A 55728-nucleotide genomic window follows, 5' to 3' on the forward strand; every position below is an offset into this window, starting at 1 on the left:
GCCTGCCGCGCCCGGCGAGCAGGTACGCGGAGGTGTCATGAAATTTCTGGGCATCACATTGATCGTCCACAGCGACGGCCGGTCACCCACGGAACGATTCCGCGAGGTCGTCGAGACCGCCGTGCTCTTCGAGGAACTGGGCTTCGACGGCTACGGCGTGGGCGAGCGGCACGAGCGGCCCTTCATCTCCTCCTCGCCCCCGGTCGTGCTCAGCCACATCGCCGCCAGGACGTCCAGGATCAGGCTGTTCACCGCGGTCACCACGCTGAGCCTGCTCGACCCGGTCCGCGCCTACGAGGACTACGCCACGCTCGACCACCTGTCCGGCGGCCGGCTCGAACTGATCGTCGGCAAGGGCAACGGCGCGGCGCAGGCCAGGCTCTTCCACGTCACCGCCGCGGACCAGTGGGAGCGCAACCGCGAGTCGTACGAGCTGTTCCGCCGCCTGTGGCGGGAGGACCGGGTCACCTGGCAGGGCCGCTTCCGGCCCGCGCTGACCGACGCCGAGACCTGGCCGCGCCCGCTGCAACGGCCGATCAGGGTCTGGCACGGCAGCGCGACCAGCAAGGAGTCGGTCGAGCTGGCCGCCCGCCACGGCGACCCGCTGTTCTCGGCCAACGTCACCAACCCCATCGAGCCCTACGCCGAGCTGATCGACCACTACCGCGAACGCTGGGCCCATCACGGCCACGACCCCGCCGACGCCCTGGTGGGGGCGGGCAGCGCGGGCTACTACGCGGCCCGCACCTCGCAACGGGCCCTGGCCGAGTACCGGCCGATCTACCAGGCCCGCCTGGAGACGTTCCGGCGGGCCGGCGTGCGGCCGGTCTTCCCCACCCTGGAGGACGCCGTCGAACGCGGCTCGATCCTGGTTGGCAGCCCGCAGCAGATCATCGACAAGGTGCTGCGCTACCACAAGCGGTTCGGGCACGAGGTCATGCACCTGCCCGCCGACGCCGACGGCCTGACGCCGGGGCAGCACCGGGAGACGCTGGAGCTGTTCCAGACCGAGATCGCGCCGGCGCTGCGCGCGGAGATCCCCAGCCGCCCGTTCCCGGGGAGCGCGTCATGAGCCTGTCCGTCCTCGACCTGGCCCCCATCAGCTCGGGCGGCACCGCGGGCCAGGCGTTACGCGACACGATCGAGCTCGCCCGGCGCGCGGAGGAGTTCGGCTACGCCCGTTACTGGCTGGCCGAGCACCACTTCGCCCCGGGCGTGGCCGGCTCGGCCCCCGCCGTGCTGATCGGCCTGGTGGCGGCGGCCACCTCGACGATCAGGGTCGGCTCGGGAGCCGTGCAGCTCGGCCACCGGACGCCGGTGTCCGTGGTGGAGGAGTTCGGGATCATCGACGCGCTGCATCCGGGCCGGCTCGATCTGGGCATCGGGCGCTCGGGGCGGCGCGGGGCCGAGCCGGCTCCCGCACGTCCGGCGAGCACGGAGGCCAGGGTGGTGGACGGGCTGCTCGTCCCGCCGCCCTTCGACTGGTCGCGGCTGGCGAAGATCCCCCGCCTGGCCTTCCAGGCGAGCCTGCTCCAGCAGCCCGGAGCGGTGACGCCCGACTTCGCCGACCAGGTCGACGAGGTGCTGGCGCTGCTCGGCGGGACCCACGAGGCCCACGTGACGCCCGGCGAGGGGGCCGACGTCCAGGTGTGGATCCTGGGCAGCAGCGGCGGGCAGAGCGCCCGGGTCGCGGGGGAGCGCGGGTTGCCGTTCGCGGCCAACTACCACGTCAGCCCGTCGAGCGTGCTGGAGGCCGTGGAGGCGTACCGCGAGGCGTTCAAGCCGTCGGACGAGCTGGCCGAGCCGTACGTGATCGTGTCGGCCGACGCGGTGGTGGCCGAGGACGAGGCCAGGGCGCGTGAGCTGGCCTCGCCGTACGGGTTGTGGGTGCGCAGCATCAGGACGGGGGCGGGCGCGATGCCGTACCCGACGCCGTCGGAGGCGGCCCGGCACGTCTGGACCGAGGCCGACCGCGCGCTGGTCAAGGACCGGATCGACACCCAATTCGTCGGCACGCCGCGGGCCGTGGCCGAGGGGCTGCGCGTGCTGCGCCGGGTCACCGGGGCCGACGAGTTGCTGGTCACCACCATCACCCACGACCCCGCCGACCGCGTGCGCTCCTACGAACTGCTCGCCGAGGCCTGGGCGCGTCCGTGACCCGGAGACGCCTGTGACGCTGCGACCGAAGCCCCTGGTGGCTTCGGTCGCGCGTTTGCTGTAGCCTTTTCCTACTTTTTAGGTATGTTTTGTCTGAAAGGCAGTACCCCCATGTCCTCATCCAGCCTGCGCACCGCAGCCGTCATGCTCGCCGTCGTTGGGCTCCTCGGCGCCTGTGGCGGCCAAGGGGGTGCTGCCGGCGCGGCGCCGTCCAGCGGTCAGCCGGTCTACGGCGGCACGCTGACCTACCTGGAGCACCAGCCGCCCACCTGCCTCTACCTGCCGGCCGCCGGCTTCTATCCCAACGGCGGCATCCTCAACCAGATCACCGACAAGCTGACCTGGCAGAACCCGCAGACCCTGGAGATCGAGCCCTGGATCGCCACCAAGTGGGAGGTGAACGAGGACGCCACCGAGTACACCTTCCACCTGCGCCAGGGCGTGACCTTCAGCGACGGCAGCCCGCTCGACGCCGCCGCCGTCGCCGCGAACTTCGACGTGTACGGCCTCGGGAACACCGAGCTCAAGCTGCCGGTCGCCGAGTTCGTCAACAACTACGAGCGCAGCGAGGTCGTCGACCCGCTGACCGTGAAGTTCCACTTCAAGAAGCCCTCTCCCGGCTTCCTCCAGGGCACCTCGGTCATCGGGGCCGGGCTGGTGTCGAAGAAGACGATCTCGCTGCCGTACGAGCAGCAGTGCCAGCTGAAGAACATCGTCGGCTCGGGCCCCTTCACGCTGAAGAAGCAGATCGTCGACAAGGAGGTGGACCTGGCCGCCCGCAAGGACTACGACTGGGCGCCGCCGTCGTCGAAGCACCAGGGGCGGGCGTACCTGGACGAGATCAAGATCATCGTGACGCCCGAGGACAACGTCCGGGTCGGCGCGCTGACCTCCGGCCAGGCTGACTTCGTGCGCTACGTCCAGGCGTACGACGAGAAGACCGTCAAGGACGCCGGCTTCCAGATCTACGCCGAGCCGACCAGGGGCGTGAACAACGGCCTGTACCTGCGGCCGTCCAACAGCATCCTGAAGGACCTCGACGTGCGCAAGGCGCTGCAGGCGGGCACTGACGTCAAGGAGGTCGTGGACACCCTGTTCACCGCGAGCTACCCGCGGGCCACCTCCGTGCTCAGCCATCTCGCCCAGGGCTACCTCGACCTGTCCAAGGACCTGGCCTACGACCCGGCCAAGGCCAACGCGCTGCTCGACAAGGCCGGCTGGACCAGGGGCGCCGACGGCGTGCGCGAGAAGGACGGCGTCAAGCTGCGGCTGGGCGTCTTCGTCGCCGGCCCGCAGCCGCTGTCCAAGCAGACGCTCGAACTCGTCGGCCAGCAGTGGGCCAAGCTCGGCGTGCAGCTGGAGATCCGCCCCGCCGACGCCGGCACCCAGGCCGTGGACATCAAGGACGCCGAGAAGACCGCCGTCGCGCACAGCATGGTCGGCCGCGCCGACCAGGACGTCATCAAGAGCCACTTCCACAGCCAGAACCGCGACGTCATCCTGTCCAAGGACAAGAAGCTCGACACCCTGCTGGAGGAGGAGTCCGCCGAGCCCGACAACGCCAAGCGCAACGCCAAGGTCGGCGAGATCCAGCGGTACGTGATCGACCAGGGCTACGCCATCCCCCTGTTCGAGGAGCCCCAGGTGTACGGCGGCGCGCCGTACGTCAAGGGCGTGGCCTTCGAGGCGGTCGCCCGGCCGTGGTTCTACTCGGCGTGGAAGGCCCAGCAATGACCAGGTATCTCCTGACGCGGGCCGGGCAGGCGGTGCTCGTGTTGTGGGCCGCCTTCACCGCGAGCTACGTGCTGCTGCAACTGCTGCCCGGCGACTCGATCCTGATCAAGTTCCAGAACCCCGAGCTCGGCCTGTCGCCGCAGCAGATCGCCGACATCCGGGCCTACTACAGCGGCGGCTCGCCGGTCGGCGAGTACCTGCGCACCCTGACCGGCTTCCTGACCGGCGGCTTCGGCTACTCGATCGACACCGGCACCCCGGTGGTCGAGCGCCTGGGCGAGGCGTTGCCCGAGACGGCCCGGCTGGCCTCGGCGGCGTTCGTCCTGGCGGTGCTGCTCGCCGTGGTGATCGCGTTCGTGGCGAGCTACAGCAGGACGTCGTGGCTGCGCGGGGCGCTGCTGTCGGTGCCGTCGCTGTTCATCTCGGTCCCGGCGTTCTGGCTGGGGATCCTGCTGATCCAGGTCTTCTCCTTCCGGCTGCGGCTGGTGCCGGTCATCGGGGGCGGCGAGCTGCAGCAGCTCGTCCTGCCGGTGCTGACGCTGGCCGTGCCGATCTCGGCGCCCATCGCGCAGGTGCTGGCGCGCGGCATCGACCAGGTGTACGCGCAGCCGTTCGTGCCGGTGATCGCGGCCAAGGGCGCCACCCGCTGGTGGATCCTGTGGCGGCACGTGGCGCGCAACGCCGTCCTGCCGACGCTGACCGTGGCGGGCCTGACGTTCGGCGAGCTGATCGCGGGCTCGGTCGTGACGGAGACCGTCTTCGGCCGCAACGGCATCGGGCGGCTCACCGAGCAGGCCGTGACCGCCCAGGACACGCCGGTGATGCTGGCCGTGGTGGTGCTCGCCGCGGCGGTGTTCGTCCTGGTCAACTTGGTGGTGGACGTGTTGTTCCCGGTGCTCGACCCGCGGCTGAAGGCGGCGTCGTGAGGGCGGGCCTGATCCTGTCCTGGACGGTGATCGCCGTGGCGCTGTTGTGGGCGGTCGTCCCGGGGCTGTTCACCGGGTACGACCCGATCGCCGGCGTGCCGGTCGAGAAGCTCCAGGCGCCGAGCGGGCAGCACCTGTTCGGCACCGACGCCGTCGGGCGGGACGTGTTCGCGCGGGTGGTGCACGGGGCCGTGCACTCGTTGTCGGGGGCGTTCGTCGCCGTCGCGGTCGGCCTGCTGCTCGGCACGCTGCTCGGGCTGCTGGCCGGCTCGCTCGGCGGGGTGCCCGACGCCGCCGTCATGCGGGTCGTGGACGTGCTGCTGTCGGTCCCCGGCCTGCTCCTGGCCCTGGTCGTGATCATCCTGCTCGGCCCGGGGACGGTGAACGTGGCCGTCGCGGTCGGCGTCGGCTCGGTGGCCGCGTTCGCCCGGCTGTCGCGGTCGGAGGTCGTCCGGGTGCGCCGCACCGACTACGTCGAGGCCGCGTTCGGCAGCGGCGGCCGGTTCACCGCGGTGTTGTGGCGGCACGTGCTGCCCAACTCGCTCGGTCCCGTCGTCGCGCTGGCCGCCCTGCAGTTCGGCGTGGCCATCCTGGCCATCTCGACGCTCGGCTTCCTCGGCTACGGCGCCGAGCCGCCGACCCCCGAGTGGGGGCTGCTCATCGCCGAGGGCCGCAACTACCTGGCCACGTCCTGGTGGCTGACCACGCTGCCCGGGGCCGTGGTGGTCGCGGTCGTGCTCGCCGCCGGCCGGATCAGCCGGTCCATCGCCAAGGAGTCCTCGTGAGCCTGCTCGACGTCCGCGACCTCGCGGTCTCCTACGACGGCCGCCCGGCGGTCCACGGCGTCTCCTTCACCGTCGAGCCGGGCGAGGTGGTCGCGGTGGTCGGCGAGTCGGGGTCCGGCAAGACCACGACCGCGCACTCGATCATCGGCCTGCTGCCGCGCAACGCCTCGCTCGACCGCGGCAGCGTGCTGCTGGGGGAGAACGACCTGGCGACCTGGTCGCCGCGGCGGATGGAGTCCGTCCGGGGGGCCCAGATCGGGCTGGTCCCGCAGGACCCGTCCAACTCGCTCGACCCGGTCAAGACGGTCGGGGCGCAGATCGCCGAGGTGCTGCGCATCCACAAGCGCGGCGACCGGGCCGCCGTCCGGCGCCGGGTCGTCGAGCTGCTCACCCGCGTCGGCCTGCCCGACCCCGAGACGCGGGCCCGTCAGTACCCGCACGAGCTGTCCGGCGGCATGCGCCAGCGCGTGCTGATCGCCATCGCCGTCGCGCTCGAACCCCGGCTGATCATCGCCGACGAGCCCACCAGCGCCCTGGACGTCACCGTGCAGCGGCGCATCCTGGACCTCATCGACGACCTGCGCGCCGAGTTCGGCACCGCCGTGCTGCTGGTCACCCACGACCTCGGCGTGGCCGCCAGCCGCTCGGACCGGCTGGTCGTCATGAAGGACGGCCGCGTCGAGGAACAGGGCCCGACCAGGGAGATCCTGGCGGCGCCCGGCGCGGACTACACCCGCGGGCTGCTGCACGACGCCCCCGCGCTGTCGGCCCGCCCCTTCCGCGAGCCGGTGGCCGCCGAGCCCGCGATCGTGGTGCGCGACCTGGTCAAGGAGTTCCGGTCGGGGCGGCGGCCTTTCCGGGCCGTGGACGGCGTCTCGTTCGAGGTGCCGCGCGGCACCACGCACGCGCTCGTCGGGGAGTCGGGGTCCGGCAAGACCACCACCGCGCGCATGGTGGTGCGCTTCGCCGAGCCCACGTCGGGCACGGTCACCGTCGCCGGGGCGCCCGACGGCCGCGGCTTCCGCCGGCACGTCCAGCTCGTGCACCAGAACCCGTACGGGTCGCTGGACCCGCGGCAATCGGTCGCCGACATCGTGGAGGAGCCGTTGCGCAACTTCCGGCTCGGCGACCGGGCCGCCCGCCGGGCCCGCGTCGCGGAGCTCCTCGACCGGGTGGCGCTGCCCGCGGACGTGTCGTCGCGCCGGCCGCGCGAGCTGTCGGGCGGGCAGCGGCAGCGGGTGGCCATCGCCCGCGCGCTGGCCGCAGGCCCGGAGGTGCTGGTGCTCGACGAGGCCGTCTCGGCGCTCGACGTCACGGTCCAGGCGCAGATCCTCGACCTGCTCGGGCAGCTCCAGCGCGACCTCGGCCTGACCTACCTCTTCATCTCGCACGACCTGGCGGTGGTGCGGCAGATCTCGCACACCGTCTCCGTCATGAACAAAGGACGCATCGTGGAATCAGGATCCACCCGGCGGGTCTTCACCGACCCGGCCGACGACTACACCCGCGAGCTGCTCGCCGCCATCCCGGAGCCGGTGCGATGAGGCTCGGCTTCTTCACCCGCGTCCTGGACGAGGCGCCCCCGGCCGAGCGCTACCGGCTGGCCGCCGAGCAGATCGCGCACGCCGAGTCGCTCGGGTTCGACACCGCCTGGGTGGCGCAGCACCACTTCGACGGCGAGGAGGGCGGGCTGCCCGCGCCGCTGGTGTTCCTCGCCCACGTGGCGGCCCGTACCAGCCGCATCCGGCTCGGCACCGGCATCATCACGCTGCCGCTGGAGCACCCGGTGCGGGTGGCCGAGGACGCCGCCGTGCTCGACCTGCTCACCGGCGGGCGGCTGGAGATCGGGGTCGGCAGCGGCGGGACGCCGTCGTCGTTCGGGCCGTTCGGGCACGACAGCGGCGACCGCGCCGCCCTGTACGCCGAGCACCTCTCGATCCTGCTCAGGGCCTGGTCGGGGGAGGACCTGGGCGGCGGCAACCGGCTCTACCCGCCCGCGCCCCGGCTGCCCGGCGCGATCTGGGAGGCGACGTTCTCGCCCTCCGGCGGAGCGCGCGCCGGCCGGGCGGGCAACGGGCTCATGCTCTCGCGCACGCAGCCCCGCCCGGCCGACGATCCCCAGGCGACGCTGGCCGACCTGCAACGGCCGATCGTGGACGCCTACTACGAGAACCTGCCCGCGGGCGTCGTCCCGCGCATCGTGGCCTCGCGGACCGCGTTCGTGGCCGACAGCCGGGCAGAGGCGCTGCGCTGGGCCGAGCGGGGGCTCGGGCGCGGCCGGCTGCCGTGGGAGCTGCCCGGCGGCGACCTCGACAGCCGCATCGCCGCCTTCGACGTGCACGTGGGCACCCCGCAGGACGTCATCGACGGCCTGCGCGCCGATCCGACCCTCGAACGGGTCACCGACCTGGTCTTCCAGGTGCACTCGGTGGACCCGCCGCACCCGCTGGTCCTGCGTTCGACCGAGTTGCTGGCGACCGAGGTCGCACCCGCGCTCGGCTGGCTCCCCTCCACCGAAATGAGCTCCACATGATCAACGACGTCATCGACCACCTGGCCGGGATAAGACCGGGCTCCCGTCTCGACAAGCTGCGCGACCTGCGGCCCGCCGCCCGCGAGCACGCCCAGCGCGGCTTCGACGCGCTCTTCACCCCCGACGAGGAGGGGGAGGTCACCCTCGTCGAACGCGACGCCGTCGCGGCCTTCGTGGCCGGGCTGCACCGTGACGCCGTCGTCGCCGGCTTCTACGCCGACCGGCTCGCCGAGCTGGCCCCCGGCCTGCTGAAGGCCGTCGAGACCGAGGTCGAGGCGGGCGCCACCACCGGCCCGTACGGCGTCTACCCCGCGCCGCTGGCCGCCGAGAGCGACGAGGGCCTGCGCTACCGGGTCCGGAACCCGGACGAGCTGGGCGTCCGGCTCACCGCCGCGTTCGAGCACGCGCACCTGCTGGTGTTCCGGCCCCGCGAGGCTGATGAGCAGGCCCTGGAGGCGCTGGCCGCGGCCGGCTGGAGCCCGACGGGCGTGGTGACGTTGTCGCAGCTCGTCGCCTTCCTCGCCTTCCAGGTCCGGGTGGTCGGCGGCCTGCGGCTGCTCAACGCGGAGGTGGCGGCGTGAGCACCGGCTTCACCCAGGAACAGCTCGGCTGGCGGCCCTGGCTGCCGCCGCTCGCGCCGGAGGAGCTGACCGAGACCCACTACGAGGCGCTGGTGGACCGGGCGCGGGCGTCGTCGCCGTACTTCCTGCTGCTGGCCCGCGACCCCGAGATCCTGCACGCGCGCACGAAGACCGACAACGACATCTTCTACAACGCCGACGGCGGGCTGCCGCGCGCCGAGCGCGAGCTGGCCGCGACCGCGACCTCGCGGCGCAACGGCTGCGTGTTCTGCGCGTCGGTGCACGCCCGCTTCGCCGCCCACCACTCCAAGCGCCCGAAGGACGTGCAGCGCCTGCTCGACGAGGGGGTGGACGCGCCGCAGGACGGCACCTGGCGGGCGGTCGTCGACGCCTCGGTCGCGCTGGCCGCCACGCCCGTGGAGTTCGGGCCCGAGCACATCGCGGCGCTGCGCGCGGCCGGGCTGGACGACCTGGCGATCAGCGACACCATCCACGCCGCCGCCTTCTTCAACTGGGCGAACCGGCTCATGCTCTCACTCGGCGAACCGGAGGACCACCGATGACCGACCGTCACCTCGACCACCTCGTCTATGCCGTTCCCGACCTGCTCGCGGGGGTCGAGGACTTCGCCGCGCGGACCGGCGTGCGGCCCGTCCGGGGCGGCAGCCATCCCGGTGGCACCGCGAACTACCTGGTGCGCTTCGGGCCGACCGCGTACCTGGAGATCATCGGGCCGGATCCGAAGTCGGAAGTGCGGCCGCGGGCGTTCGGGCTGGCGACGCTGACCGAGCCGCGCCTGGCCGCCTGGGCCGTGCATCCGCAGGACCTGGACAAGACCGTGGAGCTGGCCCGCGAGCGCGGTTACGACCCCGGCGACGTGCAGCCGCTGTCCCGGCGCACCCCGTCCGGCGAGCTGCTGGAGTGGCGGCTCACCCGGCGCGAGGACCCCGCCGCGATCCGTCCGGTGCCCTTCCTCATCGACTGGGGGACGACCACCCACCCGGCCGCCACGGACCTGCCGCAGCTCGGCCTGGTCTCCTTCGCCGCCGTCCACCCCGACCCCGGCGCGCTCCGCCGCGACCTGGCCGCCCTCGACGTGACGCTCGACGTCACCGAGGGGCCGGAGCCCGGCCTGCGGGCCGTCGTCGACACCCCGCTCGGCCACGTGACCCTGAGCTGAACCCCGTTCGAGAGAGAAAGACCCATGAGCACCCTTCGCGAGTACCTGTCGCACAAGCGCGCCGCCCTGCTGGCCCGCCGGGAGGCCCCGGCGGGCGGCCCGGTGCCGCTGCACGCCCACGTCACGGCCGAGGGCCGCAGCGGGATCCGGCGCATCAGGATCAGGGACTTCCAGATCATCAGCGACAGCGGCCCCGACTTCGCCGGCTACGACCTCGGCCCCGGCTCGCCCGAGCTGCAGGCCGGCGTCCTGGGGAGCTGCGTGACGCACATCTTCCTGATCAAGGCGGCCGAGCTGGAGGTGCCGATCGACTCCCTGGAGGTGGACGTCCGCGCCGAATACGACCCGAGGGCCCAGCTCCCGGGCGACCAGGGCGTCCCGGTGTACCCGCACAACTTCCGCTACGAGGTGCAGATCGGCTCGCCCGCCTCGGACGAGCAGCTGGCCGGGCTGCACGCCGAGGTCGAGCGGGTCTGCCCGATCCTCAACCTGATCCGCAACCCGCAGCAGATCAGCGGCTCGATCGTCCGGGTGGCGGATCCCGCGCAGCTGCCCGTCGCGTAGCGGGACGGCCCCGCCCCCCGAGGACGGGGCCCTCAGCCGGCCGTGAAGCCGGAGAACAGGGCCAGGGCCAGGGCCAGGGCGACGACCACGTTCACCACCGTCGCGGCGGCGAACACGGCGACCGGCCGCCAGCCGGCCGCCCGCAGCGCGGCCACCCGGAACTCCAGCCCGATGCTGACGAACGCCAGAATCAGGAACCAGGTCCGCAGGTCGTTGGCGACCCCGACGACCGCCTTGCCCTGGCCGGCGGGGACCGTCGTGAGCCACCAGGTGGCGATCACGGACGCGGCGACGAACCCGAGCACGAACTTCGGGAAGCGCCGCCACAACTCCGCCGCCCCCGGCCGCTCGGCGTCCGCCCGCCGCTCGACCCGGAAGGCGAACCAGGCGGTCAGCGCGACCACGACGACGCCGATGAGCGCGTTCTGGGTGACCTTGACGATCGTGGCGATGGCCAGGGCGTCCTCGCCCGCGATCGTGCCGGCGGCGGTGACGGCGGCGGTGGTGTCGATGTTGCCGCCGATCCAGGCCCCCGCCACCTCGGGCGGCAGCCCGAACGCCGAGGCCAGGGCGGGCAGCACGAAGATCGACGGCAGCGCGAACGCGATCACCAGGCTCGCGCTGTAGGCGAGCTGCTCCTTCCTGGCCTGGACGGCCCCCGCCGCCGCGATGGCCGCGCTGACCCCGCAGATCGACACGGCCGACGACAGCAGCGCGCGCAGCCGGTCGTCGAGCCCGAGCCGCCCGCCGAGCCACCAGGTGAACAGGAACACCGTGCTGATCAGCACGATCGCCTGGAGCACGGCCGGCCCGGCGGCGGTGACGATCACCTTGAGGTTGATGGAGGCGCCGAGCAGCACCAGCCCGGTCTTGATGAAGAACTCGGTGCGGAACCCGCCGGCCAGCCGCTCCCGCAGCCCGGCCGCGGTCAGCAGCGCGTTGCCGAGCAGCCCGAGGGCGATCGCGTAGACCGGGAACTCGACGGCCTTGGCCAGCCCGGAGTCCGGGAGCCAGCCGGGCACGCCCTTCTCCAGGAACCGGGTCGCGGCGGCCAGCACGAGGACGACCAGGACGCCGAGCGCCGTCCCGCGCCAGGTCGCGCGGTCGGCGGCGACGGTCGCGGCGCTCATCAGGGCACCAGCCCGACGGGGATGACGCCGGTGAGGACGAGGACGAGCAGGACCAGGCCGACGGCCGTGGCGGCCCAGTCCTCGTTGATCGCGACGCGGCTCTCGCGTCCGGTGGGGGATTCGCCGGTGCTCATGGGCGTGCCTTTCAGGTGGGGGATGAGAGGTGCGGGCGGGGCCCAGCCAACCCCGCCCGCACTGGCTTCGGCCGCTCCGCGAGGCCCCGGCCACGGCGACGTTCGTGGCCGGGGCGGCCCCGGGGAGGGTCAGGCGGCGATCGGCGAGTAGGTCGCGGCGTCGCCGCTGAGGGCGGTGCTGGTGCGGCCGTCCACGCCGACCGGCACGTCCCCGGCGATCGTGACCCGGTGCAGGCGGCGGGGACGGTCGCCGAAGTCGTGCACCACGCGGTGCTGGGTGGCCCGGTTGTCCCAGATGGCCACGTCACCGGGCGACCAGCGCCAGCGGACGGTGTTCTCCACCTCGGTGACGTGCTCCTGGACCAGCCGGATGATCGACCCGGAGGTGTGCCCGGACAGGCCGCTCAGCCGCTTGGCGAAGTCGCCGAGCAGGATCGAGCGCTCGCCGGTCTCCGGATGCACGCGCACGACCGGGTGCTCGGTCTCGAACAGGGTGGAGGCGAACACCTCGGCGTGCTCGCGGGCCCGCTCGTCGATGGTGGCCGTGCGGACGTAGTCGTACTGGTTGGTGTGCACGGCGCGCAGCCGGTCGAGCAGGTCGCGCAGCTCGGCGGGCAGGTTCTGGTACGCGCTGACGGTGTTGGCCCACAACGTGTCGCCGCCCGCCTCCGGCACGACGACCGCGCGCAGCACCGAGGCCAGCGGCGGCCGGTCCACGAAGGTCACGTCGGTGTGCCAGCGGTCGACCTTGTGGCCGTTGCTGTAGTCGAGGTCCAGGATGTGGGCGTTGCCGTGCAGCGCGGGCACGGTCGGGTGGGCGGCGGTCGGCTCGCCGAGCAGCCGGGCGAAGCCCACCTGGCTCTGCTCGTCGAGGTGCTCCTGACCGCGCAGGAAGATCACTTTGTGGGTGAGCAGGGCCTGGCGGAGCTCGGCCACGACGTCGGGGTGCAGATCGGGCGTGAGCCGCACACCGGTGATCTCGGCTCCTATACGGCCGGCGACGGGGGTGATGGTCAGGGATGGCATGGTGTCCTTCCTTCCGTACGCCTCCACCGTAAATAAAAACCAACTAAATTGGTAGGGCTTGACGGAATAAGATCGCCGTGCTGGGGTGAAAGGCGTTCACGACGCCAGAAAGGCCGCGACATGCCTGTGGAGTTCCTCGGTATCGGTGGCACCAACGACGGCTCGGAGACCTCGCCCCGCTCGGGCCCCTCCTTCGACAAGCAGTACACGCTCCGGCTCGCGCGGGCCCACCAGGAGCACGGCTGGGACCGGGTGCTGTTCGCCTACGGCTCAGGCTCGCCCGACCCGGCCCAGGTGGCGGCGTACGTCGCCGGCCGGGTCGAGGGCCTGGGGATCCTGCTGGCCCACCGGCCGAACGTGTCGTACCCGACGTACGCGCTCAAGACGTTCGCCACGCTCGACCAGATCAGCGACGGCCGCCTGACCGTGCACTTCATCACCGGCGGCAACGACCATGAGCAGGGCAGGGAGGGCGACGTCCTGGCCAAGGACGAGCGGTACGCCAGGACCAGGGAGTACATCAGGATCGTCAAGAAGGGGTGGACCTCCAGGGAGCCGTTCGACCACGAGGGCGCCCACTACTCCTTCCGGGACTTCGTCTCCGACGTCTTCCCGGTCCAGCGGCCGCGGCCCCAGGTCTCCTTCGGCGGCTCGTCGCCCGCGGCGTACGCGGCCGGCGGGGCCGAGGCCGACGTCTACTGCCTGTGGGGCGAGCCGCTGGCCGAGACCGCGCAGCAGATCGCCTCGGTCAAGGAGGCGGCCCGCGCGGCCGGGCGGGCCGACGCGCCGCGCATCCAGGTGGCCTTCCGGCCGATCATCGCGCCCACCGAGGAGCTGGCCTGGGAGAAGGCGCACCGGATCCTGGGGGAGCTGCGACACTCCCGGGCGAACCCGCGGCGGCGTCCCGGGGGGCCGCCGCAGAACGCCGGGTCGCTGCGGCTGCTGGAGGTGGCCGCCAGGGGGGAGCGGCACGACCGCGCCCTGTGGACGCCCACCGCGGCGGCCACCGGCGCCGCCGGCAACTCCACCGCCCTCGTCGGCACCCCGGAGACGGTCGCGCAGGCCCTGCTCGACTACTACGACCTGGGCGTGGAGATCCTCTCGGCGCGCGGCTACGCGATCCTGGAGGACGCCGTCGACTTCGGCCGGCACGTCATCCCGCTCGTCCGCGCGGAAGTGGCCCGCCGCGACGCCGCCCGCGCCGACGCCGCCCGCGCCGACGCCGCCCGCGAGGGAGTCGCACGCGAGGGAGTCGCACGTTCGGGTCGTGGCGACGACGTGCGTGCGGGCCATGGCGCTGCGTGACACGGCCGAGGCGGTGCCCGCCGCCGGGCTGGAGGAGCCCGCGCCGAAGGTCGTGACCGCCCGCCACCCGTCACGGGCGGTGGCCGCGCTCGCCGTGCTGGTGCTGCTGGCGATGGCGGCCAACGCCCTGGTCACCAACCCCGCCTGGGAGTGGGACGTCGTCGGCATGTACCTGTTCGCGCCCTCCGTCCTGCGCTCGGTGCTGCTCACGCTGGAGCTGACCGCGCTGGGCATCGGGCTCGGGTTCGCGCTCGGCACCCTGCTCGCCCTCATGCGCCTGTCGGCCAACCGGCTGCTGGCCTCGGTGGCCTGGGGGTACGTGTGGCTGTTCCGCTCGGTGCCGCTGATCCTGCAACTGCTGTTCTGGTACAACCTGGCGCTGCTGTACCCGAGGTTGTCGTTCGGGGTGCCGTTCGGGCCGGCCTTCTTCGACGTCGGCACGATGGACCTGATCGGGCCGGTCACCGCCGCCGCGCTCGGGCTCGCGCTGCACCAGGCGGCCTACGCCGCCGAGATCGTCCGCGGCGGCCTGCTGTCGGTCGATCCGGGGCAGCGCCTGGCCGCGGCGGCGCTGGGCGTGCCGCGGGCCCGCCGGTTCTTCCGGATCATCCTGCCGCAGGCCATGCGGACGATCGTGCCGAACGCCGGCAACGAGATCGTCAGCCTGGTCAAGGGCACCTCGGTGGTCTACATCATGGCCCTGCCCGAGCTGTTCTACCAGGTACAGGTGATCTACAACCGCAACGGCAGGGTGATGGCGCTGCTGCTGGTCGCGACCGTCTGGTACCTCGTCCTGACGACCACGCTCTCGGTCGGCCAGCACTTCCTGGAGCGCCACTACGGCAGGGGCCGCTCATGATGGTGGAACTGGCCGGCGTGCACAAGAGCTTCGGCGCGCTGCACGTGCTCAAGGGCATCGACCTGCGCGTACGCCAGGGCGAGGTGGCGGTGGTGCTCGGGCCGTCCGGCTCGGGCAAGTCCACCCTGCTGCGCGTGATCAACCACCTGGAGAAGGTGGAACGCGGGACGGTCACGGTCGACGGCGAGCTGCTGGGCTACCGGCGCGCCGGCGACCACCTGTACGAGCTGCCCGAACGCGAGATCCTCCGCCAGCGCACCAGCATCGGCTTCGTCTTCCAGAACTTCAACCTCTTCCCGCACCTCACCGTCAGCCAGAACATCGCCGAGGCCCCGCTGTCGGCCCAGCGCCGGCCGCGCGCCGAGGTGGCCGAGCTGACCGCCCGCCTGCTCGACCGGGTCGGGCTGGCCGGCAAGGCGGCGGCCTATCCGCGCACGCTCTCCGGCGGCCAGCAGCAGCGCGTCGCCATCGCCAGGGCGCTGGCCCTGGAGCCCAAGGTGGTGCTGTTCGACGAGCCCACCTCCGCCCTCGACCCGGAGCTGGTCGGCGAGGTCCTGGAGGTCATGAAGGACCTGGCCCGCAGCGGCACGACCATGATCGTCGTCACGCACGAGATCGGCTTCGCCCGGGAGGTGGCCGACACCGTCGTGTTCATGGACGACGGCCGCATCGTCGAGCGCGGCCCGGCCGCGCAGGTCCTCGACGCCCCGCGCCACGAGCGCACCCGCGCCTTCCTCGGCAAGGTCCTCTGATCACAAGGAACCCCCATGCGTCTCACCGCCGTGCCCGCACTCCTGCTGATCGTCTCCACCACCGTCACCGCCTGCGCGGCCGAACCCGCGCTCGTCCATAGAGCCCGCGAAGGGGCCGGCGCCGACGGCGCGGTCGCCGGCCGCGCCGTCGACACCGGCCCCGACCAGAAGCGGGTGCGCACCGGCAAGGTCGCGAGCATCGCCGCCCGGGTGCCCGCCGAGATCGCCCGGGACGGCCGGCTCACCGTCGGCTTCAGCGTCCAGAGCTCGCCGCCGCTGGTCTTCCCGGCCAGTGACGACGTCACGCCGATCGGCGTGGAGACCGACCTCGCCCAGCTCGTGGCGGACGTGCTCGGCCTGGAGCTGGAGCCGGAGAGCTCCTCCTGGGAGAACCTGTTCCTGGGGGCCAGGTCCGGCAAGTACGAGGCCGTGTTCAACAATGTCACCGTCACCGAGGAGCGCAAGGACGTCTACGACTTCGCGACGTACCGGATCGACCAGCTCGCCTGGCAGGTTCCCGGCTCCAGCCCGATCAGGAGGATCTCCGGGCCCGCCGACGTGGCCGGGCTGCGCGTCTCGGTCGGCTCGGGCACCAACCAGGAGAAGATCCTGCTCGACTGGGACGCCCAGAACCGGAAGGCCGGCCGGAAACCGGTCGAGATCCTCTACTACCAGAAGTACGGCGACGTGCTGCTCGCCCTGAAGTCGGGGCGCGTGCAGGCGTACTTCGGCCCGAACCCGACCATCGCCTACAACGTCGCGGTCAGCGGCGGCTCCAGGATCGTGGGCACCGCCTCGGGCGCCGGGCCGGGCCTGCAGGGGCTCATCGCGGCGATGACGAAGAAGGGCGACGGCCTGGTCGGGCCGGTGCACGACGCGCTGGCCACGGTGATCGGGAACGGGACGTACCGGCAGGTGCTCGACCGGTGGGGGCTGGGCAACGAGGCGGTCGCCGAGTCCAGGGTCAACCCGCCGGGCCTGCCGAGGCAGAGCGGTTGAGCGCGCCCGCCTTCGAGGTCCGCCTGGTCGCGCCGGACGATCCCGCCGTCCGGCCGCTGCTGGCGGACCTCGCGCTGGAGTACACCAGCCGGTACGGCGCCAACGACGAGCTGAACCGGTACCCGGCCGAGGAGTTCGCGCCGCCGGACGGGGCCTTCCTCGTCCTGGTGGTGGGCGGCGAGACCGTGGCGGGCGGGGCGTTCCGCCGCTACGACGCCGACACGGCCGAGCTGAAGCGGGTGTGGACGCATCCCGGCCATCGCAGGCGCGGCCTGGGCGCGGTCGTCGTACGGGAGCTGGAACGCGAGGCCGCCCGCCGCGGCTACCTGCGCATTCACCTGACCACCGGCCCCCGCCAGCCCGAGGCCGTCGCCCTGTACCTGGCCGGCGGCTACACCCCGCGCTTCGACCCGGACGACCGTCCGAAACGCGGCCCGCTGCCTTTCGTGAAGAGTCTGTGACCCAGAGTGGGATTGACGAGCGCCCTCCCTTGCTCCTATAAACACTCTAAAGCCACTAAATAAGTGGGAAATAGGGAGAAGAGATGAACGCTCGCAGGGTTCGCGTAACGGTGGCCACCCTGGCCGCCCTGGCGCTCACGACCATGGCGGCCGCCTGTGGGGGCAGCGGCAGCCCTGCGGACAGCGGCGCGAAGAGCGGGGGAGCCGGCGGCACGCAGGTGCGTCTGGGCTTCTTCCCCAACATCACCCACGCCACCGCGCTGGTCGGCGTGGAGAAGGGCATCTACGCCAAGCACCTCGGCACCGCGCCCAGGACCAGCACGTTCAACGCCGGCCCGGCCGCGATCGAGGCCGTGTTCTCCGGCGCCATCGACGCCACCTACGTCGGCCCCAACCCGGCCATCAACGCCTGGTCGAAGTCGAAGGGCCAGGCCATCAAGATCGTCGCCGGTGCGGCGTCCGGCGGCGTGTTCCTCGTGGTCAAGCCCGGGATCAACTCGGTGGAGGACCTCAAGGGCAAGAAGATCGCCACCCCGCAGCTCGGCAACACCCAAGACGTCGCGCTGCGCTACTGGCTGACCGAGAAGGGCATCAAGACCGACACCAAGGGCGGCGGCGAGGTCTCGATCGTGCCCCAGGAGAACTCCCAGACCATCCAGACCTTCGCCACCGGCGACATCGACGGCGCCTGGGTGCCCGAGCCGTTCGCCAGCCGCCTGATCAAGGAGAGCGGCGGCAAGGTGCTGGTCGACGAGCGCGACCTGTGGCCGAACAAGCAGTTCGTGATCACCCACCTGATCGTCCGCCAGGAGTGGGCCAAGGAGCACCCCGACCTGCTCAAGAAGCTGATCGAGGCGCACGTCGAGGCCAACGACGTCATCGCCAAGGACCCGGCCGGCGCCGCGCAGACCGCCAACGCCGCCCTGCAGAAGCTGACCGGCAAGGCGCTCAAGCCCGAGGTGCTGGACAGCGCGTTCAAGAACATCACCTTCACCAACGACCCGATCGCCTCGTCGCTGGTGGGCAGCGCCGAGCACGCGACCAAGGTCGGCCTCCTCGACCCGGTCGACCTGAACGGCATCTACGACCTCAAGGTCCTCAACGAGGTCCTCGCCGCCAAGGGCCAGCAGGCCATCTCCGACAAGTAGGAGGCGCACGCGATGTCCGCTCCGCTCACGGAGCAGGTCACCGGCCGGGTCGACGGGCAGAGCCCCGCGATCCGGCTGGAGGCCGTCTCCAAGCTCTACGGTCAGGGCCGGACGGCCCTGCAAGCCCTCGACCAGGTCTCGCTGTCGGTGGCGCCCGGCGAGTTCGTCTGCCTGCTCGGCGCGTCCGGCTGCGGCAAGAGCACGCTGCTGTCGCTGGTCGCCGGGCTCGACCGGCCCACGGCCGGCCGGATCGACGTGGACGACGCCCGCGTCGCGCTCATGTTCCAGGAACCCGCGCTGTTCCCCTGGCTGACCGTCTCTGCCAACGTCGAGATGGCGCTGCGCGCCAAGGGCGTGAGCAAGCGGGAACGCCGGGACCGGGCCGCCGAGTTCCTCGACATCGTCCACCTGAGCGGGTTCGGCAGGAAACGGCCGCACGAGCTGTCCGGCGGCATGCGCCAGCGCGTCGCCCTGGCCAGGGCGCTCGCCCAGGACGCCGACGTGCTGCTGATGGACGAGCCCTTCGGCGCCCTGGACGCCATGACCCGCGACCTGCTGCACGACGAGCTCGAACGCATCTGGCGGGAACGCGCCCTGTCGGTCCTGTTCGTCACCCACAACGTGCGCGAGGCCGTCCGGCTCGGCGACCGGGTCGTGCTGCTGTCCAGCAGGCCGGGGCGGGTGGTCGAGGACTTCCCCGTCGCGCTGCCGCGGCCCCGCCGTACCGACTCGGGCGAGGTGGCCGAGCTGGCGGGGGAGATCACCGGCCGCCTCCGCCAGGAGGTCCTGCGCCACGCCCGTCAGGAGGAGCCCGCATGACGACGACGGACACCCACGCCCAGCAGCTCGCCGGGCTCGACGCGCTGGAGCTGGGCACCGGCCACCGCGCCGGCCTGGCCTCCAGGCTGTGGGCGGGGTTGTGGCCGATCGCCACGGCCGTGCTCATCGTGCTGGCCGTCTGGCAGGCCGTGGTGTGGGCGGGCTGGTGGCCCGAGTACGTCTTCGCCGGGCCGGTCACCACGCTCGCCGAACTCGGGCACCGGCTCGGCGACCCCGAGTTCTACACCGCGCTGACGGTCACCATGCGCCGCGCGGTCACCGGGTTCGCCCTGGCGATCGCCGTCGGGCTGGTCGTCGGCGCGCTGGTCTCGCGGATCGGGCCGCTGCGCCGCGCCACGGGCTCGCTGATCACCGGGCTCCAGACGATGCCGTCCATCGCCTGGTTCCCGCTGGCCATCCTGCTGTTCGGGCTGTCGGAGAGCGCGATCCTGTTCGTGGTGGTGCTGGGCGCGGCGCCGTCCATCGCCAACGGCCTGATCACCGGGGTGGACTACACGCCGCCGATCCTGCTGCGCGCCGGGCACATGCTCGGCTTCCGCCGGATCGCGCTCTACCGGCACGTCATCCTGCCGGCCTCGCTGCCGTCGTTCCTGGCCGGGCTCAAGCAGGGCTGGGCGTTCGCCTGGCGCTCGCTGATGGCCGGTGAGCTGCTGGTCATCATCGCCAACCAGGCCTCGCTGGGCGAGCAGCTCCACTACGCCCGCGAGCTGGCCGACTCGCCCGGCCTGCTCGCCACCATGATCGTCATCCTGGTCATCGGCATCGTGGTGGACCGCGTCTTCGGCCTGGCGGACGACGCGCTGCGCCGCCGCTGGGGCCTGCACCAGGTGAGCGCCTGAGCAGCAGACGGTCATGCGGATCTCCGCCAGAACCCAGTACGCCCTGCGCGCCGCGGCCGAGCTGGCCGCAGCGCCGCCGGGCCCCATGCCCGCCGAGAAGATCGCCACGGCCCAGGGCATCCCCCGCAAGTTCCTCGACAACATCCTGCTGCAGCTGCGCCGGGCGGGCCTGCTGCACAGCCAGCGCGGCCCCGAGGGCGGCTACTGGCTGGCCAGGCCCGCCGGCGAGATCACCCTCGCCGACATCGTGCTGATCGTCGAAGGCGTCTCCGAGGGCGGCGACCACGGCGGCTATCCCGGTGTGGCCAGCCCGCTCGCCGAGGTGTGGAGCGCGCTGCGCGACCACGAGGAGATGATGCTGGCCGACATCACGCTGGCCGACATCGCCCGCGCGAGCGTGCGGCTGGGCGACGAGTCGCGCTGAGGGACGTCCCCCGGCCCGCGGTCAGCCCGCCACCCCGTTCTCCCAGGCCCACACGATGATCTCGACCCGGTTGCGTATGCCCAGCTTGTCGAGGATGGCGGAGATGTGGCCTTTCACGGTGCTCAGCGAGATGTGCAGGGCGGCGGCGATCTCCCGGTTGGTGCGACCGGCGGCCACCGCGCGCACCACGTCGGTCTCCCGCTCCGACAGCGGGTGCACCGCTCCCGTCGCGCGCGGCGCCCTCCTGGCCAGGCGGCCCAGCAGGCGCGGCGTGATCGACGGCGAGATCAGGGCGTCCCCGGTGCTGGCCGCCCGTACGGCCTCGCCGAGCAGGGCCGGGCCGGCGTCCTTCAGCACGAACCCGGCCGCGCCGCAGCGCAGCGCGTCGTAGACGTACTCGTCCAGGTCGAAGGTGGTGACCACGACCACCGGCAGCGGGTCGGGCACGCTTGCGCCGGCCAGGGCGCGGGTGACCGCGATGCCGTCCATGCCGGGCATGAGGATGTCCACCAGGCAGACGTCGGGGCGTACCCGCCGGGCCAGCTCCACGGCCTCCGCGCCGTCCCGGGCCTCGGCCACCACGCGGATGTCGGGCTGGTCCTCCAGGATCAGCCGCAGGCCCCGGCGGACCATCGCCTGGTCGTCGGCCAGCAGCACGCCGATCGTCATCGCCGCCCCCCTAGTGGCAGGGTCGCGTGGACCGTCCAGCCGCCCTCCGGCCGGGGGCCCGCGCGCAGGGTGCCGTCGAGGGCCTCGACGCGTTCGCGCATGCCGAGCAGGCCGTAGCCGCCGCGGCTCCGGGACGGCGGCGCGGGCGGCGCGTCGTCGGCGACCTCGACCACGACCGCGCCGTCCCGCCCGGTGACCGTGACCTCGACGGTGACCGCGCGGGCCGCGTGGCGGGCGACGTTCGTCAGCGACTCCTGGACGATCCGGTAGACGGTGCTGTTCACCTCCGGCGGCCAGCTCTCGGCCTCGCCGGGGACGCGCAGGGTCACGGGCGGGCCGTCGAAGCCGCCGACCAGGTCGGTGAGCCGGCCGGCCGGGCAGGGCACGTCGTCACCGGCGTCGCGCAGCAGGCCCACGACGCGGCGCAGCGCGGCCAGGGCTCCGGCTCCGGCGTCCTCGATGTCCTCCAGCGACTCCTCCAGCGGGCCTGACCCCCTGCGGGCCAGCAGCCGGGCCGCCTGGGCCTGCAGGACGATGCCGGTCAGGTGGTGGGCGGCCACGTCGTGCAGCTCCCTGGCCAGCCTGCGGCGCTCGTCGTGCCGGACGCGATCGGCGGCCGACAGGCGGCGCGCCGCCAGCAGCCGCAGACCGCCGCCGACGCCCAGGGCGGCCAGCCACCCGGCCACGTTGAGCGCCACCGTGGCCCCGTTGTGCGCCCCGGGCGCGCTCGCCGCGGCGACCGCGAGCCCACCGGCCGCGACGGCGCAGGCGGCCCGTACGGGAAGCGTCCTGACCGCCGACCCGACCAGCACGGACAGGCCGAGCACCATGGCCGGTCCGGGTTCGTTCGGCAGCCCGGCCCGCGCGGCGACCAGGACGGCCACGGCCGCCACCGCCAGCCCGGCCACGGCCGTCCACACCGGGGCCAGGCGGCGCGCCAGGGCCAGCGCGCACACCGCCGCCCCCGCCGCGCCGTCGAACACCCAGTAGCCGCCGCCCCAGCTGCCGGCGATCAGACCGGCCCAGAAGACCAGCACGGCGACGGCCGCCACCGCGAGCGCGGCCTGCGCCGTCACGGCCGCGGCCCGCCGCCCGAGGGGCCAGGCGAGCTCCGGCCGGTTCCGCACGTTCACGCACCCAGGCTAGGGAGGCGGGCCCGCCCGGCACACCGGCCGAAAGTACGGTCGCCGCGCGCACCCCAGGACAGGGAGGCCGGTCCGCCCGGCACACCGGCCGAAAGTACGGTCGCCGCGGCCCGGACCCTGCTTTGGACCCTCCCCGCGCCGTGCCGCCCGCCGCAGGATGAGGCTTCATGCCCCATGACGACCCGCGGCCCGCCCGCGCCCTGCCCCAGGGCACCACACCCCGCACCACACCCCGCACCACACCCCGCACCACACCCCCGGCCGCCCCCGGGCGGTCGCGCATCATCGCGCTCGACGTCGTGCGCGGCTTCGCCCTGTGCGGGATCCTGCTGGCCAACGTCCAGCCGATCTCGCACGTCGGCACCGACCCGGTCACCGCGCAGCAGGCGACGCTCGACGACACCGCCCGCTGGCTGGGCCTGCTCGTCGAGCAGCGCTTCTTCCCGATCTTCTCGCTGCTGTTCGGCGTCGGCTTCTCGCTGCTGCTCGACTCCGCCGCCGCCCGCGTGCCCCATCCGCGGGTGTTGCTGCTGCGCAGGCTCCTCCTGCTGGGCTGCATGGGCCTGGCGCACATGTTCCTGCTGTGGCGCGGCGACATCCTGACCGTCTACGCGGTCGTCGGCCTGGTGGTGCTGCTGCCCTCGACGTGGTTGCCGCGCTGGGCCGTGGCCGGGCTCGCCGCCGGGCTCGTCGTCGTGGCGCTGGTCGTCTTCGGGGGCGGCACGATGCTGGTGCCCGGACTGTTCCTGCTGGGCTCGGCCCTCACCAGGTACGGCGTGATCGACCGGGTCGAGAGCTCCACCCGCGTCCCGGCGCTGCTGGCCCTGGGTCTCGCCGCGGCCACCGTCCCGGCGCTCATGTGGCAGGCCGCAAGCACGGGCGTCTCCCTGCCGATGGCCGCGTCCGGGCTGCTCATGGCCGGTCTGTACGTGTGCGTCCTGCTCGTCCTGCTCAGGACCCCGCTGCGCCCGGTGTTGCGGGCCGTCTTCGCCCCGCTGGGCCGCATGGCGCTGACCAACTACCTGAGCGCCACCGCCCTGGTCCTGGTCCTCGGCAAGCTGGCCGGCGGCCCGCCGGAGGGCTGGACGCTGACCACGATCGTGGGGATCGCCGCCGTCATCCTGGCTCTGCAGTGGGTGTGGTCCACCCTCTGGCTGCGCCGGTACCGCTTCGGCCCGCTGGAATGGTTGTGGCGCTGGGCCACCTGGGGTCGCCGTCCCGCCCGGCGGGCCCGGTGAGGCCGTAGGGAATTCTGGGACGAACCTGCAACCCTCCGCCCGGCCGGCCGCGTTGGGAACGGGCGAAGGGAGATCACCACATTGGACGCTCATGACGGCTTCCGCGAGTTCGTCATCGCCCGGCAACAGGCGCTGATGCGGACCGCCTACCTGCTCGTGGGCGACCCTCACCAGGCCGAGGACCTGCTCCAGAGCGTGCTGGTCAAGGTCGTCCGGCACTGGCACAAGCTGGCGCGGGACGGCAACCCGGAGGCGTACACGCGTAAGGCGCTGGTCAACCAGTACATCTCGTGGCGGCGCCGGCCGAACCCCGAGCTGCCCAGCGCCGACCCGCCCGAGCGCGCGGTCACCTATGACGACGACGCGCTCGACCGGATCGTGCTGCGCCAGGCGCTGGACAAGCTGACGCGCAAGCAGCGCGCGGTGATCGTCCTGCGCTTCTGGGAGGACCTCACCGAGGCCCAGACCGCCGACGCGCTCGGCTGCGCGGTCGGCACGGTGAAGAGCCAGACCCATCACGCGCTGGCGCGGCTGCGCGCGCTGGCCCCCGACCTCGTGGACTCGCGAACCCCTCAGGAGGCGGCCCGATGACCAGACTGCGTGACGCGCTGAACGGCATCGCCGAGGAGGCGCCCCCGGTGAACCTGGCCGACCTGGCGGTGGCGGGGTACCGGCGCAGACGCCGCGCCTCGGCGACGCTGGCGGCCGCCGCGACGATCGCGGTGCTGGCCGGGGTGACGGCGGCCGTGCTGCTGGCCGGGCCGCGGCGGGCGCAGTCCGCCGCGCCGCAGGCCGCGGCCGCGGCCGTGCCCGTGCTGCCGGAGGGGAAGGTGGGGACGCTCAGCCACGCCTACCGGCAGAGCTGCCTGCCTCCCAAGGGGAAGAGCGCGCCGCCCGGCTGCGTGGACGGCGAATGGCGGGTGGTCACCGGCGACGGCAGGACGTACCGGGTGCCCCAGGCGCTCGGGACGACCGCCAGGAACGACCGCGTGCCCGTCGCCCTCAGCCGCGACGGGCGCATGTTCGCCTACTACGACGAAGACGCGCAGGCGCACGTCGTCCGGGACATGGTGACCGGCGCGGAGACGGTCTCCGCCGCGAGGGTGACGGAGGAACGCCTCGGCATGGGCTCCCTGCTGGTGGTCTCCGACGACGGCCGCCACCTGGCGTTCGACCCGCGCGAGGGCACCAAGGACCCCGGCCTGCTGATCGACGTGCGGACCGGCGGGACGGTGTCCGTCCCCGGCGTGTACGAGCCGGTCGCCATCAAGGACGGCGTCGCCGAGCTGGTCCGCTACCGCAAGACCGACCTGCTGTTCATGCCGGTCACCGGCGGCGGCAGGCCGGTGCGCTTCGACGGCGTCTTCATCATGTTCAGCGAGCTCGCCCCGGACGGCCGCACGGTGGTCGCCTTCGAGTTCCCGCCCGGCAAGAAGGTCCTGCCCGAGTACATGACCCACCGGCTCACCGTGCTCGACGCCAGGACCGGCCGCACCGTGCGGAAGGTCCCGGTCAAGGGCCTGCCGAAGGGGGCGCGCATCGACAACGCCACGATCTGGCGGAGCCCGTCGGAGGTCACGCTCGCCGTCGAGGTCGGGAAGGACACCCGGGCCTACGCGGTGGACGTCCGCACCGGCAGGACCAGGCTGGTGGCCAGGTATCCCGGCTCGGCCAGGGGGCTGGTCACGCCCGGAGCCGTCGGCGGGCTATGAGGCTCCCGGGAGCGCTGCCTGTACGGAGGCCAGGCAGCGCTCCACCACGGGACGCGGGTCGAAGGCGTAGTCCCCGGCCCCGAACAGCTCGAACGTCATCGCTCCCCGGTAGCCCCTGCGGTCCAGCGCGGCCAGGTACTCCGTGAGCGGCAGCTCGCCGTCGCCCCAGGCCAGGTGCCCGGTGGGGGAGCCGTCGATCAGGTGCACGTGCCTGACGCGGTCGCCGAGGGCGTCGAAGTAGTCGTCCACGCCCTCCCCGGCCGCCGCCATGGCCACGGTGTCCAGCACCGCGCCCAGGTTCGGGGCGCCCACCTCGTCGATCATGCGGGCCAGCGTGGGCGCGTCGTTGACCAGGTTGGACTCCACCCGCTGCAACGCCTCCAGCACGCACGACACGCCGAGCGTGCGGGCGTAGGCGCAGATCTCGCCGATCGCGTCGGCCGAGCGCCGCCAGGCGGCGGCGACCGGCTCGTCCTCGAAGCCCCGGCCCGGGGTCAGCAGCAGCAGCTCGGCCCCCAGCTCGGCGGCCAGTTCGGCGGCCCGGCGGAACATCGCCACGCTCGCGGCCCGCAGCCGGCTGTCCGGCGAGGCCAGGTTGACGGGGTAGGCCACCTGCTCGGGCGTCAGGCAGCGGACGGTGAGCCCCCGCCCGGCGGCGCGCCGGCGGATCGCCCGCGCCTCGGCGTCGCTCAGCCACGGCACGTGCAGCTGCGGCGCGACGCCCCACAGCTCCAGGTGCTCGCGACCGAGCGCGGCGGCGTCGTCGAGGAAACGGTCGAAGGGCAGGTGCTGGTAGGCGAAGTTCGAACCGGTGACCTGCCGCAGTGACAACGACATCGGACTCACTTCCCGACCCCGTCGGCGAGGCCCTTGACGATGTAGCGCTGGCCGAGGAAGAACAGCAGCACCACGGGCAGCGCCGCGATCACCATCCCGGCGAAGACGACGGGGAAGTCCGTGCCGTGCTTGCTCATCAGGCCGGTGAGGCCGACCGGCAGCGTCTGCACGCCGGCGCCGCTGGTGAAGACCATCGCGAACAGGTACTCGTTCCAGGCGAACAGGATGTGCAGCAGCACGGTCGAGGTGAGGATCGGCTTGCACATCGGCAGGATGATCCGCCAGAACGCGGTCCAGCGGCCGCACCCGTCCATCTCGGCGGCCTCGTCCACCTCGCGCGGCAGGTCGATCATGTACGCCCGGATGAGGAACGTCGTGAACGGGATCCGGAACGCGGTGTAGAGGATCAGCAGCGCCCAGAAGCTGTTGTACAACCCCATGGCCTGGAACATCTTGACCAGCGGCACGAGCGCCACGGTCGGCGCGAGCATGAGCCCGCCGAGGATGGCCATCGTGACGAACCGGTTGAAGGGGATGTCGACCCGGGTCAGCCCGTAGGCCGCCCACGCGCTGACGAACACGGTGGCGACCGTGGAGGTGAGCGTGACCAGCACGCTCGTCGTCAGGTAGTCGCTCACCCCCCGGTTCCACGCCTTCTGGTAGCTCTCGAAGCTCCAGCTCGACGGCAGCGCGAACGGGTTGCCGAACAGCTCGCTGTTGGACTTGAACCCGTTGAGCACCATCCACAGCAGGGGATAGAGCACGACCACCGCGAGGCAGAGCAGGAACGCCCAGAGGAACACGCGCGCGATCACGCCGAGGAAGCCGCGGCGACTCACCATTCCACCCTTCTCTTACGGGTGACCCACATCTGTCCCACGGCGATGCCGAGCGTGATGACGAAGATCACCGTCGCGATGGCGGCGGCGTAGCCGAAGTTGTTGCGCACGAAGCCGCTGCGGTAGAGCCAGGTGCCCAGGACCTGGCTGGAGTTGTCGGGGCCGCCGCTGGTCATCACCATGACCTCGTTGAACACCTGGAAGGCGCCCGAGACGGTGACCATCATCATCAGCCCGGTCATCTCCCGCACGAGCGGCACGGTCACGTGGAAGAACCGCCGGACCGGGCCGGTGCCGTCGATGGCGGCGGCGCCGTAGATCTCGCGCGGGATGCGCTGGATCGCGACCGCGAACAGCAGCGTCGAGTAGCCGAAGCCCTGCCACTGGCTCATCGCGATGATCGCCGACATGGCGGTGCTCTCCTGGCCCAGCCACGCCTGGGCCAGGCCGTCCAGGCCGATCGCCCTGAGCAGGTGGTTGAGCGGGCCCAGGTTGGGCTCGTAGATGAAGTAGAAGAGCAGGCCGGCGACGGTCATCGAGATCGCCGACGGGATGAAGTACACCGCCCGCAGGCCGCGCTGCCACCGCTCACTGCGGACGCCCTCGATCAGCGCGGCCAGCAGCAGCGCGCCGAACACCTGGAAGACGATCGAGACCACCGCATACAGGACGTTGTTGCCCAGCGAGGACCAGAAGACCGGGTCGTCGATCAGCTTGCGGTAGTTGTCGAGCCCGACGTACTCCTGGGTGCCGCGGTAGATGTCCCATTTGAGGGTGCTGAACTGGAAGTTCTGCACCAGCGGCAGGTAGACGAACACCACGACCAGCGCGAGCGCGGGAGCCACCCACGCCAGGCCGAGCGCCCGTTGACGTATGGCACGCACCGGCATGCTCTCCCTCCGGCCGCCCGGCCTACTTCGCCGACTCCGACGCCTCGCGGACGCTCGCCAGCACCTTGTCGGGGGTCGAGCCACCGCTGATCAGCGCCTCGCCGCCGGCCAGCCAGGCGTCGGCGACCTCGGGCACGGTGACGGTGTCGAGCCACGCGGCCAGCCGCGGCGCCTTGTTGACCTGCTCCATGCCCTCGTAGACGGCCTTGCTGGAGGTCTCGGGGCTGACCGCGCCGACGACCGTGCTGGGCTGCCCGTACGGGGGCGCCGACAGGGTCTTGGCGTTCTGCGTGGAGGTCACGAACTTCATGAAGTCGACGGCCAGCGCGGCCCGCGGCGACCTGGCGTTGATCAGGTAACCCTCGGGAGCGCCCTCGATGGTCTTGGGGTCGCCGGCCGCGTTCTGGGGGGCGGGGAGCTGGAAGATGCCGAAGTCGTCCGGCTTGAGGCCGTTCTTGTCGGTGGCGTTGTCGAACTCCAGGACCTCCTGGTAGTACATGGCCGCCTTGCCGTCGTGGAAGGCCTGCTGCGCCGAGCTGTAGAGCACGCCGTTGGTGCCCTTGCCGGTGTCGGTGCAGGTGTCGACCAGGGTCTTGAACCGGTTGAGCGCGGTCACGTAGCCCGGGTTGTCGAGCTTGGCCGTCTTCGGGGTGAAGTCGGCCTGCAGGACGTCGGCCGGCACGTCGTAGGCGAAGAGCTGCTGGAGGTAGTGCAGGGCGGGCCAGCCGTCCTTGTTGCCGAAGGCGATCGGCTCGTAGCCCGCCTTGCGCAGCGCCGCGCAGCTCCCGACCAGCTCCTCGAACGTGCCGGGCACCTTGACGCCGGCCTTGTCGAAGGCGGTCTTGTTGTAGCCCATGAACTTGCCGTTGCCGTACAGCGGGATGCCGTAGTACTTGCCGTCGTAGGCGAAGGCCGACAGCGAGCCGGGGCTGAACGTCCTGCCCCACTCGGTGTCCGGGCCGATCACCTTGCTCAGGTCGGCGGCCCGCCCGCCGCGCACGAAGTTCTCCGCCCAGTTGCCGCTCCAGGTGAAGAAGACGTCGGGCAGCGCGTCGGAGGCGGTCAGCGTCTTGGTCTTGTCCTTGATGCTCTGGTCGGTCTCCTGGATGAGCTCGACCTTCACGCCCGGGTGCTGCTTCTGGTACGCCGCGGCCAGGTCCTCGAAGTACGGCTGCAGCGGCTCGCCGGCGAACTTGGTGAGGATGCTCAGCGTGCCGGAGAAGTCGGGCGTGGCGGACAGGTCGGCGGCGGGGGCCGTGGCCGCTCCGTCGCCGCCGCCGGAACAGCCGGCCAGGGCGAGCGTCCCGAGGAGCGCCGCGAACGACGTCATTGCGCGAGGGCGCATGGGCTTCCTTTCTCTCGGAGGGAGAGGGGGACCTGCCGGTCCGCGGTGGGGGTGTTGGCTGACTGTACAGATGAACTGATACCGGTACCAGACCGCGAAGCAAGATTTTCTTTCCGAGCGCCTGCATGTGGGCTTTTTCCTGCGATGAAACAGCAGTACGGGACGGGTTCTCGCAGGTGGGGTGTTGACGCGTGGCCGGATCCTGTGTCAGCGTGACCTCCGCGTGATACCGGTATCAGGCCGCTGGACGCCGCCGGCCCGCAAGCTTTCCCGAAAGGACGCGAAGATGCTCGGATTCAACGAGCCGGAATTCCTGTCGCAGCTGGCCAGCACCGTGGCCCTGCGCCCCCAGATCGAGGAGCTCGTCGATCGGCTCGTGGACCAGGGGTTCGACACCCTCCTGCTCGTCGGCGCCGGCGGCACGTACGCCCAGATGTGGCCCTACGAGCACCTGGCCAGGCGCAGCTCGACGCTCGACGTGCGCGCCGCGATCGCGGCCGAGCTGGTCGTCTCGGGCGACGCCCGGCTCGGCGAGCGCACGGTCGCGATCTTCACCTCGGTCTCCGGCACCACCGAGGACAGCCTGCGCGCGATCGAGTACGTCAAGGACAAGGGCGCCTACACGGTCGGTTTCACCGGCTACCCCGACTCGCCGATCGCCAAGGCCGTGGACGCCGTGCTGGTGTCGGAGCCGAAGGCGTGGCCGTTCGACCAGCAGATGTTGCTGTTCATGGGCCGCCTGCTGTCCCGCCGCGGCGAGTTCGAGGGCTACGAGAAGCTGGCCGGCGAGCTGGCCGGGCTGCCGGGCGTGATGCTGGAGGTCGCCCGGCAGGCCGAGCCGGTGGCCGCCGCGTTCGCCGAGGCCCACAAGGACACCGACTACCACTTCCTCATCGGCGGCGGGAATCTGTGGGGATTCACCTACCTGTACTCGATGTGCATCCTTGAGGAGATGCAGTGGCTGCGCACCACCAGGGTGCACAGCGCCGAGTTCTTCCACGGCTCGCTGGAGCTGCTGGAGGAGGACACGAGCGTGCTGATCTTCCAGGGCGAGGACGAGACGCGCCCGCTCACCGACCGCGCCGAAGCCTTCGCCAGGCGCATCTCCAAGGACGTCACCGTCTTCGACACCCGCGACTACCCGCTCGACGGCATCAGCCCCGAGTTCCGCGGCCTGCTCGCGCCGCTGGTGCTCGACACGGTGCTGGGCCGGGTCAGCAAGCACCTGGAACGGGTCCGCGACCACTCGCTCGACCTGCGCCGCTACTACCGGGTCATGGACTACTAGGCCGCCGCCACCCCCGCTCCCGCTCCCGCCCGCCGGGACGGGAGCGGCCCCGGCCTGCCCATCCCGAACCCCCTCGGCACAGGAGAAACATGAGAGTCCTCGGCTTCGGCGACAACATCGTCGACCGGTTCGTCGATCGGGGCATCGACTATCCGGGCGGCAACAGCGTGAACGTCGCCGTCTACGCGGGCCGCCTCGGCGTCGAGGCCGCCTACCTCGGGGTCTTCGGCGACGACGACCTCGGCGGCTTCCTGCGCGAGGCCGTCGCCGCGCAGGGCGTCGCGGTCGATCGCTGCGTGGTGCGTCCCGGCGAGAGCGGCGTGTCGCGGCTGCGCGTGGACGACGGCGACCGGGTCTTCCTGGGCTGGAACGGCGGCGGCGTCACCGTGCGGGAGCCGCTGGCGCTGACCGGCGACCTGCTCGCCTACGCCGGCTCGTTCGACCTGGTGCACTCCAGCGTCTACTCCGGCAGCGAGGACGAGCTGCCCGGCCTGGCCGGCCTGCGTCCCCTGGTCAGCTTCGACCTGTCCAGCGAGGACGACTACCGCGCCCCCGCCTACCTGGACCGCGTCTGCCCGCACGCCGACCTGGTGCTCCTGTCCTGCTCCCACCTGGACGCGGCGGGCACCCGCGACCTGCTGGCCCGCGCCGTGGCGAGCGGCGCCCGCCTGGCCCTCGGCACCAGGGGTGTGGACGGCGCGATGGCCTACGACGGCCACCATCTGGTCGCCGCCCCCGCCCGGCTGGTCGAGGACCCGGGCAAGATCGTCGACACCATGGGCTGCGGGGACGCGTTCCTGGCCGGGTTCGCCGTCTCCCTGCTGCGCGACGGCTGGCGCAAGGGCGCCGCGCCCGGCCGCGGGGCGGTCCTGCGGGCGCTGCTGGCCGGCGCGGAGACCGCCTACGACCAGTGCTTCGTCGAAGGCGCCTTCGGCTTCGGCAGGCCCGCCCCGCGCGGCTAGCATGGGCGTGCCCGCGACCCCCCAGAAACGAGGAACCCGTTCGATGGCAGCCGACCGGAGCCAGTCGGGGCGGCCGACGATCTCGGAGGTGGCCGCCGAGGCCGGCGTCGGCCGCGCCACCGCGGCCCGCACCCTCGGCGGCTACGGCTATGTCAGCCCGGAGCTGCGCGAACGGGTGCTGGCGGCGGCCGAGAAGCTCGGCTATCGCACCAACGCCCTGGCCCGCAGCATGTCCACCGGGGTCAGCCACACGCTCGGCGTGATCCTGGCCGACATCGGCAACCCGTTCTTCGCGGGCGTCATGCGCGGCATCTCCGACGCCTCGCGCGCCCGCGGGTTCGACACGATCGTGCTGAGCACGTACGAGCGGCTCGACGAGGAGGTGGCGGCCACCGACGTGCTCATCGACAAGCGGGTCGACGGCGTCATCATCGCCTCGGCGGCCGTGGGGCGCGACGAGGTCAAGCACATCAGGGCGGCCATGGGCCGGGGCATCCCGATCGTGCTGGTCGACCGCGCGGTCGCGCCGCTCGACCTCGACACGGTCGTCATCGACAACCGCGGCGCGGCCCGCGAGGCCGTCGAGGTGATGATCGCGGCCGGCCACCGGCGCATCGGGTTCGTGTGGGGGCCGTCCTCGGTCGATCCGCCCGTGACCAGGCGGGCGCTGCTGGAGAAGGCCCGCAACGTGTGGACCGACGGCGAGCGCCTGCGCGGCTACCTCGACGCGCTCGACGACGCCCGCATCCCCTTCGATCCCGAGCTGGTCATGACCGGCCCGAAGACCGAGGAGTGGGCCACCCAGGAGGTGGCCCGCATGCTGGCGCTGCCCGACCGCACCACCGCCCTGTTCTGCACCGAGACCGACGCCGTGACCGGGGCGCTGCGGGCCGTGCGCGCCGCCGGGCTGTCCTACCCGGCCGACATCTCGCTCATCGGCTTCGACGACAGCGCCTGGGCGGCCGTCATGGACCCGCCGTTGACGATGATCGAGCAGCCGGTCCACCAGCTCGGCGCGAAGGCCGCCGAGGTGCTGCTCGACGTGCTCGACGGCGCCGAGCCGCGGCACGACGTGCACACGCTGCGCTCGCGCCTGGTCACCCGCGCCTCGGTCGCCCCGCCGCCGTCCTGAGCGGGCGGCCGGCGGTCATGGACGGGTGACCTGGGGCGAGGTGGTCACCACCTCACGGGTGGGGCGCGGCGCGGGCGGGGTGCGCGGACGGCCCGCCGCCACGAACACGACCGCCGACAGCAGGGTCATCGCGACCACGATGACCAGGATGAACGCCATCTCCCTGCGGGTCACCGGGCAGCGGCGGCGGCGGGCCGGTTTGGCGTTGAGCGCGTCGATGCGGCAGGCGAAGTCGCGGTCCTGCCAGCGCAGATCCTGCTCGATCTCGGCCAGGATGCGGCGTTCGCGGTCCGACAGGCTCATGGCCGCCGCTCCCGTCCCGCGACGCCGTGGGCGGGGGCGGGCGGTGAGGTCAGCGGTTGGGTCATGTCGTTCTCCGTCGCTCCCGGTCAGAAGTAGCCCCCGTCAGGGCGGCCCGGTCGGGGTCGGCCCTGGTCAGAGGGCGTCCCGCTGGTGAGGCACGCCTTCGTGGCGGCGCGCTCTGGCGGGTCGCCGGCGGCCCCGAAGGCCCGCGATTCCTCCGTACCCGGCGGTGCGGGCTCGATGCGGCGCCTTACTGCGCCCGGTATGAACCGTTACGCCCGGTGTGCTATGTCCGCCTAAATCCAGACATTTCCTTCACCTGGCGTCGATTTCCGGCTTACCGGACATCGGGTGGCCGGTCAGCTGTCCGGCTTCTCCACCAGCGGGGTGTCCACCAGGTGCTCGATCAGGAACCAGGTCTGGAGCTCGTTCGTCCTGATGACGTCGGAGACCAGCAGGTCGTTGGTGCCGTCGTCGCCCATCTCCTGCGCCCGGGCGGCCGCGTCGTGGGCGGCCACGAGGATGGTCTCGTGCGCCTCGATCAGGCGCGAGAGCATGGCGGGCACCTCCTCGCAGCCGTTCGGCGGGCGCGGGATCACGGTGATCTCGGCCACGTGCCGGGGGTCGCCCACCGCGACGCCGCCGAGGGTCTGCACGCGCTCGGCCATCTCGTCCACCAGCGCGATCTGCTCCGAGGCGTGCTTGTCCAGCAGCAGGTGGAGCTGGTAGAAGGTCGGGCCGCGCATCAGCCAGTGGTGCTTCTTGTACAGGCTGTAGAGGATCTGGGTGTCGGCCAGGATCTGGTTGAGGCGCTGGCAGGAGTACTCGCGCGCGTCACGGGAGAGGCCGAGCGGGAACATCCGCACGGTGCCGTACTCCTGGATCTCCACGCCGTTCACGTGCAGCCACGGCTGGCTGTCGGGCTTCGACCGGGTCGGCTTGGCGGAGCGTTTGGTGGGCACGTACATCTCCTCAGATAGTCGGAACAATCGCCCGGAAACCTCCCCTTCGGCGCGCCAAGCGCCCCCACGAGCCCGCACAAGAGCCGGTCAACATCCGGCGTCCGCGATCGTTTGCCCGCAGGTCAGAGGGGTAGCCGGACCGATGGGCGCGGGGGAGCCCCGTGTCCGGTCCGCCGGGAGGGGGATGAGCATGCGACGCAAAGAGCCCGAGGACGAAGAGACGCCCGCGGCCGATCTAGAAGGCCCCGCAGGCGAGGAAGAGTACGACGAGGAGCGCGAGCGCTTCGAGCACATGAAGGAACTGAACCCGGACGACTTCGAGTGACCGCCGCCGCCCGGCGACCGGGCGGGAGCGGGCCGGGCCGGCGCCGGCGGCCGGCGAGGACAGTGCGGGCTGAGAGGTCGGCGGCGGCGCAGGCCGAGGGGGTCAGCGCAGGTCGATGAGGGCCAGGCCGGTGGCGGGGTCGTGGCGGCGCCGCAGGTAGCTGGGGGACTGCGTGACGATCACCTCCAGCGTCGGCCACACCTGGCCGGCCAGCAGGTGGCCGCCGCGGGTCGTGCCGTCGGGCAGGCCCACGACCGCATGGGCGTGCAGGGTGGGCCGCACGTCGTCGTCGGGCATGGCGAAGTCGCCGATCAGGGAGAGCACCTCGGTCTGGCGGTCGACCGGGATCGGGTCGTAGCGGAGCGCCGCCGGGTCGAAGAAGCCCAGCGTGACCTGCCGGAACCCGCCGATGCCGGTCAGCCGGGCGGCGCGGACGCCGTTGTCGGCGGCCCACGCCGTCAGGCTCTCGACCACCTCGTCACCGGGGTCGAGGACCACCGCGTACGTCTGCTCCTCCACCGTGGAGAGCCGCTTGCTGCGCATGACGATCTCCTGCCCGCACGGCGCGCGGGCAACCCGGTCACTTCCAGACGGCCTTGGCCAGGATGTTCCCCAGCCCGGGGGTCTTCCACTGGTCGACGACCAGCACCTTCTCCTTGCGCAGGTACCAGATGCGCTGGGTGAAGGACACCGGGGCCGGCTTGCTGGTCTTCGTCTGGCAGCCCAGTCTCCACTCGGTGAAGCGGGCCTGGTGCCCCGCCCCCACCTGCACGGTCGCGGTGCGGGCGGGCCGGACGGGCTGGACGCCCTCCCAGTAGCGCCGGTCCGGGACGCACTCCACGACCCCGGTGCTGGGGTGGTACGGCTGCCCCGGCCGGTACGTGCCGCCCTCGGAGGCGTAGGCGATGGCCCGCGGCCCGCCGAGGGAGAAGCCGGGGCACTCCGTCGCCCGCTTGGAGCAGGCCCCGGTGACCACGTCGAGCCCGCCGACCGGGTCCTTCTTCACCTTCCAGGAGACCGGTATCTGGATGGTGAACCCCTGGAACGACACGGGTTTGGTGGCCTGCGCGGGCGTTCCGGTCAGAACGAGCGCCGCGCTGAGCGTCAAGGTCATGAGCACGGCGGCGATCCTAGATCCTGACGCCGCTGGAATGTCAAGCACCGATAAATCGGCAAAAATGACCACAACTTTGCCGGCGATCATCGCATCCAACCAGCCGTGAACGCGTTGACCCCCGACGACCCGCAACGCCTGGGCGGCTACTGGCTCGCCGGACGGCTGGGCGCCGGCGGTCAGGGCGTCGTCTACGAGGCCTACGCCGAGGACGGCGCCCGGGTGGCGATCAAGGTGCTGCACGGCGACGAGGCCGGACGGCTGGCCAGGGAGGCCGAGGCGGCGCGGCGGGTCGCCTCGTTCTGCACTGCCCGCGTGCTCGCCGCCGAGCTGGACGGCCCGCGCCCCCACATCGTCAGCGAGTACGTCGCCGGGCCGAGCCTGCGCCAGGCGGTCGCCGCCGGCCGCCGCTTCCTCGGCGGCGACCTGCACCGCCTGGCCACGGCGGTGGCGACGGCGCTCACCGCCATCCACGAGGCCGGCGTGGTGCACCGCGACCTCAAACCGGACAACGTGCTGCTCGGCCCGGACGGCCCGCGGGTCATCGACTTCGGCATCGCGCGCACCGCCGAGATGTCGCTGACCGCGACCGGCCTGGTGACCGGCACACCGACGTACATGGCGCCCGAGGTGTTCGGCGGCCAGCGGGCCGGCGCGCCCGCGGACGTGTTCGCCTGGGGCTGCGTCGTGCTGTACGCGGCCACGGGCGCCGACCCGTTCGAGGCCGAGAGCCTGGGCGGGGTGATGCACCGGGTGTTGTCGGCCACGCCCGACCTGGCCGCGCTGCCGGACTCGCTGCGCCCGCTGGTGTCGGCGGCGCTGAGCAAGGAGCCCGGCCGGCGTCCCGAGGCCCGCCGGCTGCTGCTCGCGCTGGTCAGCGGGGACGGCGGGCTCGACACCGCGCGGCTGCTCGAACGCGGGCGACAGGCCGCCCACGTCGCCGGGACGGTCGCCGACCCGTCGCTCGGCACGCTGGCCGAGGACTCCTACACCCTGCTGTCCCCCGCGGAGCGGGAGCTGGCGCCTGAGGTGTTCCTGCGCCTGTTCACCGTGGACGGCATGGGCGAGCTGGCCACCCGGAAGGCCGCCCTGGACGAGCTGGTGGCCGGTCGCCCGGCGGCCGAGATCCCGGCGGTCACCAGGATCCTGGAGGTGTTCGCGTACCTGCTGGGCCGTGACGGCCGCGAGGTCTGGCTGGCCCGCCCGGCTCTGCCGCACGCCTGGCCGCGGCTGCGCCGCTGGATCGAGGCCAACAGGGAGGGGCTGGCCGTCCACGGCCCGATCCTGGCCGCCGTCCGGCGCTGGGACGACGGCGGCCGCAGGGACGGCGGCCTGTTCCACGGCACGATGCTGGACGAGGCCCTGAGCTGGGCGGCGACCGCCCGCCGGGACATCAGGCTGTCCCAGGCCGAGCGAGACTTCCTGGAGTCGTCGGCGCGGCTGGCCAAACGCCGGGCCCGCCGCGCCCGGCTGCTGACGCTGAGCCTGGCGGGGCTGCTGGTCGTCGCGCTGGTCGCGGGCGGCGTGGCGGTCCAGCAGAGCAGGCTCGCCGCCGCCCGCGCCGACGAGCTCCAGGACCGCCTGACGACGTCGGAGTCCACGCGCCTGGCCGCGCGCGCCGAGGCGACCCGGCGGAGCGATCCGGTGCTCGCCGGTCTGCTCGCCGTGGCCGCCTGGCGGCTGCGGCCCACGCCGCAGGCCAGGGCGGCGCTGACCGCCGCGCTCGCGCAGCGCGAGCGCGGCATGTTCCGCGACCCGGCCGCCGCCCGCAGCACCCTGCGGGCGCTGGGCGCCGACGGGCGCACGCTGCTCAGCGTCGGCCAGGACCAGGCGCGGCTGTGGGACGTGCGCACGGGCCGGCGCGTCACCCTGATCTCCGGGCTGGGCCTCGGCCGCGACCCGGTGTCCGACATCGGGCTGTCCCCCTCGGGCCGCACGCTGGTCGCCGCCACCGGGCGCCGCGCCCGCGCCTGGGACGCCGGCACCGGCCGCCCGGTCGGCGACTGGCCGGTCCACCGGACCAGGGACCTGGTCGAGGGCTGGCAGGACGTCGTCCGCCGGCACGAGGGCCGCAAGGTGATCGTCAAGCCGGACGACAGCGAGCAGTGGGACGTCACCGACCCCGCCGCCCGGCGCGGCACACTGAGCCCCGACGGCCGGTGGCTGGCCACGTCCGGCGACGGGACCCTGACCCTGAGGCAGACGGAGGAGGGCTGGACCGAGGAGGTCGGCGAGGGCACGGAAGGCGTATGGAACAAGGGCGATCCGGTCTTCGACCACACGGGCCGGCTGCTGGCCACCGTCACCGACGCCACCGTCCAGTTCTGGCGGCTGCCCGACAGCCACCTGCTGAGCGCCGTCCCGGTGCGCGGGGACGTGGACACCGGAAGCCGCCCGGCCGCCGCCTTCGACGGCACGACCTTCCGCTACCTGGTCGGCGACCAGGTGTTCGCCGTGGACGTCGCCGACCTGGTGAACGAGCCGGTCGAGGGCCCGCCGTACGAGCGGGCCGACCTCGGCGAGGACGGGCTGCACCTCGTCGTGGACGGCGCGCTCCGCCAGGTCGGGGGCGGGACAACCGGCCGCCTGCCCACCGCGCACGCGCTCGCCTTCAGCCGCGACGGCCGGAGCCTCGCGCTGCTGTCCGGCCTCGACGTCAGCGTCCTGGACCCCACGACCAGGCAGCCCGCGGGCGGGTTCACCGCCGGTGCCGGGCGGGCGCAGCCCGAGCTCGTCCGCTTCAGCCCGGACGGCGCCCGGCTCGCGCTCGTGCTCGACGGTCCGGGAACCGGCGAGGACGCGGTCGAGCTGTGGGACTGGCGGTCGCGCCGCCGCCTGTGGAGCACGCCCCTGAGCCAGGTCGTGGACCTGGCGTTCGCGCCCGACGGCGGACGGCTGGCGGTGACCGGCCTGGACGTGCGCGTGTTGCGGGCGGCCGACGGCCGGGCCGCGGGCCCGCCGTTCAGCGTCTTCGGCAAGGACGTCCTGGGCTCCTGGGTGCGTTTCACCCACGCGGGGGACGGGCTGGCCGTGTTCGACTCGCGCGGCCGGCTGAGCACGTGGGACGCGGGCGGCCGGCGGCTGACCGAGGGGACCGAGGGCTTCTCCTTCCTCGGCACGCCGGCGTACTCGCCGGTCGAGGACCTCGTCGCGGTCAACGCGGGGCAGGGCCGCGTCCGCCTGATCGACCCCACGACGGGCGGCGACCTCGGCCTGTCCGCCGACCCGGGCGGCGGACTCGACCGCGACGAGGGCGAGCTGCTGTCGATCGCCTTCGCGCCCGACGGCTCGCACGTCCTGACGGTGGACGCCGGCGGGACCGTCGGGCGCGTCCCGGCCGCCGCCGAACTGGTGGCGAAGACGGTCTGCGCGCGCGCCGGGCGGGCAATGACCGAACGGGAGTGGCGGACGTACGTGCCCACGCTGCCCTACCGGCCCGTCTGCGGCTGACCGCGCCGGATCAGGTCAGGGTCCCTCACCCGGGATTGTCAAAACGCCGTCGCGGGGGATGTACTGCCGTCCGGAAAGCCGATCTTTCGGTTCGGCCACGAGGGAGGCACGGTGGACTTCGCGATCCTCGGCACGATCCGGGTCAACGGCCCCGGCGGGCGGGTGCACCTGAGCCGCAAGCAGCGGGCCGTGCTCGGCGTCCTGCTGCTCCACCCGAACGCGACCGTCTCCAGGGAGCGCCTGATCTCCGCCGTCTGGGACGATCCGCCGCGCTCGGCCCTGGCCAACATCCAGACCTACGTCCACCAGCTCCGGCGGTCCCTGGCGGGCGGCGGCCTGCTGGTGCGCACCGAGGGCTCTGGCTACGTCTGCGAGGTCCCGCCGGGCAGCCTGGACCTGCTGGTGTTCGAGGACACCCTGCGGCTGGCCCGGCGGGAGCGGGCGGCGGGCGACCTGGCCGCGGCCGAGCGCGCCTACGCCGAGGCCGTCGCCCTATGGCGCGGCGCGCCCGCCGAGGACGTGCCGCTCACCGGCGCGATGGCCCCCCGGCTCCTCGAACTGGAGGAACGCCTCGCGGTCGCCCGGTCGGAGTGGATCGACGCCCGGCTCGCCCTCCGGCAGGACGACCTCGTCGCCGAGCTGCGCGCCCTCATCGCCGCCCACCCGCTGCGCGAGCGGCTGTGGGAGCAGCTCGTGATCGCCCTGCACCGCGGCGGGCGGCGGGACGAGGCACTGGACGCCTTCCGCGAGGCCCGCGAGCTGCTGGTCGCCGAGCTGGGCCTGGAACCCGGCCCCGAGCTGCGCCGCCTGCACGCCGCGCTGCTCGCCGGCGACCCCGACCTCGACCGGCTGCCGGGGGCGACCGCGGCGGCCGAACCGCGCTTCCCGGCGGCCGGCCCGGCCGCCCAGTGGCCCGGGGCGGCCGTGCCGCTTCAGGCGTTGTGTCAGCTCCCGGCCGACACCGCCGACTTCGTCGGCCGGGAGCCGGAGATCGCCGAGCTGCTGCAGCTGTTACGGGCGCGGCCGGACCGGCTCAGCCCGCCGATCGCGATCCTGTCGGGCCTGCCCGGCATCGGCAAGACCACGCTCGCCGTGCACCTGGCCCACCTGCTGCGCGCCGACTACCCGGGCGGCCAGCTCTTCGTCCGGCTCGGCCAGGACGCCCGCGGCGCGCGCGACCCCGGCGAACTGCTCGACGTGCTGCTGCGCTCCCTCGGCCTGGACGGCGCCATGATCCCCGCCTCGGCCGAGGAACGAGCCGGGCTGCTCCGCCAGCGGCTGGCCGACCAGGCGGTGCTGGTCGTCCTCGACGACGCCGTGGACGAGGCGCAGCTCCGCCACCTGCTGCCGGGCACGCCGCGCGGCGCGGTCCTGGTGACCTCCCGCTCGCCGCTGCCCGCGCTGGAGGGCGCCGTCCGGATCCGGCTCGACCTGCCCGGCGAGCGGGACGCCCGGCTGCTGCTCGAACGCGTGGCCGGCCGCGACCGGATCGGCGCCGCGCCGGACGCCGCCGAGGAGATCCTGCGTTCCTGCGGCCGGCTGCCGCTGGCGCTCAGGGTCGCCGGCGCCCGCCTGGCGATCCGCCCGGTCTGGCCGGTCCGCGAGCTGGCCACCCGCCTGGCCGGCCACGACCTGGACGAGCTGGTCGTCGGCGGCCTGGACGTCCGGGCGACGTTCGAGCCCGGCTACGCGGCGCTGCCGGAGTGGGCCAGGCACGCCTTCCGCCTGCTCGGGCTGGCCGGGCTGGACAGCGTCGCCGAGTGGACCACCGCCGCCCTGCTCGGCCTGCCCGCGCGGGAGGCCGACGCCGTCCTGGAGACGCTGGTCGCGCGCGGCATGCTCACCTCCACCGAGATCGACGCCGCCGGTCAGCCCCGCTACCGGCTGCACGACCTGCTGCGCGTCTACGCCAGGGAACGCGCCGAGGCGGAGGAGCCCACCGGGCAGCGGCACGCCGCGCTGACCCGGCTCGCGCTGGAAAGCCTCCGCAGGACCAGGGCCGCCGCCCGCGGCCTGCCCATCCCGCTGTCCCCGCCCTACGAACGCGGAGAACCCGGCCCCGGCACGCCCGCCGGCCCGACTTCCAGCACGCCCACCGGCCCGGCTTCCGGCCCGGCTTCCAGCACGCCCACCGGCACGGTGTGGTTGTCGGCCGAGCGGCGCACGCTGGTGCTCGCCGTCACCACCGCCGCCGAGCTGGGGCAGGTCGCCACCGCCGCGGAGCTGGCCCACCACCTGACCGGCTACCTGACGATGGAACGTTTCCTGGCCGACGCCGAGCGCGTCCAGCACGCGGTGATCGCGGCGGCCACCGCGGCGGGCGACGAGCGCACGGCCCTGCGGTCCAGGCTGCTGCTGGTCAACATGGACATCGAGCGGGGCCGCTACCCGGCCGCCGACGCGGCGTGCGGGGAGCTGCTGGCCGCCTTCGATCGGGTCGGCGACCCGCACGGGGCCGCGTACGCGCTGATCAGCCGGGCCGCCGACCGCCACGGCTCGGGCCGGCTGGACGAGGCGCTGGCCGACGCGTACGCGGCGATCGAGCTGCTGGCCGCGCACGACGACGCCGCCGGCCTGGCCTACGCCTGGACGTGGCCGATCTGGATCCACATCGAACGCGGCGAGCACGAGCAGGCCGTCAAGATCGCGCGTGCCCGGCTGGCGGAGACCGGCGAGGAGGACCACGGCACCCGCGGCAACCTGCTGCGCGCCCTCGGCACCGCCTGCTACCAGGCGGGCGAGACGGCCGAGGCGGTCGCGTGCTACCGCGAGAGCCTGCTGACCGCCCAGGCCGTCGGCGACCGGGTCGAGATGAGCAAGGTGCTGCGCAGGCTCGGCGAGGCGCTGGGCGCGCTCGGCCGGTTCGAGGAGGCGGCCGAGACGCTGGCGGCGAGCCTGCGGCTGTTCGTGGAGTGCGGCGACGTCCTGGGCGAGGCGCTGAGCGGGCACGCACTCGGCGTCGTCCGGCTGCGCCAGGGCGACCCGCGCGAGGCGCTGCGGCACCTGGCCGCCGCGCTGGACCGGCTCGGCCGCGACGGCCCGCAGGTGTGGCGGGCCCGCACGCTCACGGAGATGGGCCGGGCCCACGCCCGCCTCGGACGGCACGAGGAGGCGACCACGGCCTGGCGGCACGCCCTGCCCCTGTTCGGCGACACCCCGGAGGGCCGCCAGGTCGCCGCATACCTGAAGAACCACCCCCGCGACAAGCCGTGACGGTCAGCCTTCCGGCCGGCCGTGACGGTCACCTCCGGGCCGGGCGCGGGCCTGCGGCTCAGTCCTGGAGCCACCGCACGACCGGGGTGCCGGTCGCGCCTGCCAGCCGGGCCTCGCGGCGGGCCTGGCCCGGGGTGGCGCCCTCGCCGACGAGCGCGCCGCCGTCGTCCAGCGCGGCCCACACCCCCGCCGGCGCGCCGGCCGGGACGTCCAGCGCCCGGTTCACCGCGGGCCGGACCGGCGCGGGCGTGCGCCGGGCCGACCACCGCCGCCAGTACAGCCACTGGACGAAGATCAGCGGGCCGAGCGCGGTCAGCAGCGGGATCGGCCGCCCGCCGCCCAGCACGACGGCGATGGAGACCGCCAGCAGCACCGCCTCCAGCCCGGCCGCCCACCAGGCCGCCGCCTTCCCGTACGCCCGGACCGCCACCGCCGGCCAGATCGACAACATCAGGCAGTCCCCGAGGCCGATCAGCGAGGGGTTCTCGCCGTAGGAGGTGGCCAGCACGGGAGCGAACGGCAACCCCTGCATGCGCTGCACGAAGTCGAGGGTCAGCGAGGACAGCCCGGTGGCCAGCGTGTCGTAGCCGGTGAGCGCCACCGCCAGCGCGGCCACCTGGCCGGGCGTGACCGCCGCCTGCACCCACAGGTTCACCGCCCCGACGACGAGCAGCATCAGCAGCACGTCGTTGACCACCAGCACCCCCGCCGGCCATCCGGCGAGGTAAACGGCGACGTCGGCGGCGCACAGCAGCAGCACCGCCGCCGTCGCCCATCGGCCGCCCAGCACGGGCGCGAGCGTGAGCTGCCCCAGCGTCAGCACCACCAGCCCGAAGACCGACACCACGACGCCGGTCGGCAGGTGCAGGTACGCGAACGGCATCACCACCAGCGCGGCGACCATGACCGCGATGTCGGAGCCCACCATCCGGCCGACCGGCGGCCTGGCCATGACGTAGCGGCCCAGGTAGGCGGCGGTCAGCGCGACGGTCAGGGCGACGAGCGCGTACAGCGCCGGCACGTACGGGGTCATCACAGTCCTCGCTCGAAGCTGAGCTCCAGCAGGTCGGCGCGGAGCCGGCAGGGGGCAGGCAGGTCGTCGGCGGTCTCGACCAGGACGATGCCGTCCAGGGGCAGCCCGTGCGCCCGCTCCTCCAGGCGGCCGAGCAGGCCCGCGTCGGACTTGCCGGCCACGACGTACAGCAGGGAGCCCTCCAGCGACCAGCGGGTGGGCAGCGGCAGCGCGTGCTCGGCCTGCAGCACGTCCAGGACGTCGCGCGTGGTGAGCCCGCCGGGCGACACCCGCCCGAGCACGCGCGAGGTCGCGGGCAGCGCGGCCAGCGCGCACGACGGCTGCTCGTCCGCGCGCAGGACCCTGACCAGGTCGCCGGTGACGTACCGGAGCAGCAGGGTGGTGTCGCGGTAGGTGGAGTACGGGGTGACCACGATGGTGCCGACGGCCCCCGGCTCGGCGGGCCGCAGGGTGACGGGGTCGAGGATCTCGACCAGCCCCTGGTCGGCCGGCAGGTGCAGGTGGCCGTCGGCGCAGACCCGGCCGCCCACGGGGGCGATCTCGGTCATGGAGTAGCCGTCGCGGACCTGCGCGCCGAACGTGTGCTCCGCGCGCACGCGCAGCGCGTCGGTCAGCACCTCGCCGCCGGACCAGATCGTGCTCAGGCCGAAGTCGCCGGCCTGCCAGCCGCCCCGCTCGGCCTCCTGGACCAGGGCCGCCAGGTAGGAGGCGGTCACGTTGAGCTGGGTGATCTGCGGGTGTTTGCCCGGCACGTGCATCGGGGTGGCCAGCCGGTCGAGCGCGACGGCCGGATCGACCGCGCCCAGGTGCACGAACGCGGCCCCGGTCCGCGTGACGGCCCGCTCGGTGAGGATCTGGGCGATGGACCGCGAGCTGATCGCGTTGGCCCACAGGTCGGCGGAGCGCAGGTTGCCGGCGAGCATGAGCGCCAGCGCCGACATCGAGGACATCAGCTCGATCTCGTACGCCGAGAACCACACCATGGTGGGCGTCCCGGTCGTCCCCGTCGTGTGCGCGAGCACGACCGGGCGGGCGCGGTCGGAGACGAACGCGGCGGGCATGCCGCGCAGGTCGGCCTTGGACGTGGGCGGGATCGTGGACAGCGTCGCGGGCGTGATCGAGCCGGGGTCCACGCCGTTCGTCTCGAACCAGCGCCGGTAGTAGGGGCTCTCGGCGGCCGCGTGGCTGACCGTGCGCCGCAGCCGCCGCCGGGTCAGGTCCTCCTGGAGCTCGGGGTCGCTGCCCGCGAGCAGGTCGTCGGCGCCCTCGCCCGGGGACCCGAACGTCTCCAGGGTCACGCGCATGTCGTCGGCCAGCGCGTTCACGTCCCGCAGGCGGAACCTGCGGCCCGACATCATCGACCAGGCATAACCGAGCTGGCGTACCGCGGTGCCGAACACGCCTCGTCCTTCCGCTCGTGTGGGGGGTGGCCCCCCGGGAGACGCGGTCCCCCGGGGGTGCACGCGAGGGTGATCAGCCGTTCAGCACGAAGATGGCGGTGGACAGGGCGCTGACGGCGTACTTGGCGTAACGGCGAGCGGTCTTGACCATGAGGATCTCCCTGGTTGCTCGGGGCGCACGGGTGGCGCCCGCTGAGATCCAAGGATGTGCGGGGGCGCAAGAGAGCCACTACAGGTCCACTACAAAGGGGGCCTCACACCAGCGTCAGGTAGTGGGCCAGCTCGGCGGCGGAGTCCGTGGCGATCCCGACGTGGCCGTCCGGGCGCACGAGCGTGTGCCGCGCCCCGCCGTACGGCTCGGCCGGCGCGTACGCCCGCACCTGCGGGCCGTCCGGCACGCGGGGCGCGGGGTCCGGCGACAGCAGCGTGAAGTGCGGGCCGCGCAGCAGGTCGAACAGGCGCGCCCGGGAGCCGTCGGCCAGCCGCAGCGGCCCGTCGGGCATCCGCTCGCCGCCCGCGCGGGCCAGCGAGCCGCCCCGGTAGCCGACCCGGAGCTGGTAGGTCTCCTCGTCCCGCTTGTACGACTTCCGGTCGTGCAGGTCCGTGCTGAGGCCGAGCACGCGGGCGGCGACCGGGCGGCGCTCCTCCTCGTAGGTGTCCAGCAGCGACGCCGGCCCGCCGGTCAGCGCGCGGGCGAGCTTCCAGCCCAGGTTGTAGGCGTCCTGGACGCCGGTGTTGAGGCCCTGGCCGCCCGCCGGGGAGTGCACGTGGGCGGCGTCCCCGGCCAGCAGCACGCGTCCGGCGCGGTAGGCGTCGGCCAGCCGGATGTTGACCCGGTAGAGCGAGGACCACAGCAACTCGGTGACGCGGGCCGCGCGCAGCATCGAGCGTTCGGCGAAGAGCCGCTGGAAGCCGGCCAGGGTCAGGTCCGGCGTCGCGCCCGGCCTGAGGGGGGCCATGAACTGGAAGGCGTCGGTGCCGGCCATGGGGTACAGGGCGACCATCCCCCTGCCCGGCCGCACCCAGGCGTGGATGTGCTCGCGGTCCAGCCCCTCGACGCGCACGTCCCCGAGGACCATGCGCTCCTCCTCGCGGGTCTGGCCGGTGAACCCGATGCCGAGCGCCTTGCGCACCGTGCTCCTGCCGCCGTCGGCGGCGACCAGGTAGCGGGCCCGCAGCGTCGTCCCGGTGCCGAGCCGGGCCGTCACGCCGTCCGCGTCCTGCTCGAAGCCGGTCAGCTCGGCGCCGTGCTCGACCGCGCCGCCCAGCTCGGCCAGCCGTTCCCGCAGCAGCGCCTCGGTGCGCCACTGCGGGTGCATGCGCACCGTCGGGTACGGCACCTGCTCGCTCGCCGCCGCCGGCCGGTGCATGCGGCCCTGGTAGACCGGCAGCCGCCCGATCCTGACCCGGATCGGCGGGTAGGGCGTCGTCCCGGCCAGGACCCGGTCGACGATCCCGAGGTCGTCGAAGATCTCCAGCGTGCGCGGCTGGAGGCCCTTGCCCTTCGAGCCCGCCGAGGGCGCCGCCGCCCGCTCGACGACGCGGTGGGCGATCCCGCGCCGGGCCAGCTCCACGGCGAGGGTGAGGCCGGTGGGCCCGGCGCCGACGATGAGCACGTCCGTCTTGTCCGTCATGAGGGGACCGTGCCAGGTAGCGCTGCCAGATCTCTGTCAGCGCCCTGCCGGAGGTCACGAGCAGGGCGGACGGTAGGGCAGGTCGTCGAAGTAGCGCCGCCACTCGGCCCGGGTGAGTGGCATCCCGGCGGCCTCGCAGACGCGCTCGGCCACCGACTCCGGCCGCAGGTCCCACAACCGCAGGTCGTGCCCGGCGGCCGAGACGAGGGTGTGGTCGTCGGCGTACAGGACGGTCCCGAGGTCGGGATGGGACAGCTCGGCGATCGGCCGGCGGGAGCGCAGGTCCCACAGGCGGGTGGTGCGGGAGGCGTCCGTGGTGGCCAGGGCGGCGCCGTCGGGGCTGAACCCGGCGACCAGGACGGTGCCGCCGTGCCCGCGCAGGACCGCCGGACGGGGGGCGCGGCCCGGGCCGGCGATCCGCCAGACCCGGGCGGTCCGGTCGTGGCCGGTGCTGACCAGCACGTCGCCCTTCGGGCCGAAGCGCACGCCGGCCACCGCGTCGGCGTGCTCCTCGTGGTGGGCGACCTGGTCGAGGGCGCGGCGGCGCACGTCCCACAGCCGTACGCCGCGGTCGGCGCCGCCGCTGGCCAGCAGGCCGCCGCCGGGGCTGAAGTCGAGCGCGCCGACGTCGCCGAAGCCGTCGCGGGCGGCCAGGCGGCGCGGCGGGCCGGTGACGTCCCAGAGCAGCAGCCGGCCGCCGTGGTCGCCGGTGGCCAGGACGCGTCCGTCGGGGCTGAGCGCGGCGACCGCGAGGCCGCGTACCGGCAGCCGGACGTGCCGGGCCGGGCGGTAGGGGTCGCGGATGTCCCACACGGTCACGGCCACGCCGCGCTCGACGGTGGCCAGGCGGCGGCCGTCGCCGCTCAGCGCCGGAGCGGCGGTTGCTGGAACGTTCCATCGTGACAGCAGCACGCGGTGGCGGGGATCGCGGACGTCCCACAGCGCGCCGCCGCGCGCGCCGGTCGTGGCCATGAGCGTCCGGTCCCGGCTCAGGGCCAGCCCGGTCACCGGGTCGGGCACGCGCACCGGATGGCGCCACTGGTAGAAGGCGCCGGCCGCCGACCCGGTGGCCAGTGCCTGGCCGTCGGCGGTGAAGGCGAGGCCGAGCACGCGGTCGGGATGCGGGAACGAGGTGACCTCCGCGCGGCTTGCGACGCTCCACAGCCGGACCGCGCGGTCGTCGCCGGCGGCGGCCAGGACGGTGCCGTCCGGGCTGAAGGCCAGGGCGCCGGCGGGGTCGCCGTACCGGACGGGCCGGTCGCAGCGGCGGGCGCGCAGGAGGCAGAGCCAGGTGCCGCGGGCGGGCGCCGACCAGGCCAGCGCGCCGCCGTCGGGGCTGATCGCGAGCGCGGCGGGGCCGTCCTGGATGCCGGTCGCGATCGTGTCCGCGGGGGAGGCGGGCCGCGCCGGGTCCCACAGGCGCACGCTGCCGTCGTCGTGGCCGGTCACCACCGTGTCGTCGCCGACGGCGAAGCGGGTGACCTGGGCGGAGGCGCGTACCGGGGGCAGGGCGACCGGGCGGCCGGCGAGCCGCCAGCGCCGGACGCCGTGCGCGGCGGCGGCCAGCACCGTGCGGCCGTCCGGCGTGAACGCCGCCGTCGCCGCGCCGGGCAGGGCGGCGACGTGCCGGGGGCGGGCGGGGTCCACGACGTTCCACACCTCCACCCCTTGCCGAGTGGCCGCCAGCAGGACGCGGTCCCCGCCGGACGGCCGGAAGGCGAGCGCGCCGACCGGCCCGGCGGCCCGCGGCAGGGTGGCCAGCGGGGTGCGGCGGCGCGAGTCGGTGGCGTCCCACAGCTCGACCACGCCGTTGTCGGCGCCGGTCGCGAGCAGGGCGTGGTCCTGGCTGTAGGCGATCGCCCGCAGCCGGTCGCCGGCCGAGCGCAGGCGGGTGGCGTACGGCTCGGCGGTGTCGAGCAGCGTGCCGCGGGTGCCCGGGGTGTCGGCCAGGCCCTGGGCGGCCACCGCCACCTGCATCGCCAGCGCCGGGTCCGTGGCCCGCAGCGCCCGCGCCTGGACGGCGGCCCGCTCGGCGAGCGCGGTGACGCGGGCGGCGCTCGCCCGGCCGCTCTTCTGCCACGCCAGCCCCGCGCCCGCCCCGGCGACCACCACCAGCACCACCAGCGCCACGACCAGCCCCCGCACCCTCCGCCCGACCGGACACCCCCTGCCGCCCCCACCGAAGCCGGAGGAGAGTGCCGCGGGCCCCACGCCAGAGGCGGAAACCGCCGCCTCCGGCCCAGGAGAGGGCCCAACGGGTTCCAGAGGAGGGGGCTCCTCCCGGTCGGGGGAGGGGGAAGCTGGCGCGGGGCCGGGGGGGAGGGGTGGCGCGGTGGCTTGCCGGTAGGCGGCGTGGGTGAGGGTGTCGCCGTCGCGGCGGTGCCAGGTGGCGCGCATCGCGTGGGACAGGCGCGGCAGCGCGTCGGCCGCCGCCGGGGCGTCGTCGCGGACGCCCAGGTCGTGCAGGATCGTCTCGGCCAGCCCCGGCTCCAGGGACAGCCCGGCGACCCGGGCCGGTTCGGTGATCGCGCGGCGCAGCTCGTCGCCGGTCATCGGGCCGAGCGGCAGCGACCGCGTCCGCAGCGCCTCGACCAGCGGCGGAAACCCCAGGCACCGCTCGTAGCAGCCGGCCCGCATCCCGATCACCACCGGCAGCCCGCCCGCCGCGAGCGCGCACAGCTCCTCGACGTACGCCTTGCCCCCGGACCCCGCCCGAGCCGTGAACAGCTCCTCGAACCGGTCGACCACCAGCAGCGCGCACTCCTCCACCGGCCGCCCCCCGCCCCGGACCGGCGAGCCGGGCGTACGCCACAACACCCCGGCGCGCCCCCGCTCCGTCGCCCCCGCCGGCGAACCCGCCAGGACGGCCGGCACCAGCCCGGCGGCCAGCACCGACGTCTTGCCCGACCCCGCCGCCCCGGCCAGCACCACGGGATGGGCGGCGCGCGGCGCCCCCAGCAGCCCCACCAGCTCGGACACGACCCGCTCGCGCCCGAAGAACCACCTGGCGTCCCCGGTCGTGAACGGCCCCGGCGGCCAGGGGCACGGATCCCGCGCGCACCGGTCCCGCTCGCTCCCCAGCCCCGCGCCGAACCCGTCGTCCATCCCGCTCCCGTCACTCAATGAAGTTGATCGGGGACTCAGGGTACGCGGGCCCGCCAGGCGGCGTACGCCGGTCGGCAAGGCGGCATCGCCCGGACCGGCGCGAAGCGGGGGACGGTCAGCGCTTGCGGCCGACGCCCGCGCAGTAGACGGCCTCGCGGTCGGCGTACAGCGTCTCGGGGACGGGACGCCAGCGCGGCAGCGGCACCACGCCCGGCTCCAGCAGCTCCAGCCCGTCGAAGAAGCTCGTGACCTCCTCAAGGCTGCGCAGCGTCATGGGCGCCCCGCCGCTCTCGTTCCAGTGACGGACGCCCTCTTCGAGCTGCCTGCCGACCACGCCGTGGGAGATGGCCAGGTGGCTGCCCGGCGCCATCGGCTCCAGCAGCTCGGCGATGATCGAGCGGGCCTGGCCGGTGTCGGGGAGGAAGTCCACGACGCCGAGCAGGGTCAGCCCGATCGGCCGGTCGAAGTCGAGGTGCTCGGCGGCGGCGGCCAGGATCTTGCCGGGCTCGCGCAGGTCGGCGTCGACGAAGGCGGTCGTCCCCGCGGGCGCGGCCCGCAGCAGCGCCCGCGCGTGGGCCAGGACCATGGGGTCGTTGTCGACGTACACGACGTGGCTGTCCGGGGCCACCGCCTGGGCGACCTGGTGGGTGTTGTCCGCGGTGGGGATGCCGGTGCCGATGTCCAGGAACTGCCGGATGCCCGCCTCCCCGGCCATGTACCGCACCGCGCGGCCGAGGAACTCCCTGTTCGTACGGGCCAGCACCGGCAGGTCGGGCACGGCGGCGAGGATCTGCTCGCTCACCATCCGGTCGATCTCGTAGTTGTCCTTGCCGCCCAGCCACAGGTCGTAGATACGGGCGGGGCTCGGAACATCGGTGTTCAGCGAACGTTCGCTCATCGCGACGCCTTCCGGACGAAAGGGGCTACGGGGGAGATCGTAGCCCCAAGATCCCTCCCACGGGCCACGTCCGGGCGGCCGGGCCTAGGCTTCCAGGGGTGATCCACTTACCTCCCGCCCGAGCCAGGGCCGACGTGCACGTCACCTATCACCAGATCGTGGTCGGCGAGCCGGGCCGCGCCCATCCGGGAACCGTACCCAACGGACTGACCGCCTCGGCGCCCGGCGCCGCCGTGATCCGGACGGGCATCCACACCGGCGTCGTGGACGTGACCGTACGGCTGGCCGAGACCGCCCCGCCCCTCGACCCCGAGGGCTGGGACGAGAGCGAGGAGGTGGAGCTCGTCACCTTCACCGGCGAGGTGCGCCTGTCCGGCATGATGCACTCCCCGCCGGACGCCCTGCCCCTCCTGACACCCCAGGGGCCGGGCCGTTACGGCATGCGCGTGCAGGCCCGCGGCCGGGACGTCGACCCGGCCGCGGTGCCGAAGGTGCCGTTCGAGTTCTACCTGGTGACCGTCTGGCCGGTGGAGACCGGGCCGGAGGCGGCGGCGAGGCTCGGCATCGGGGTCGCCGAGGAGCTGGGCCTGCCCGACAAGTCGGCCGAGATCCGGCGATGGACGCGCGAGCACGGCCTCCCGCACTCGGAGCGCGGCCGCAAGGCGTCGGGCCGGGACGAGCGGCCCGCGCTGCCGCATCCGGTACGGGTCACGGTGGGGACCGCCGACCACCGGATCCGGATCGTCAACCCCTTCCAGGACACCGCCGTCCCGCCGCCGCTGCCGGACGGGCTGGTCGCCGTCGCCCCCGACTCTCTGCTCATCCGTACGGCCAAGCGCGCGGGACGCGTCGGCCTGCACGTGAACTGGCAGGACGGCCCGCCCGCGGCGGCCGCCCGAGGCTGGGAGGAGAGCGAGGAGGTCGAGTTCGTCACCACCACCGGCGTGATGCGCGTGCGAGGCGTCGCCGACGGGCCGATCGACCTGACGCCCCAGGGCGCCGGGCGGTACGGCCTGCGCGTCCACGGCCGTCGCCGGGACCGGCCGACGCCGTCGAACCAGCCGTCGGAGGCGTACCTGCTGGTCGTGTGGCCCATCGCCCTGGGGGCGGCCGCGGCCCGGTGAGGCGGGGGTTCAGAGCAGGCGGCGCTGGACGGCGTCGGCGATGGCCGTGGTGACGATCCACTCGACGACGGCGGCGTCGGGCGGGTCGTCCTCGCGGCCGGCGAACAGCAGGTGGGCGCTGCCGATCAGGGTGAGCGCGAGGGCGTCGACGTCGGCGTCGACCGCGATGCGGCCCATCTCGCGCTCGGCGGCGAGGTAGGCGGCGATCATGGTCGTGGCCTCGCCGAGCAGCGGGAGCCCGGCCGACCCGGCCTGGCGCAGGCGGGCGCGCAGGCCGTCGCGGGAGATGACGAGACTGACGACGGCCACGGCGACCGAGCCGAACAGCTCCAGCAGCGCGAGGGTGAGGTTCCCCGCGACGGTGCCGGTGCCGGCGCTGGCCCGCAGGGCGGCGGACTGGGCCTCGACGCGGCGGATGCGGTCGGTCACCAGCTCGGCGAGGAAGGCGTCGAAGTCGGCGAAATGGCGGTGGAGCACGCCCTTGGCGCAGCCCGCCTCGGTGGTGACCGCGCGGCTGGTCAGGGCGTTGGGCCCGCCGCGGAGCAGGATGCGCTCGGCGGCGTCGAAGAGCTGTTCGCGCACGTCGCGGAGGGCTATGCCGGTGGGCACCGGGCCGGTCTCCTTTCTCGGCGAATCCCGTTCAGGGTAGACGAGTGGGCACGTGCCCATTAGAGTGGGCGCATGCCCACTAACACCTCCGAGAACGAGCCGCACCTGCATCGGCGGATGGCCGAGTCCTTCGGCGCCGACGCCGACCGCTACGACCGCACCCGCCCCCGCTACCCCGAGGAGATGGTGGCCCGGATCGCCGGGTCGAGCCCCGGCCCCGACGTGCTCGACGTCGGCATCGGCACGGGCATCGCGGCCCGCCAGTTCCAGGCGGCCGGCTGCCGGGTCTCCGGCGTGGACGTGGACCCGCGCATGGCCGACCTGGCCCGGCGCGACGGCATCGAGGTGGACGTGTCCGCCTTCGAGTCCTGGGACCCGGCCGGGCGCACGTTCGACGCGGTCGTCGCCGGCCAGACCTGGCACTGGATCGACCCGGTCGCGGGCGCGGCCAAGGCGGCCCAGGTGCTGCGGCCCGCGGGCAGGCTGGCGCTGTTCTGGAACGTCTTCCAGACGCCGGACGCCCTGGCCGAGCCCTTCGCCGAGGTCTACCGCCGGGTGCTGCCCGACCTGCCGGCGCTCGGCCAGGCCGGCCCCGCCGTGGGCATGTACACGTCGCTGCTCGACAAGATCGCCGACGGCGTCCGGGCATCGGGCGCGTTCGGCGCGCCCGAGCGGTGGGACTACGCGTGGGAGCGCGACTACACCCGCGACGAGTGGCTGGCGCAGGTGCCCACGCACGGCCCGGTCACCGGGTTGCCGCCGGAGCGGCGCAGCGCGCTGCTGGCGGGCATCGGGGCCGCGATCGACGCGGCGGGCGGCGCCTTCACCGTCCACTACGACGTCCTGGTGCTCACCGCCGTCCGGCGGGCTGAGTAGCCGTTACTCATGCGGCCATGGGAGCGCGCGCGGACGATCCTCCTCAGAGCGACACCCCAGGAGGAACCACCGTGAGCGTCACACATGGCATGAGAACCGGGCGGAAAGGGTCGGCGCGGTGGCGCGGGCGGCTCTCGTTCGCCGCGATCGGCGTGCTGGTCGCCGCCCTGATCCCGGCGCTGGCCACGCCGGCGTCGGCCGCGGTCCCCGGCTTCTCGCTGACCTTCTCCATCGACTATCTCCGCCAGATCGAGGACCCGGACAGCGGCGGCGTCGGCGACGGCGACTACTACCCGAAGGTCAGGATCGCCGACGGCCCGCTCGAAACGGGCCCGCGCATCGAGGACGACGAGTTCGAGCCCCTCGGCCTGCCCGAGGCACCGGGCGGCTGGGTCTTCACCAAGTCCGACCTGCCCGGCGACCAGCCGACCGTGAACATCACCGTCGCCCTCTGGGACTATGACGGCGGCCTCAACACCAACGACGACCGCATGGACATCAGCCCCCAGAACGACGACCTCGACCTCGACCTCGTCTACGACGTGCGCTCGGGCACCCTGTCGGGCGACGGCGTGCAGTTCGGCACGCCGTGCGTCGACTCCCAGGGGCGGCAGAAGGGCCAGACGTGCGCCGAGGGCGACGGCGACCACGGCTTCCCCAGGGACAACGACGGCAGGAAGACCAGGATCGGCTTCACCGTCTCCACCGTGATGCCCGACACCGACCACGACGGCATCCCCGACCTCGTCGAGCTGTCCGGGATCCGCGACCGGAACGGCGGGGTCATCGCCGACCTCCCGGCGCTCGGCGCGGACCCGTGCCGCAAGACGATCGTGCTGCAGGCCGACTACATGGCCGACGCCAGGCACTCCCACCGGCCCAAGCCGGACGCGATCACCCTGGTCCGGAACGCCTTCGACGCCGCGCCGGTCAAGGCCGAGAACCCGTGCCCGTACCCCGGGACGCACCGGGACGGCGTCGACTTCGTCTACCTCCAGGGCACGCAACTGCCCGAGCAGGTCGCCATGGGCCTGGCCGACGACAGCGACTTCCGCGACGCGCGCACCGCCGACTTCCCCGCCGAGCTGGCCAGGTACGCCCATTACGCGATCTTCGCCCACGACCTCGTCGTCACCACCGCGACCGGGAGCTCGACGTCGCCGGGCACGTCGGGGCAGTGCTGCGAGCCCACCAGGGACAACAACAAGGACTTCATCGTCACCTTCGGCTCGTGGCGGACGATGTGCGTGGCCGACTTCGGCGTGGACTACGGCGGCGACGGCCGGCTCCAGACCACCGCGGCGGGCGACGACGTGGTGATCGGCACCCAGATCCACGTGGGCCCGGACCGTACGTGCGACACCACCAGCGCGGACCCGACCGACCGGCAGGTGCTCACCGTCGGGACCGGCCGGGACGACGCCGAGGTCGGCACCGTCCAGGACCAGGCCGGGACCATCATGCACGAGCTCGGGCACGCCCTGGGCCTGCGGCACGGCGGCGACGTCAACGACCAGTGGAAGCCCAACTACCTCAGCGTCATGAACTACTTCTTCCAGTCGGGCATCCCCACCGGCCCGCCGCCGCTGCTGGTCAACCAGCTCAGGGACTGGAAGATCGGCGCGATCCGGGTCGGCTACTCCAGCGGCCGCCTGCCCCCGCTCGCCGAGGGCACGCTGAACGAGTCCGCCGGCATCGGCGACGGCACCGACCACACCTTCTGGTGGACCGACAACCTCGCCAACCCCACCAGCACGTTCCGGCCGCTTCGCTCGGCCGCCGGCAACGCGCCGATCAACTGGAACGACAACACCGCCCCCGGCACCGGCGCCCCGCTCATCGACACGGGGACGGTGAACGTGGACGTCAACGCCAGCGGCGGCAGCACGACCCTGCGCGACCACGACGACTGGGCCGCCGTCAAGTACCGGGCCGCGCTCTCGCCCGACGCCAAGGGCTGGGCCTGCAGCAGCTTCCCCGTCTCCGCGCCCACGTGCAGCGGCTCGGGCGGCGAGCCGGAGAAGGAGCTCGACTTCACCGCCGCCGTACGGCAGGAGATGTCGTTCTTCAACCTCTACGACCCCGACATCGTCACCGCCAAGAGCGTCGACAAGCGCGACGCCGAACCCGGCGACACCCTCACCTACCAGGTGAAGCTGGACAACGTCGGCACCGGCCCGGCGGCCTCCGTCGGCGTGACCGACACTCCGCCCACCGGGCCGGCCCAGGCCCGCCAGGTTCCCTACCTGGGCGCCGGACGGTCCACGACCGAGACGTTCACCTACACGGTGCCGTGCGACACGGCCGACGCGGCCGTCCTGACCAACACGGCCACCGCCACCGCGACGGACACCGCCGGCGGCCCCGAGGCCGACACGGGCGACAACACCGCCAAGGCCGCCACCACCGTGCACGCGCCGCGGCTCACCCTGACCAAGACCGCCCCGGCCACGGTGAACGCCGGCGAGGCGATGATCGTCGGGCTGCGGGCGGCCAACGTCGGCAGCGGCAGGGCCACCGGCGTCGTCCTCACCGACACGCTGCCCAAGGAGGTCTACTACAGCAGCGCGCTCGACCGCGGCACCGGCCCCCGGCCCGGGACGGTCATCCGCAACCCGGACGGCACCACCACCCTGACCTGGACGCTCGGCCCCCTCGACCCCGGCGCGGACGTGTCCGTGGGGTTCACGGCCCGGCCCGGCCTGCTGTTCACGAAGGGCGCCGAGCTGCCCGACACGGCGGCCGCCGCGTACCGGAATGCCAACGGCTGCGTCTACGAGCCTGCCACGGCGTCCGCCACGACGACCGTCACCGAGGTCGCCCCGACCCGTGACCCGCGCTCGCACGGCTACTGGAAGACGCACCAGGAGGCTCGCACCGCCGAGTTCCTGGCCCGTGTCCAGGCCACCGACCAGCGCTTCGACAGCCAGGCGGACGGCGAGCTGGCCGACGCCGAGGCCGTCGCCGCGCTGTCGGCCGGCGGCCCGCAACCGGGGCCCGTCCGGTTCCAGCTGCTGGCCACGCTGCTCGACCTGGCGGCCCGGCAGGTCAACGCGAGCACCCGGCTCGACTCGCCGCTCGTCCGGCGGCTCGGGGTGCGCACGGTCGGCGAGGCGGTCAGGTACGCCTTCGCCACCCTCGCCCTGCCGCCCGGCGGCGCGGCGGCCGGGCGCTGGTCCGACACCACCTCGATGCTCGACGAGCTCGTGAACAACCGGGGCGAGGTCTACTGACCCCGCCATGAGGGC

The 55728-nt window shown here is 73.6% G+C and carries 52 protein-coding genes (1 of these 52 running past the window's edge); 33 read left to right on the forward strand and 19 right to left on the reverse strand.

What is annotated here, in order from left to right; translation table 11 throughout:
- The 12 genes from ACIBQ6_RS26280 to ACIBQ6_RS26335 all read left to right on the forward strand — a co-directional run.
- A protein-coding gene (locus ACIBQ6_RS26280) for an LLM class flavin-dependent oxidoreductase (protein ID WP_397215040.1) crosses the window boundary here: on the forward strand, positions 1–41 show its 3' portion. It extends 1129 nt beyond the left edge of the window; the window shows 41 of its 1170 coding nt (coding positions 1130–1170); the start codon falls outside the window, past its left edge; the stop codon is at positions 39–41.
- Positions 38–1072, forward strand: a complete 1035-nt coding sequence (locus ACIBQ6_RS26285; protein ID WP_358283000.1) for an LLM class flavin-dependent oxidoreductase — start codon at positions 38–40, stop codon at positions 1070–1072. Before ACIBQ6_RS26280 ends, ACIBQ6_RS26285 begins: the two co-directional genes overlap by 4 nt.
- Positions 1069–2157 carry an LLM class flavin-dependent oxidoreductase gene (locus tag ACIBQ6_RS26290; RefSeq protein ID WP_358283002.1) on the forward strand — a complete coding sequence of 363 codons (1089 nt, stop codon included), beginning with the start codon at positions 1069–1071 and terminating at the stop codon, positions 2155–2157. Before ACIBQ6_RS26285 ends, ACIBQ6_RS26290 begins: the two co-directional genes overlap by 4 nt.
- A gap of 111 nt (positions 2158–2268) precedes the next feature.
- Positions 2269–3891: a TIGR04028 family ABC transporter substrate-binding protein gene (locus ACIBQ6_RS26295; protein WP_397215042.1), complete on the forward strand. Its 1623-nt coding sequence runs from the start codon at positions 2269–2271 to the stop codon at positions 3889–3891.
- Complete coding sequence (locus ACIBQ6_RS26300; protein ID WP_358283006.1) at positions 3888–4817, forward strand: ABC transporter permease; 930 nt, start codon at positions 3888–3890, stop codon at positions 4815–4817. The genes ACIBQ6_RS26295 and ACIBQ6_RS26300 overlap by 4 nt, the downstream gene beginning before the upstream one ends.
- Entirely contained in the window at positions 4814–5602 is a 789-nt protein-coding gene (locus ACIBQ6_RS26305; RefSeq protein WP_352322612.1) for an ABC transporter permease, read from the forward strand. The genes ACIBQ6_RS26300 and ACIBQ6_RS26305 overlap by 4 nt, the downstream gene beginning before the upstream one ends.
- Complete coding sequence (locus ACIBQ6_RS26310) at positions 5599–7146, forward strand: dipeptide ABC transporter ATP-binding protein (protein ID WP_397215046.1); 1548 nt, start codon at positions 5599–5601, stop codon at positions 7144–7146. Before ACIBQ6_RS26305 ends, ACIBQ6_RS26310 begins: the two co-directional genes overlap by 4 nt.
- On the forward strand, positions 7143–8135 hold the full coding sequence (locus tag ACIBQ6_RS26315; RefSeq protein WP_397215048.1) for a putative FMN-dependent luciferase-like monooxygenase: 993 nt from the start codon (positions 7143–7145) through the stop codon (positions 8133–8135). The genes ACIBQ6_RS26310 and ACIBQ6_RS26315 overlap by 4 nt, the downstream gene beginning before the upstream one ends.
- Entirely contained in the window at positions 8132–8716 is a 585-nt protein-coding gene (locus ACIBQ6_RS26320; protein WP_358283014.1) for a CMD domain protein, read from the forward strand. The genes ACIBQ6_RS26315 and ACIBQ6_RS26320 overlap by 4 nt, the downstream gene beginning before the upstream one ends.
- Positions 8713–9279: an alkylhydroperoxidase domain protein gene (locus ACIBQ6_RS26325; RefSeq protein WP_397215050.1), complete on the forward strand. Its 567-nt coding sequence runs from the start codon at positions 8713–8715 to the stop codon at positions 9277–9279. The genes ACIBQ6_RS26320 and ACIBQ6_RS26325 overlap by 4 nt, the downstream gene beginning before the upstream one ends.
- Complete coding sequence (locus ACIBQ6_RS26330; protein WP_397215053.1) at positions 9276–9896, forward strand: VOC family protein; 621 nt, start codon at positions 9276–9278, stop codon at positions 9894–9896. Before ACIBQ6_RS26325 ends, ACIBQ6_RS26330 begins: the two co-directional genes overlap by 4 nt.
- A gap of 24 nt (positions 9897–9920) precedes the next feature.
- Positions 9921–10460, forward strand: coding sequence for an OsmC family protein (locus ACIBQ6_RS26335; RefSeq protein ID WP_358283020.1), 540 nt, complete (start codon positions 9921–9923; stop codon positions 10458–10460).
- Between the two features lie 32 nt (positions 10461–10492).
- On the opposite strand, the gene ACIBQ6_RS26340 is transcribed toward ACIBQ6_RS26335, so the two are convergent.
- The 3 genes from ACIBQ6_RS26340 to ACIBQ6_RS26350 all read right to left on the reverse strand — a co-directional run bounded on the left by ACIBQ6_RS26340 (position 10493) and on the right by ACIBQ6_RS26350 (position 12750).
- On the reverse strand, positions 10493–11590 hold the full coding sequence (locus tag ACIBQ6_RS26340; protein WP_358283022.1) for a putative sulfate exporter family transporter: 1098 nt from the start codon (positions 11588–11590) through the stop codon (positions 10493–10495).
- On the reverse strand, positions 11590–11724 hold the full coding sequence (locus ACIBQ6_RS26345) for a hypothetical protein (protein WP_352330037.1): 135 nt from the start codon (positions 11722–11724) through the stop codon (positions 11590–11592). The genes ACIBQ6_RS26340 and ACIBQ6_RS26345 overlap by 1 nt, the downstream gene beginning before the upstream one ends.
- Before the next feature lie 129 nt (positions 11725–11853).
- Positions 11854–12750 (reverse strand): TauD/TfdA dioxygenase family protein, encoded by an 897-nt coding sequence (locus ACIBQ6_RS26350; protein WP_397215056.1) that lies wholly within the window; start codon positions 12748–12750, stop codon positions 11854–11856.
- Between the two features lie 120 nt (positions 12751–12870).
- On the opposite strand from ACIBQ6_RS26350, the gene ACIBQ6_RS26355 reads away from it, so the two are divergent.
- The 9 genes from ACIBQ6_RS26355 to ACIBQ6_RS26395 all read left to right on the forward strand — a co-directional run bounded on the left by ACIBQ6_RS26355 (position 12871) and on the right by ACIBQ6_RS26395 (position 20377).
- Positions 12871–14055 carry an LLM class flavin-dependent oxidoreductase gene (locus tag ACIBQ6_RS26355; RefSeq protein WP_397215058.1) on the forward strand — a complete coding sequence of 395 codons (1185 nt, stop codon included), beginning with the start codon at positions 12871–12873 and terminating at the stop codon, positions 14053–14055.
- Positions 14018–14914 carry an amino acid ABC transporter permease gene (locus ACIBQ6_RS26360; protein WP_397215060.1) on the forward strand — a complete coding sequence of 299 codons (897 nt, stop codon included), beginning with the start codon at positions 14018–14020 and terminating at the stop codon, positions 14912–14914. The genes ACIBQ6_RS26355 and ACIBQ6_RS26360 overlap by 38 nt, the downstream gene beginning before the upstream one ends.
- Positions 14911–15666: an amino acid ABC transporter ATP-binding protein gene (locus ACIBQ6_RS26365; RefSeq protein WP_387668506.1), complete on the forward strand. Its 756-nt coding sequence runs from the start codon at positions 14911–14913 to the stop codon at positions 15664–15666. Before ACIBQ6_RS26360 ends, ACIBQ6_RS26365 begins: the two co-directional genes overlap by 4 nt.
- Positions 15667–15681: 15 nt before the next feature.
- On the forward strand, positions 15682–16665 hold the full coding sequence (locus ACIBQ6_RS26370) for an ABC transporter substrate-binding protein (RefSeq protein WP_397215062.1): 984 nt from the start codon (positions 15682–15684) through the stop codon (positions 16663–16665).
- Positions 16662–17126 carry a GNAT family N-acetyltransferase gene (locus ACIBQ6_RS26375; protein ID WP_397164821.1) on the forward strand — a complete coding sequence of 155 codons (465 nt, stop codon included), beginning with the start codon at positions 16662–16664 and terminating at the stop codon, positions 17124–17126. Before ACIBQ6_RS26370 ends, ACIBQ6_RS26375 begins: the two co-directional genes overlap by 4 nt.
- 83 nt (positions 17127–17209) lie before the next feature.
- Positions 17210–18274: an ABC transporter substrate-binding protein gene (locus ACIBQ6_RS26380; RefSeq protein WP_358283034.1), complete on the forward strand. Its 1065-nt coding sequence runs from the start codon at positions 17210–17212 to the stop codon at positions 18272–18274.
- Positions 18275–18286: 12 nt separating this feature from the next.
- Positions 18287–19093: an ABC transporter ATP-binding protein gene (locus ACIBQ6_RS26385; RefSeq protein WP_358283036.1), complete on the forward strand. Its 807-nt coding sequence runs from the start codon at positions 18287–18289 to the stop codon at positions 19091–19093.
- Positions 19090–19953 carry an ABC transporter permease gene (locus ACIBQ6_RS26390; protein WP_358283038.1) on the forward strand — a complete coding sequence of 288 codons (864 nt, stop codon included), beginning with the start codon at positions 19090–19092 and terminating at the stop codon, positions 19951–19953. Before ACIBQ6_RS26385 ends, ACIBQ6_RS26390 begins: the two co-directional genes overlap by 4 nt.
- Positions 19954–19966: 13 nt before the next feature.
- The gene (locus ACIBQ6_RS26395; protein ID WP_358283040.1) at positions 19967–20377 is read left to right on the forward strand and encodes an Rrf2 family transcriptional regulator; all 411 of its coding nucleotides are present in this window, start codon (positions 19967–19969) and stop codon (positions 20375–20377) included.
- 21 nt (positions 20378–20398) lie between these two features.
- Here ACIBQ6_RS26395 and ACIBQ6_RS26400 read toward each other — a convergent pair whose 3' ends face one another.
- Both ACIBQ6_RS26400 and ACIBQ6_RS26405 read right to left on the reverse strand, forming a co-directional pair.
- Complete coding sequence (locus ACIBQ6_RS26400; protein WP_397215065.1) at positions 20399–21046, reverse strand: response regulator; 648 nt, start codon at positions 21044–21046, stop codon at positions 20399–20401.
- On the reverse strand, positions 21043–22179 hold the full coding sequence (locus ACIBQ6_RS26405; protein ID WP_397215067.1) for a sensor histidine kinase: 1137 nt from the start codon (positions 22177–22179) through the stop codon (positions 21043–21045). Before ACIBQ6_RS26405 ends, ACIBQ6_RS26400 begins: the two co-directional genes overlap by 4 nt.
- A 179-nt stretch (positions 22180–22358) precedes the next feature.
- Between ACIBQ6_RS26405 and ACIBQ6_RS26410 the strand changes: the two genes are divergently transcribed.
- The 3 genes from ACIBQ6_RS26410 to ACIBQ6_RS26420 all read left to right on the forward strand — a co-directional run bounded on the left by ACIBQ6_RS26410 (position 22359) and on the right by ACIBQ6_RS26420 (position 25141).
- Positions 22359–23429, forward strand: a complete 1071-nt coding sequence (locus ACIBQ6_RS26410) for a DUF418 domain-containing protein (protein WP_397215069.1) — start codon at positions 22359–22361, stop codon at positions 23427–23429.
- A gap of 81 nt (positions 23430–23510) precedes the next feature.
- Positions 23511–24020: a SigE family RNA polymerase sigma factor gene (locus ACIBQ6_RS26415; protein ID WP_352349556.1), complete on the forward strand. Its 510-nt coding sequence runs from the start codon at positions 23511–23513 to the stop codon at positions 24018–24020.
- Complete coding sequence (locus ACIBQ6_RS26420) at positions 24017–25141, forward strand: hypothetical protein (protein ID WP_397215072.1); 1125 nt, start codon at positions 24017–24019, stop codon at positions 25139–25141. Before ACIBQ6_RS26415 ends, ACIBQ6_RS26420 begins: the two co-directional genes overlap by 4 nt.
- On the opposite strand, the gene ACIBQ6_RS26425 is transcribed toward ACIBQ6_RS26420, so the two are convergent.
- From ACIBQ6_RS26425 to ACIBQ6_RS26440, 4 genes are read right to left on the reverse strand one after another with little or no spacing between them, the layout of a single operon-like run.
- On the reverse strand, positions 25136–25978 hold the full coding sequence (locus ACIBQ6_RS26425; protein WP_397215074.1) for a TIM barrel protein: 843 nt from the start codon (positions 25976–25978) through the stop codon (positions 25136–25138). The two genes, ACIBQ6_RS26420 and ACIBQ6_RS26425, sit on opposite strands and share 6 nt — an antisense overlap.
- A 5-nt stretch (positions 25979–25983) precedes the next feature.
- Positions 25984–26820, reverse strand: a complete 837-nt coding sequence (locus ACIBQ6_RS26430; protein WP_358283051.1) for a carbohydrate ABC transporter permease — start codon at positions 26818–26820, stop codon at positions 25984–25986.
- Positions 26814–27701 (reverse strand): sugar ABC transporter permease, encoded by an 888-nt coding sequence (locus tag ACIBQ6_RS26435; protein ID WP_358283053.1) that lies wholly within the window; start codon positions 27699–27701, stop codon positions 26814–26816. Before ACIBQ6_RS26435 ends, ACIBQ6_RS26430 begins: the two co-directional genes overlap by 7 nt.
- A gap of 28 nt (positions 27702–27729) precedes the next feature.
- On the reverse strand, positions 27730–29052 hold the full coding sequence (locus tag ACIBQ6_RS26440) for an ABC transporter substrate-binding protein (RefSeq protein ID WP_387668478.1): 1323 nt from the start codon (positions 29050–29052) through the stop codon (positions 27730–27732).
- A 286-nt stretch (positions 29053–29338) separates the two neighbouring features.
- Here ACIBQ6_RS26440 and ACIBQ6_RS26445 point away from each other — a divergent pair, with 286 nt between their 5' ends.
- The 3 genes from ACIBQ6_RS26445 to ACIBQ6_RS26455 all read left to right on the forward strand — a co-directional run bounded on the left by ACIBQ6_RS26445 (position 29339) and on the right by ACIBQ6_RS26455 (position 32434).
- Positions 29339–30340, forward strand: coding sequence for an SIS domain-containing protein (locus ACIBQ6_RS26445; protein WP_358283057.1), 1002 nt, complete (start codon positions 29339–29341; stop codon positions 30338–30340).
- An 89-nt stretch (positions 30341–30429) separates the two neighbouring features.
- Positions 30430–31302: a PfkB family carbohydrate kinase gene (locus tag ACIBQ6_RS26450; protein WP_397215076.1), complete on the forward strand. Its 873-nt coding sequence runs from the start codon at positions 30430–30432 to the stop codon at positions 31300–31302.
- Between the two features lie 43 nt (positions 31303–31345).
- Positions 31346–32434 carry a LacI family DNA-binding transcriptional regulator gene (locus ACIBQ6_RS26455; protein WP_352349572.1) on the forward strand — a complete coding sequence of 363 codons (1089 nt, stop codon included), beginning with the start codon at positions 31346–31348 and terminating at the stop codon, positions 32432–32434.
- A gap of 15 nt (positions 32435–32449) precedes the next feature.
- Here ACIBQ6_RS26455 and ACIBQ6_RS26460 read toward each other — a convergent pair whose 3' ends face one another.
- Positions 32450–32737: a DUF3040 domain-containing protein gene (locus ACIBQ6_RS26460; protein WP_352349574.1), complete on the reverse strand. Its 288-nt coding sequence runs from the start codon at positions 32735–32737 to the stop codon at positions 32450–32452.
- Between the two features lie 359 nt (positions 32738–33096).
- On the reverse strand, positions 33097–33699 hold the full coding sequence (locus ACIBQ6_RS26465) for a DNA starvation/stationary phase protection protein (RefSeq protein ID WP_358283061.1): 603 nt from the start codon (positions 33697–33699) through the stop codon (positions 33097–33099).
- A 190-nt stretch (positions 33700–33889) separates the two neighbouring features.
- On the opposite strand from ACIBQ6_RS26465, the gene ACIBQ6_RS26470 reads away from it, so the two are divergent.
- Positions 33890–34024 (forward strand): hypothetical protein, encoded by a 135-nt coding sequence (locus tag ACIBQ6_RS26470; RefSeq protein WP_358283063.1) that lies wholly within the window; start codon positions 33890–33892, stop codon positions 34022–34024.
- 102 nt (positions 34025–34126) lie between these two features.
- On the opposite strand, the gene ACIBQ6_RS26475 is transcribed toward ACIBQ6_RS26470, so the two are convergent.
- Both ACIBQ6_RS26475 and ACIBQ6_RS26480 read right to left on the reverse strand, forming a co-directional pair.
- A complete protein-coding gene (locus tag ACIBQ6_RS26475; RefSeq protein WP_397215079.1) occupies positions 34127–34567 on the reverse strand; it encodes a PPC domain-containing DNA-binding protein in 441 nt (146 codons plus the stop codon).
- Between the two features lie 37 nt (positions 34568–34604).
- On the reverse strand, positions 34605–35144 hold the full coding sequence (locus ACIBQ6_RS26480; protein WP_397215081.1) for a hypothetical protein: 540 nt from the start codon (positions 35142–35144) through the stop codon (positions 34605–34607).
- 99 nt (positions 35145–35243) lie between these two features.
- Here ACIBQ6_RS26480 and ACIBQ6_RS26485 point away from each other — a divergent pair, with 99 nt between their 5' ends.
- The gene (locus ACIBQ6_RS26485; RefSeq protein ID WP_397215083.1) at positions 35244–38588 is read left to right on the forward strand and encodes a protein kinase; all 3345 of its coding nucleotides are present in this window, start codon (positions 35244–35246) and stop codon (positions 38586–38588) included.
- 111 nt (positions 38589–38699) lie between these two features.
- Positions 38700–41801 (forward strand): AfsR/SARP family transcriptional regulator, encoded by a 3102-nt coding sequence (locus tag ACIBQ6_RS26490; RefSeq protein ID WP_397215085.1) that lies wholly within the window; start codon positions 38700–38702, stop codon positions 41799–41801.
- 58 nt (positions 41802–41859) lie between these two features.
- Here the strand turns inward: ACIBQ6_RS26490 and ACIBQ6_RS26495 are convergent, their stop codons facing one another.
- The 5 genes from ACIBQ6_RS26495 to ACIBQ6_RS26515 all read right to left on the reverse strand — a co-directional run bounded on the left by ACIBQ6_RS26495 (position 41860) and on the right by ACIBQ6_RS26515 (position 49871).
- Complete coding sequence (locus ACIBQ6_RS26495) at positions 41860–42834, reverse strand: hypothetical protein (RefSeq protein WP_397215087.1); 975 nt, start codon at positions 42832–42834, stop codon at positions 41860–41862.
- Positions 42834–44234 (reverse strand): phenylacetate--CoA ligase family protein, encoded by a 1401-nt coding sequence (locus ACIBQ6_RS26500; protein WP_397215089.1) that lies wholly within the window; start codon positions 44232–44234, stop codon positions 42834–42836. The genes ACIBQ6_RS26495 and ACIBQ6_RS26500 overlap by 1 nt, the downstream gene beginning before the upstream one ends.
- Positions 44235–44488: 254 nt before the next feature.
- Positions 44489–45868 carry an FAD-dependent monooxygenase gene (locus ACIBQ6_RS26505; RefSeq protein WP_397215091.1) on the reverse strand — a complete coding sequence of 460 codons (1380 nt, stop codon included), beginning with the start codon at positions 45866–45868 and terminating at the stop codon, positions 44489–44491.
- Positions 45869–45922: 54 nt separating this feature from the next.
- Positions 45923–48973: a hypothetical protein gene (locus tag ACIBQ6_RS26510; protein WP_397215093.1), complete on the reverse strand. Its 3051-nt coding sequence runs from the start codon at positions 48971–48973 to the stop codon at positions 45923–45925.
- A 115-nt stretch (positions 48974–49088) separates the two neighbouring features.
- Complete coding sequence (locus ACIBQ6_RS26515) at positions 49089–49871, reverse strand: SAM-dependent methyltransferase (RefSeq protein ID WP_358283078.1); 783 nt, start codon at positions 49869–49871, stop codon at positions 49089–49091.
- Between the two features lie 98 nt (positions 49872–49969).
- Here ACIBQ6_RS26515 and ACIBQ6_RS26520 point away from each other — a divergent pair, with 98 nt between their 5' ends.
- Positions 49970–50995, forward strand: a complete 1026-nt coding sequence (locus tag ACIBQ6_RS26520; RefSeq protein WP_397215095.1) for a hypothetical protein — start codon at positions 49970–49972, stop codon at positions 50993–50995.
- A 9-nt stretch (positions 50996–51004) separates the two neighbouring features.
- Here the strand turns inward: ACIBQ6_RS26520 and ACIBQ6_RS26525 are convergent, their stop codons facing one another.
- Positions 51005–51604, reverse strand: coding sequence for a TetR/AcrR family transcriptional regulator (locus tag ACIBQ6_RS26525; protein WP_397215097.1), 600 nt, complete (start codon positions 51602–51604; stop codon positions 51005–51007).
- A gap of 72 nt (positions 51605–51676) precedes the next feature.
- Between ACIBQ6_RS26525 and ACIBQ6_RS26530 the strand changes: the two genes are divergently transcribed.
- Both ACIBQ6_RS26530 and ACIBQ6_RS26535 read left to right on the forward strand, forming a co-directional pair.
- Complete coding sequence (locus tag ACIBQ6_RS26530; RefSeq protein ID WP_397215099.1) at positions 51677–52480, forward strand: class I SAM-dependent methyltransferase; 804 nt, start codon at positions 51677–51679, stop codon at positions 52478–52480.
- Between the two features lie 71 nt (positions 52481–52551).
- A complete protein-coding gene (locus tag ACIBQ6_RS26535) occupies positions 52552–55713 on the forward strand; it encodes a hypothetical protein (RefSeq protein WP_397215101.1) in 3162 nt (1053 codons plus the stop codon).
- Positions 55714–55728 lie beyond the last annotated feature (15 nt).

The sequence above is a fragment of the Nonomuraea sp. NPDC049655 genome, from assembly GCF_044465465.1.
Classification (GTDB): Bacteria; Actinomycetota; Actinomycetes; order Streptosporangiales; family Streptosporangiaceae; genus Nonomuraea.

What these genes read in the sequence shown, in the direction of transcription:
- ACIBQ6_RS26400 (WP_397215065.1), bottom strand. Translation starts at nt 21,046, where the DNA reads ATGACGATCGGCGTGCTGCTGGCCGACGACCAGGCGATGGTCCGCCGG.
- ACIBQ6_RS26370 (WP_397215062.1), top strand. Translation starts at nt 15,682, where the DNA reads ATGCGTCTCACCGCCGTGCCCGCACTCCTGCTGATCGTCTCCACCACC.
- ACIBQ6_RS26395 (WP_358283040.1), top strand. Translation starts at nt 19,967, where the DNA reads ATGCGGATCTCCGCCAGAACCCAGTACGCCCTGCGCGCCGCGGCCGAG.
- ACIBQ6_RS26295 (WP_397215042.1), top strand. Translation starts at nt 2,269, where the DNA reads ATGTCCTCATCCAGCCTGCGCACCGCAGCCGTCATGCTCGCCGTCGTT.
- ACIBQ6_RS26440 (WP_387668478.1), bottom strand. Translation starts at nt 29,052, where the DNA reads ATGCGCCCTCGCGCAATGACGTCGTTCGCGGCGCTCCTCGGGACGCTC.
- ACIBQ6_RS26285 (WP_358283000.1), top strand. Translation starts at nt 38, where the DNA reads ATGAAATTTCTGGGCATCACATTGATCGTCCACAGCGACGGCCGGTCA.
- ACIBQ6_RS26290 (WP_358283002.1), top strand. Translation starts at nt 1,069, where the DNA reads ATGAGCCTGTCCGTCCTCGACCTGGCCCCCATCAGCTCGGGCGGCACC.
- ACIBQ6_RS26410 (WP_397215069.1), top strand. Translation starts at nt 22,359, where the DNA reads ATGCCCCATGACGACCCGCGGCCCGCCCGCGCCCTGCCCCAGGGCACC.
- ACIBQ6_RS26515 (WP_358283078.1), bottom strand. Translation starts at nt 49,871, where the DNA reads ATGAGCGAACGTTCGCTGAACACCGATGTTCCGAGCCCCGCCCGTATC.
- ACIBQ6_RS26365 (WP_387668506.1), top strand. Translation starts at nt 14,911, where the DNA reads ATGATGGTGGAACTGGCCGGCGTGCACAAGAGCTTCGGCGCGCTGCAC.
- ACIBQ6_RS26340 (WP_358283022.1), bottom strand. Translation starts at nt 11,590, where the DNA reads ATGAGCGCCGCGACCGTCGCCGCCGACCGCGCGACCTGGCGCGGGACG.
- ACIBQ6_RS26470 (WP_358283063.1), top strand. Translation starts at nt 33,890, where the DNA reads ATGCGACGCAAAGAGCCCGAGGACGAAGAGACGCCCGCGGCCGATCTA.
- ACIBQ6_RS26355 (WP_397215058.1), top strand. Translation starts at nt 12,871, where the DNA reads ATGCCTGTGGAGTTCCTCGGTATCGGTGGCACCAACGACGGCTCGGAG.
- ACIBQ6_RS26420 (WP_397215072.1), top strand. Translation starts at nt 24,017, where the DNA reads ATGACCAGACTGCGTGACGCGCTGAACGGCATCGCCGAGGAGGCGCCC.
- ACIBQ6_RS26510 (WP_397215093.1), bottom strand. Translation starts at nt 48,973, where the DNA reads ATGGACGACGGGTTCGGCGCGGGGCTGGGGAGCGAGCGGGACCGGTGC.
- ACIBQ6_RS26380 (WP_358283034.1), top strand. Translation starts at nt 17,210, where the DNA reads ATGAACGCTCGCAGGGTTCGCGTAACGGTGGCCACCCTGGCCGCCCTG.
- ACIBQ6_RS26460 (WP_352349574.1), bottom strand. Translation starts at nt 32,737, where the DNA reads ATGAGCCTGTCGGACCGCGAACGCCGCATCCTGGCCGAGATCGAGCAG.
- ACIBQ6_RS26445 (WP_358283057.1), top strand. Translation starts at nt 29,339, where the DNA reads ATGCTCGGATTCAACGAGCCGGAATTCCTGTCGCAGCTGGCCAGCACC.
- ACIBQ6_RS26425 (WP_397215074.1), bottom strand. Translation starts at nt 25,978, where the DNA reads ATGTCGTTGTCACTGCGGCAGGTCACCGGTTCGAACTTCGCCTACCAG.
- ACIBQ6_RS26315 (WP_397215048.1), top strand. Translation starts at nt 7,143, where the DNA reads ATGAGGCTCGGCTTCTTCACCCGCGTCCTGGACGAGGCGCCCCCGGCC.
- ACIBQ6_RS26495 (WP_397215087.1), bottom strand. Translation starts at nt 42,834, where the DNA reads ATGACCCCGTACGTGCCGGCGCTGTACGCGCTCGTCGCCCTGACCGTC.
- ACIBQ6_RS26335 (WP_358283020.1), top strand. Translation starts at nt 9,921, where the DNA reads ATGAGCACCCTTCGCGAGTACCTGTCGCACAAGCGCGCCGCCCTGCTG.
- ACIBQ6_RS26505 (WP_397215091.1), bottom strand. Translation starts at nt 45,868, where the DNA reads ATGACGGACAAGACGGACGTGCTCATCGTCGGCGCCGGGCCCACCGGC.
- ACIBQ6_RS26320 (WP_358283014.1), top strand. Translation starts at nt 8,132, where the DNA reads ATGATCAACGACGTCATCGACCACCTGGCCGGGATAAGACCGGGCTCC.
- ACIBQ6_RS26300 (WP_358283006.1), top strand. Translation starts at nt 3,888, where the DNA reads ATGACCAGGTATCTCCTGACGCGGGCCGGGCAGGCGGTGCTCGTGTTG.
- ACIBQ6_RS26530 (WP_397215099.1), top strand. Translation starts at nt 51,677, where the DNA reads ATGCCCACTAACACCTCCGAGAACGAGCCGCACCTGCATCGGCGGATG.
- ACIBQ6_RS26330 (WP_397215053.1), top strand. Translation starts at nt 9,276, where the DNA reads ATGACCGACCGTCACCTCGACCACCTCGTCTATGCCGTTCCCGACCTG.
- ACIBQ6_RS26350 (WP_397215056.1), bottom strand. Translation starts at nt 12,750, where the DNA reads ATGCCATCCCTGACCATCACCCCCGTCGCCGGCCGTATAGGAGCCGAG.
- ACIBQ6_RS26455 (WP_352349572.1), top strand. Translation starts at nt 31,346, where the DNA reads ATGGCAGCCGACCGGAGCCAGTCGGGGCGGCCGACGATCTCGGAGGTG.
- ACIBQ6_RS26390 (WP_358283038.1), top strand. Translation starts at nt 19,090, where the DNA reads ATGACGACGACGGACACCCACGCCCAGCAGCTCGCCGGGCTCGACGCG.
- ACIBQ6_RS26475 (WP_397215079.1), bottom strand. Translation starts at nt 34,567, where the DNA reads ATGCGCAGCAAGCGGCTCTCCACGGTGGAGGAGCAGACGTACGCGGTG.
- ACIBQ6_RS26430 (WP_358283051.1), bottom strand. Translation starts at nt 26,820, where the DNA reads ATGGTGAGTCGCCGCGGCTTCCTCGGCGTGATCGCGCGCGTGTTCCTC.
- ACIBQ6_RS26385 (WP_358283036.1), top strand. Translation starts at nt 18,287, where the DNA reads ATGTCCGCTCCGCTCACGGAGCAGGTCACCGGCCGGGTCGACGGGCAG.
- ACIBQ6_RS26450 (WP_397215076.1), top strand. Translation starts at nt 30,430, where the DNA reads ATGAGAGTCCTCGGCTTCGGCGACAACATCGTCGACCGGTTCGTCGAT.
- ACIBQ6_RS26345 (WP_352330037.1), bottom strand. Translation starts at nt 11,724, where the DNA reads ATGAGCACCGGCGAATCCCCCACCGGACGCGAGAGCCGCGTCGCGATC.